Here is a 42,257-nt window from a genome sequence, read left to right on the forward strand (position 1 = left end):
GCACCAGCAGTTCCCGGCGGTGCGGCTCGGCCCGCGTCGCGAAGTCCGCCACCCGGCTCTCTCCTCCCCGCTCGGCGTCAGGACGTGCGGACCGGGGCGTTGGCGTACGCCGCGATCTTCCAGGTGCCATCCTGCCGGACCAGGACCCAGGTCGCGTACACCGCCCGGCCGGCGGGGAGCTCGGTCTCACCCGGCTGCAGGATCCCGCCCTCACTGACGACGATCGCGGTGTCGCCGTGCAGGCGTACCTGGCGGGGCACGTCGAATCCGCGCGTACCCCGCAGCCGGCCGGTGAACCCCGCCGCCATGAAGTCGCGTACCGCCTCGCGGCCGCTGTGCAGCAGGCCGGGCATGACCACCGTGGCGTCGGCGGTATACAGGGCGGCGAACGCATCGGCGTCGTGCTCGGCCCAGGTCTCGTAGACCTTCGCGAGCACCGAACGGACTGCGGCCTCGTCGGTCGCGGCGGTGCTCGTGCTGGTCATCGTGCTGGTCATCGTGCTGGTCATGGTGGTGTTCCTTCCGGTGTCTGTCGTCGAACGCCCGGGTATACCGGCGTCGCCCCCGGAATTCATCGGCGGCGGCGAAGAAATCTCCGGCCGCGTTTCGGGATCGCGGTCCCTGGGCAGAGAAATGACCATGAGCACCGAGGACTGGCTGCTCGACGCGGACGAGCGGGGCAATCCGGTCGCCCTGGACCCGTCGTGGACCAGCGGCAACGACGTGCGGCCGCTGATCCACGGCCGCACCTACTTCGCCGAGCTGCTGGCCGGCATCCGGCGGCTGGCCGCGGGCGACTACGTGTTCTTCACCGACTGGCGCGGCGACCCCGACGAGCGCCTCGACGGCCCGGACACCGAGATCGCCCAGGTACTGAGCGCCGCCGCCGAGCGCGGCGTCGTCGTCAAGGGCCTCATCTGGCGTTCCCACCTGGACAAGCTCTACTTCAGCCGCGCCGAGAACCGTCACCTCGGCACCGACATCGAACGCGCCGGCGGCGAAGGCCTGCTCGACATGCGCGTCCGCCCGGGCGGCTGCCACCATCAGAAACTCGTCGTGCTACGCCATCGGGACCGGCCCGACCTCGACGTCGCGTACGTCGGCGGGATCGATCTGTGCCACAGCCGCAACGACGACGCGACGCACGCCGGCGACCCGCAACCGGTCGCGATGTCCGGCGCGTACGGCCGCCGCCCGCCCTGGCACGACGCGCAGGCCGCCATCCGCGGGCCGGCCGTCGCCCAGGTCGACGAGGTCTTCCGGCAGCGCTGGACCGACCCCGCGCCGCTGACCCGCAACCCGGTCGCGCGCCTGCACGACCTGTTCACCGGTGGCGACGACCAGCCCGGCCCGCTGCCGCCCCGGCCCGCGGTCCCGCGTACCCGCGGCACGCACACCGTGCAGCTGCTGCGTACCTACCCGCCGCGCGGCTACCCGTTCGCCCCGGACGGCGAGCGCAGCATCGCCCGCGGCTACCAGAAGGCGCTCCGCCAGGCCCGCGATCTGATCTACCTGGAAGACCAGTACCTCTGGTCCGACGAGGTCGCCGCCTCCTTCGCCGAGGCCCTGCGCGACCGGCCCGGCCTGCGGATGATCGCCGTCGTCCCGCCCCATCCCGACATGACCGGCGTCAGCGCCCTCGCCCAGAACGCCGGCCGGGCCCGGGCCCTCGCCCGGCTGCGCGCCGCCGGCGGCGACCGGTTCGCCGTCTACAGCCTGGAAAACCACGCGGGTACGCCGATCTACGTGCACGCCAAGGTCTGCGTCATCGACGACACGTGGGCCACGATCGGCTCGGACAACTTCAACCGTCGCTCGTGGACCCACGACTCGGAGCTCAGCTGCGCGGTCCTGGACGACGCCGGCGCGTACGCGAGGAATCTGCGCCTGGCCCTGGCGGCCGAACACCTGGACCGGGCGGCGGCCGACGACCACGACCTGATCGACGCGAAGAGCGCGTTCGAGGCGTTCCGGCGGGCCGCCGCGGCGCTGGACCGCTGGTACGCGGACGGCCGCCACGGTGATCGCCCGGCGGGCCGGCTGCGCGCCTACGTCCAACCGCCGGTACGCCGCCGCTGGCTGGCATCGCTGCTGTACCGGACGGTGACGGATCCGGACGCCCGGCCGCGCGGGATGCGGCGCACCGACACCTACTGAGCGCGGCCGACGGCCAGCCCGGTGACGGCGTCGTAGGGCATCCGGCCGGGCAGCAGGCAGGCCGCGTACGCGAGCGCCACCAGCCAGGCCGCCACGATGAACACGGTCCCGAGCGTGTCGTCGCCGGACTTTTCGCCGGACTTGAGGAACAGGAAGACGCCGGTGTGCGCCAGCTCCCACGGCAGCGCCACCTTGAGCAGGTTGCGCACCAGCGCCCGGCCGAATCCCGGAGCGCCGTCGCCGTCCACTCCGGACACCCGCAGGCGCAGTACGCGCTTGCCCGGCGAAGCGCCCCGGGCCTCCCACGCGGCCAGCCAGAGCGTCACCGGCGCGACCAGGATCGCGAACGACACCGCGTTCCAGGCCAGGCCGGACAGGTCCAGCGAACGTCCGAACAGGACGCCGACGGGGATCAGCGCCGCGGCGTACACGCTGATGAGGAGCCAGTCGACGAGCCAGGCGGCGAGGCGCCGAGGGGCGGAAGCCTTCACCCGCCGACCTTATCCGGTCAGCGCCACCGCGGTCAGAGCACGGTCTTCGCGGCCCGCACCCGGGCCTTGGCCACCGCGGGCATGTGCGACTGGAACAGCCACGAGTCGCCGGCGCAGCCGCGGCACCGCCGGACCGTGCCGAGCGTCCGCCCCGCGCCGTCGTTGCCGAACAACGTCGCATGATGGGCTTCCTGCAGCGGCCGCCCGCACCGCCCGCAGTTCTCCAGCACCACCCGGATCGCCGTGTACGCGTACACCGCGACGACGTAGCGGACCACGGAATACCGGGAAGGTGCGACGCGCAGGTCGGGTTTGCGGGGTGCCCCGCCGAACGGGCCCAGCTCGGCGTGGCTGACCGCGTCGCCGAGGGTGAGGACGCGGCTGAACCGCCGGTGCAAGCCCGCCATCGACTGTGACCGATGGTGGGCCAGCCACTCGTCGTCGGCCTCGATACGCCAGGAGTCGTCCTGTGCGGGCACGGTTCGAGTCTGCCACGCGTATCGACGGTTCGCATGCCATGTTCTGGATCGCGTTCCGCCGCGCTTGTAGCATCGGGCCAACCGCGAAGGGGGCCATCGTGACCGGCACAGCGTCGCCCATCGAGACCGCCCAGCAGGTGATCACGACCGTGGCCGTGGTCGTCGGCGGCGGGTGGGCCTACCTGAAGTTCATCCGCGGCCGGGTGTACGCCCCGCGGATCGAGCTGTCCCTCTCGGCGACACTGCACCGCACCGACGAGACGCAGCTGCTGCTGTGCCATGTGGTCGCCGAGAACCGGGGCCTGACCCGGATCCGGCTGCAGCCGCAGCGCCAGCTCGTCTATCTTTACGTGACGCGGATGTCCGGTGTGGACGCCGTCGTGCAGCCGTGGCTGGAGAAGACCGCCGTCACGCTCGTCTTCGCGGACCACAGCTCGATCGAGGCCCAGGAGCGGGTCGCGGAGGACGTCCGGTTCCACCTGCCGCTGCCGGCCGGGCCGGGCGACGCGTACCGGGTGGAGGCCCAGTTGTGGGCGGCGAAGGGCCGGCTGCGGCGCCGGGGCCGGCGCTGGCTGACGTCCGCTACCGTCCTGGGAGAGGGCTGGCGGGCGGCACTGGCGCAGCCAGACTGAACGGGAGGCGAGTCGTGGACAAATACCAGGGTCACTGGGACGGGGCCGCCGACGAGCAGGCCGGCGACGACCTGCGCCGGCTGCGGCTGACGACCGAGAAGCCCCGGGCCGCCGGCGACCGGGCCCCGGACGCACCCCGCGACGAGGAGCCCCCGCGCGACGGTAAGCCGCCCGCCTAGGCCTTCTCCGCCAGCTCCGCCACGAGGTCCCGCGCCCGCTCCAGCAGCTCGTCGGGCACCTCGTCGAGAGTCAGCAGATCGGCGTACGCCGCCCGCGCGTACAGGAGTGCTTCGGCATACCGTTCGCCCCGGTGCACGAGGTGGTTGGCGAAGTCGCCCCGGCTCTGCGCCCCCCGCAGCAGGTCGCCCGCCTGATCGTGGCCGGCGATCGCCATCCGGTAGTGCGCGTCCGCGTCCGCCCAGAGCGCGAACTTGCCCGCGATGCCGGCCAGCTGATGGTGCAGGCTCGCCACCGAGGCCGGGTCGGCGTCCGGCTGGCGGCGCAGGGCGGCGGTGTAGTACGCGTACGCGGACCGCAGGAACGGCAACTGCTCGGCCGTGATGGGCACCTCGAAGCGTCCGACGTGCCCGGCGTCGGCCAGCTGCCGGCCGAGCCGCCGGGCGTCGGCGTCCGCGAGGCTGTCGAACTGGCGCAGCCGCAGGGCGCCGAATGCGTCCAGGATCCTGACGTAGTGCCGAGTGTCGGACTCGGGTACCAGCGCGAACGCCTCGTCGAGGCAGAGCTCGGCGCGTTCGAAGTCGCCGTCGTGCCGGTAGGCGTGGCTCAGGTCGACCAGCGCGGAGATCTCCAGCGCCGTGTCCCCGACGCGGTGGGCGAGGTCGAGGCCCTGCCGCAGATCGTCGATCGCGCTGCTCCGCAGGAGGCGGACGGCCTGCGACCGGAGCCCCACCGTCCGCAGGCCCCGATCGGTGCCGTCCAGGCTTTCGGCGAAGGCCCGCAGCGCCGAGGCGACCGCCTCGTACGCGACGGGGTCGGCGCGGTGCCGGGCGAGGGCGCCGGCGTAGTCCAGCAGCAGCCCGTGCAGCGACGCATCCGCGAGCGCGACGTCCGCCCGCGGCACCAGCGAACGGGGATCGAGCAGCCCCGGGGCGAGCCGCGCCGCGAGGGCGTACCACTCGTCGTCGCGGTGCCGCCGTTCGTAGAGCATCCGCAACGCCTGCAGCGGGCCGAACACGTCGTCGGCCCGGTCGGCGGCCAGCGCCAGTTCGAAGCTGTGCAGCAGTTCGGGCTCCTCCAGCGCGATGATGTCCAGGACGGCCGGATTGCCGAAACTGTACGACCAGAACAGGCCGTGCCCGAAGTCGCGGAAGCACCGGCCGAACGCTTGCTCGATGTCCTCGGGGGCCTGGCCGGTGTCGCCGGCGAGCCGGTACAGGGCGGCGCGCAGGTAGGGGTGCAGCGCGTAGTGCTCGGCGTCCAGCCGCGTCAGCCAGCCGAGATCGGCCACCTCGTCGAGGACGGCCGCCACCGCCGCGTACGCGACGCGGGGCAACCCCATGAACTCCCGCATCCGCGTCAGGTGGTACGCGGAGACGACGGCCCGGAACGGCAGCACGAGGCACATCGTGGAACGCTGCTCCGGGGACAGGCCGGCCAGGTGGGCCGAGGCGGCGGCCGACCGGGCGGCGACGGCTTCGGGCGGGCGGTCGCCGATCGGGGGCAGGACCGGCCGGCTCTCGACGGCCCAGCGGATGACCTCCGGGTAGCCGCCGCAGAAGTCCCGGTACGCGGCTGTCCACACGTCGGCGGACCCGGCCAGCTCATCGCCCTCCGCGCTCGACAATGGACGGACCTGGATCCGGCGGACGGTCCCGGGCAGCCAGGACGCCCGCTCGCGCCCGGTCAGCAGGAGCTTGACCGGCCCGTCGGCCAGGCCGGCGACGATCCCGGCGAGCACCTGGCGATCGGCGTCGGGCCAGGAGGCCGTGCTTTCCAGCGATTCCCACACCCAGATCGCCGGTTCGCGGAGCGCCGCGCGGGACGCGATCCCGGCGAGGAGCGCCGCCCGGTCCCCGTCGAGCCGCCACACGACGGCCGGCCCGTCGACGCCGCGGCTCGTGCGGTACCAGGCGGCGAAGTCGGCGGCGAGCGCGGACTTGCCGACGCCCGCGGCGCCCCAGAGCAGGACGGCCGGGCCGGTGTCGAACGTCCGGTCGATGGTGATCGTGAGGTCGTCACGCCCGACGAACCCCGTCGCGGCGGTCGGCGCGGGGACGAGCGCGGCCGCGGACGGCTCGACGGAGACGGTCGCGCTCTGCAGGATCACGGGCACCAGCCACTCGCCGTGAACGGTGTCCGAGGCCAGCCCGGCCCGGGCGGCCAGCACCGCGTCCGGCAGGGACCGCCCTTGGAAGAGCAGGTCGTACAACCGGGCGACGAAGGCCGTGGCGGTGGAGACGTAGATGTCGTAGCGCATCGCGACGACCGCGGTCAGCCCGGCGTCCACGCATCTGCGGGCCAGGGAGGCGTACACCGTTCCGGCGGGCGAGGAGTCCGACCGTCCGGAGCGGCACGCGTTGAGGACCAGCGCGCGTACGCCGTTCGCCGCCAGCTCCTCGCCGAGGCGCGTACCGCTGACCAGCCGTTGATTGCCGTGCCGGTCGGGATCCTCGAAGACCGCGTACCCTTCGGGCTCGCCCTCGACCGGTCCGAAGAGACCGTGCCCGTCGAAATGGACGAGCTGGTACGCCTCGCCCGCCGCCGCGGCCCGCCGCAGGCGTTCGGTGAGCGCCTCGAAGGTCGGCGGCCGCAGGACGTCGATGTGCGGGCCGTGTTCGGCGGCGTGGCGGACCAGCCGGCCGGCGATCGACCTGAACGGCACGTCCAGGTCGGCCTGGGGGCGGGCGACCACGAGCAGGACCCGTAGCGGACCCGAGAGTGTGACCGGTTCAGCCGCCGAAGGCCGGCGGACGACCTGGGTGAAGGAGCGTGCGACCAGGGCAGGCCGGACGCCGGTGCCGGGCTCGCGCAGCATCTCGAACGGGACGGGCACGTCGCCGGCGAGGTCGGCGTCGATCTCCCAGTCGAGGTCGGCGAGGCCGCCGCGCGCGGTCGCCCAGAGCGCCCGGCCCTCGGGCGTGGTGGTGAACAACGCCTCGAACAGCGCGCCGCCGAGCCGTTCGATCAGCGCGGCAGCCGCAGCGGCAACGGCGGGAGCGGGATCCGCGGGGAACAACCGGAAGTCCTCCAGGAACCAGCGGATGCTCTCCTGCTCCCAGGTGGACACCGCCAGGCTCGGCAGGCGGACGGTCGCGGTCGTCGGGCCGCTGTCGCCGTCCAACCGCAACGTGAGGGTCGGGCCGACGCCCTCGTCGTGCGAACGCTCGATCCGCAGCATGTCGTGATTCGAGCACAATATCGACGGCGCTGGAAGCGGACGGCTAGCGTCTGGCGCAGAGCCGACACTGTGCGCGGGGAGGTCCCATGTCACCGGAGGAACTCGTCGAGTACGGGGTGGCGATCGCGACCAGGCCCTTCGGCGACCGGTCGGCGAACATCGAGGAGTCGGTCGCCGCCCTCACCCAGGCCCTGGACCGGCTGCCGGCCGCTCACCGATACCTGCGCGGCTACGCTGAATACCAGCTCGGGATGAGCCTGCAGGAGCGGTTGGCGGGATCGGCGCGGGACAATCTCGCGGCCGCCTTCGCCGCCTACGAGCGGTGTGTGGCGGCGCTCGACGGCCTGGATTCGATGGAGGCCTCCGACGTCCTCGGGATGGCGCTGGGCAACCTGTCAAGCCTGTCGATGGCCGGCGGCGAGGTCGAAAGCGGCATCGCGTACGCCGAACGGTCCCTGCGGCATCTGGACAAGGAGTTCCATCCGCGGGCGTGGGGAGTCAGCCAGCAGAATCTCGGCGCCGGCTACCAGGCCAGGGAGACGGGCGACCGCGCGGCGAACCTCCGGCGGGCGGTCGCGGCGTATGACGCGGCGCTGACCGTACGCCCCGCCGACGGTCCCGAACCCGTACTGCACCAGCGGACCATGATGGCCCGGCGGCACGCGACGACGGCACTCGCGCGGCTGGGCGGGCCGGGCCCGGCAGCCCGTCGTGAGCTGCCGGCGGAACTGGTGCGGGCGGAGCGCGCGGCCCACGCGTATCAGCAGACCGGAGATCCCGCGCTGCTGGACACCGCGATCGAGGCGTACTCCGCCGCACTGTCCGAACTGGACGAATCCGAGGACCCCGACTGGTGGGGCTCGGCCACCAACAATCTGGCATCCTGCTACGCGCGGCGGCGGTCCGGCCCCGACGACGTCGAGCGGGCGATCGCGGGCTACACGGCGGCTCTGCGCGTGCGTACGCGTACCGCCGATCCGCTGCGCTGGGCGACGACCCAGGCGAGCCTCGCGCTGGCGTACCTCAACCGGAAGATGGGCGATGAGCTGGACAACGCCCGGGCGGCCGTGGCGGCGGGCGAGAACGCGCTGGTGATCCTGAACCAGGTGAACACCCGGCAGGAATGGCTCGGCGCGGTGCACAACCTCGGCCTGGCCTACGTCGTCCTGTCCGAACGCGCCGGCGGCCGGGGCGACCTGGCGGACCTCAGCCGCGGCATCAGTCTGCTCGAAACTTCGGCGGCGAACCTGTCCGGCGATCCCGTGCAGGACCGGCAGCTGCATTTTCATCTCGCGCGGGCGTACCAGGCGGTGGAAGATCTCGCCGAGGTCGATCGGCTGACGCGGATCGAGGCCCGGGGGCGGGCGCTGCGGCATCTGGAGATCCTGCGGGAGCTGTCGCGGGACGAGCCCGCCCAGTGGCGGACGATGTCCGACACGCTCGTCGCCCTGGCCCAGGCCCAGGCGAGCGAGCGCGATCCGGTCCGGGCGACCGAGGAGTTCATCGCAGTGACCGAAGCGTCGCTGGAATCCCTCGCGTCGGCCCCGAACGCCGAGGCCTTCCTGCGGATCAACACGGGACTGGGGGCCGCGTACATGCGCCGGCTGACCGGTGACCCGGGCGACAACGTGCGGGCGGCGATCATCGCGTACGAGCGGGCGCTGTCCGTGGCCGAGCCGGGTTCGGTCCGGCTGGCCGAGATCCACCGCGGGCTCGGTGACGCGTACCGCGCCGCGGCGGACACCGAGACGGCGAGGTCGCACTACCGGGCCGCACTCGCCGGGTACGCCGACTCCGACCGGCACGACAGCCGCGCCGCCGCCGACGTCTTCGCCCAGCTGTACGCGTCGCGGACCCGTCGCGGACCCGAATAAAAGATCTTGGCCGGGTTGTCGAATAGCGGTGTCCCCGCTCGTCGGTAGGTCAGACTGACTGATGTTTCCACCTGACCGAGGAGATGCGTGATGCCCCAGTACGGAGTTCTGGTCTTCAGCCCGGCGCCCGCCGACCCGATGGACCTCAAGCCCGACTACCTGGCCCTGCTGGACCGCTATCCGGCGCAGGTCACGGAGCTGGGCGGCAAGATCATCACCGGTTTCGCGCTCCAGCCCAGCACCACCGCGACAGCCGTCCGCGGCGACGTCGTCACCGACGGGCCCTTCATCGAGGCCAAGGAGGTCGTCGCCGGCTTCTACATCCTGGAGGCGCCGGACCTGGACGTCGCCCTGGAGATCGCCAAGCTGAACCCGGCCACCATCGACGGCGGCGTCGAGGTCCGGCCGCTGTTCGAACCGCCGGCCGAGTGACACACCCGCGATGACGGAGACGCCCGACCGGGGGCAGGCCGAGGAGGCCGTCGCGGACGCGCACCGTCGCGAGTGGGGATTCGTCCTCGCCGCGACGGCGCGCGTCGCCGGCGACCTCGACCTGGCCGAGGAGTGCGTGCAGGACGCGTACCTGGCCGCGCTGGAGGCGTGGACCCGCGACGGCATCCCGCGCAAGCCGGCCGCCTGGCTGACCGCCACCGCCAAGCGCAAGGCCCTGGACATCCTGCGCCGCGACAAGGTGTTCCGGGCCAAGATGCCCATGCTGGTCGAGCCCGACGAGCCGGCCGTGGACGCCGCCGACGCCGAGGACGTGCCCGACGAGCGGCTGCGGCTCGTCTTCACCTGCTGCCATCCGGCGCTGGCCCGCGACGCGCAGGTGGCCCTGACCCTGCGGCTGGTGTGCGGCGTGCCGACGGAGGACATCGCCGCGGCCTTCCTGGTCTCGGAGACCACGATGGCCGCCCGCGTCACCCGGGCCAAGAAGAAGATCGCCGCGGCCGGCATCCCGTACCGGGTGCCCGAAGCCGCCGAACTGCCCGAACGCCTCGACGCGGTGCTCACCGTCGTCCACCTGCTGTTCACCACCGGGCACACCGCGCCGTCCGGCACCGGCCTGGTCGCGGCCGAACTGGCCGACCGGGCCCTGCACCTGGCCCGCGTCCTGCTCGCGCTCATGCCCGACGAGCCGGAGGTACGCGGACTCCTGGCCCTCCTGCTGCTCATCGACGCTCGCCGGGGATCCCGTGTGGACGACGAAGGCCGGTTGGTGCTGCTGGAGGACCAGGACCGGTCGGCATGGGACCGGGCCGCCATCGAGGAGGGCGGCCGGCTGGTCCTCGCCGCGTTCCGGACCGGACGGATCGGCCGCTACGCCCTGCAGGCAGCGATCGCCTCCCTGTACGCGCTGCCGTCCCGCTACGAGGACACGGACTGGCCGCAGATCGTGGCCCTGTACGACGAGCTGCTCAAGGTCTGGCCGTCACCGGTGGTGGCCCTCAACCGGGCGGTGGCGGTGTCGATGACCGACGGCCCCGCGATCGCGCTGGCGCAGGTCGACGCGCTGGCCGAGGACGAGCGGCTGGCCGGTTACCACTACCTGCCCGCGATCCGGGCCGATCTGCTGCGCCGGCTGGGCCGGCCGGGCGAGGCGGCGGACGCGTACCGGGCGGCACTGGCGTCGGCGGGCAACGCGGCCGAACGCGAATTCCTGGAGAATCGGCTGCGTGCCGCAGACACCGGAAAAAATCTTGGTGAGTGATGTCGAGAACCGTCCCCGCGGCTGTGTCCGACGGTTGAAGGAAGCCCACACCGAGGGAGTACAGCCATGAAGTACATGCTCATGATGCACGTGACCGGCAGCGGCGACGACGTCCTGGACTGGCGGCCGGAGGACTTCAAGCGGATGATCGAGTTCCAGCACGAGTTCGACGCCGGCCTGGTGAAGTCCGGCGAGATGGTGGCCAACGACGGGCTCGCCTTCCCCGACCAGGCCCGGATCGTGCGCGCGGGCGAGGGCGGCGTACCGGTCGTGAGCGACGGTCCGTTCGCCGAGAGCAAGGAGTTCCTCATCGGCTTCTGGATCGTCGACTGCGCCACGCCCGAGCGCGCGTACGAGATCGCCGCCCAGGCGTCGTCCGCACCCGGTCCGGGCGGCGCGCCGCTGAACATCCCGATCGAGGTCCGCCCGATCGTCGGGCCGCCCCCCGTCGACCTGTGAGCAGGGTCGACAAGGGGCAGGGTCCATCTGTGAGCACACCCGCCGTCGAGGACCTGCTGCGCACGCTCGCGCCGCGGGTCCTCGGCACGGTCGCCCGCAAGTACCGCGACTTCGAATCCGCCGAGGACGCGGTGCAGGAGGCGCTCATCGCCGCGGCGCACGCGTGGCCGCGCGACGGCGTACCGGATTCGCCCGAGGGGTGGCTGGTCACCACCGCCTCCCGGCGCCTGCTCAACATCTGGCGCGCCGACGACGCCCGCCGCCGCCGCGAGTCCCTGGACTGGCCGACCCCGCAGGACGGCCGCGACGACTCGCTGGAACTGCTGTTCCTGTGCTGCCACGAGGCGCTCACCCCGCCCTCGGCCATCGCGCTGACGCTGCGGGCCGTGGGCGGCCTGTCCACCGCCGAGATCGCCGCGGCGTTCCTCGTCCCCGAGGCCACCATGGCCCAGCGCATCAGCCGCGCCAAGGCGACGATCCTCGCCTCCGGCGTACCCTTCACGCGCCCGGACACCTGGCGGCCGCGGCTCGCCGCCGTCCTGCACGTCCTCTATCTCATGTTCACCGAGGCGTACGCGGGGACGAGCGCGCCGGGCTACGTCCGCCCGGACCTGTCCCGGGAGGCGATCCGGCTCACCCGGGGGCTGCGCCACGCGCTGCCGCGCGAGCCGGAGGTCGCCGGGCTGCTGGCCCTCATGCTGCTGACCGACGCCCGGCGAGCGGCCCGGGTCGGCCCGCACGGCGAGCTGATCCCGCTGGACGAACAGGATCGCGGACGCTGGGACGCCGCCGCGATCGAGGAGGGCACCCGGCTCACGGACGAGGCGTTCGCGTCCGGCGCCGTCGGGGCGTACCAGCTCCAGGCCGCGATCGCCGCGCTGCACGACGCCGCGCCGTCCACCGCCGACACCGACTGGGCGCAGATCGCCGCGCTGTACGGCGTACTCGAAAGGATGCAGCGCAACCCGATGGTGACCCTGAACCGGGCGGTGGCGCTGGCGATGGTACGCGGACCGGCCGCGGGTCTGTCCCTGTTGGACACGGTGCCGCTGACGGGCCACCACCGCTGGCACGCCGTACGCGGGCAGCTGCTGGCGATGGCGGGCGACCGGGCCGCGGCGGTCGAGGAACTGGCCGCGGCGGCGCGGCTGACGACGAGCGGGCCGGAGCGCGATTACCTCCTGACGAAGGCGGCCGGTTTACGGTTACCATCTGCGCCATGAGTTACCACACAGTAACTTCATCGGACGGCACCCCCCTGCACGTCCGCGTCACCGGCCCCGACGACGCCCCGACGATCGTCTGCGTGCACGGCTACCCTGACGACGGCAGCCTCTGGAACGGCGTCACCGCCCTGCTCGTACCCGACTTCCGCGTGGTCGCGTACGACGTGCGCGGCGCCGGCCGGTCGGGCAAACCCGGTGCCACGGCGGCGTACCAGCTCGAACAGCTGACCGACGACCTCAGCGCCGTCATCGCCGAAGTCGGCCCGGACGGTCCCGTGTACCTGCTCGCGCACGACTGGGGCTCCATCCAGTGCTGGTACGCGATCACCCACGGCGTCGACGCGGCCGGCTTCGTCTCGATCTCCGGACCGCACCTGCCCGACGCCGCCCGCTGGATCCGCCGCAACCTCTACTGGCAGGGCGTACGCCAGCTCCTCAAGTCCGCGTACATCGCCTTCTTCCGCACGCCCTGGCTGCCGGAACTGGCCATCCGCACCGGACTGTTCCGGCTGGTCCTCCAGAGTGACCCGTCCCGCCGCGGCCACCCGCCCGCCCCCGCCGACGCCCGCCACGGCCTGGCCCTCTACCGCGCCAACATGGGACGGCGGCTGACCCGCGGCGCCACGCGTACGCCGACCCTCGTCCTCGCCCCGCGGCACGACCGCTACGTCGGCGCGGGAATGCAGGGCCCGGAGGCGGAGATCGTCGAGGCGGGGCACTGGCTGCCCTACAGCCACCCCGAACTGGTCGCCGAACGCGTACGCAAGTTCCTCACATCCCTCTCCTGACAACCAGAAATCGAGGATTCCCGCGGGATGATCGTTTACCGCTAATACGGCAGCCCGCACCGGATCGTCTTGGTCAAATACCTTCTATCCGGCAAGAAGGCGCTCCCATGCCGAATAGAAGGTATTCGATCAATGGGATCGGTGTCGCCGTGCCGTAATGACGGCATTCGATCAAGCGACCGTAGTGCCGAAACGGTTCGCGCCGGACGAGTGAGGGCAGTCTTTTCTCCGCGGCGCGACCGGATACTCGCCTCGATCATGGCGCTGACCATCCCGCCCATTCGCATGTGCGGCTGGCAGACTGGGCTGGTGGTGGCCCCCATCCTGCAGACCGGCGTCTTCATCCGCTCCGCTGACGGCGGCAGTGTCCTGCTGCTGCACCGCGACAAGGACACCGCCGACCCGCACCACGGCAAGTACCTCAGCCTCGGCGGCCACGTCGAGCCCGGCGAGGACGTCCTCACCTGCGCCCGCCGCGAAGTCTTCGAAGAGTCCGGCCTCGTCGTCACCGATCTCGTCCTGCGGGGGACCGTGCTGTGGAGCGGGTTCGGCGTACCGGCCGAGGACGTCCTGTGCTTCATGTTCCGGGCCGACGCGTACGCGGGGGAGCACCACGGGGGCAACGAGGAGGGCACCCTGGAATGGGTGCCGCTCGACGAGTTGGACGCCAGGCCGATGTGGGAGAGCGACCACCTGTGGCTGCCGATGATCTTCGACGAGGAGCCGCCCTTCCACGGGGTCATGCCCTACGCCGGGTACGAGATGGTCTCCTGGACCTTCAGCCGCTGAGCCCTATGCGGCTCTCGCCCCGACTAAGCGACGTCTTACAGAGCGTGGCGGCGCTTCTTGGTTGAGATGCGATCAGTCTTTCTCATTAGACGGCTGTGCCGACGAGGGTGCCGATGGCGTACGTGATGGCCATGCCGATCGCCCCGCCGACGACCACCCGCAGGATCGCCCGTCCCCGGCGCGCGCCCCCGAGCCGGGCGCTGAGGCTGCCGGTGATCGCCAGCGCGATCAGCACCGCGACGAACGTGACCGGTACGCGCCAGCTGGTGGGCGGCAGGAGGATGGCGACCAGGGGCAGGATCGCCCCGATCGTGAACGAGACGGCGGACGCGTACGCGGCGTGCCACGGGTTGGTCAGTGCTTCGGTGTTGATGCCGAGCTCGGTTTCGGCGTGGGCGCGCAGCGCGTCGTGCGCGGTCAGCTCCACGGCGACCTGGCGGGCGGTCGCCGGGGTCAGGCCGCGCTGCTCGTAGAGGCCGGCGAGTTCCGCCAGTTCGGCGTCGGGCATGGTTTCCAGCTCGCGGCGTTCCCGCCGGAGCATCGCCTTCTCGCTGTCGCGCTGCGTGCTGACGGAGACGTACTCGCCGAGGGCCATGGAGACCGCGCCGGCCACGAGCCCGGCGATGCCGGCCGTGAAGATCGCGGTCCGGGCGGAGGTCGCGCCGGCCACGCCGATGACGATGCCGGCCGTGGAGACGATGCCGTCGTTGGCGCCGAGGACGCCCGCCCGCAGCCAGTTCAGGCGGGAGGCGAACTCGCCGCCGGTGTTGGGGTGGGCTTCCCCGGCATGATCGGCCGCATCGCTCATGGCCGAATTATCGGGGTTCAGGCGCGGTTGCGCCGCAGGAACGAGAAGGCGGACTTCGCCGGCGCGGCCGGTACGCAGTTGCCGTCACACCGCTCCGACTCCGGTACGCCGGCCAGCGCCTCCTCGATGTGCTCCCCGCACCCGGACCAGGTGGCCTTGCCGCAGTTCGAACAGGTGACGCGCCGGCACATGAGTCCTCCCGTGGACAAGTTCACGCAGGCCAGCGGCCCGCACAGGCGATAGCGGCGATGGTACGCGCATCCCGCGGCCGGCTGCCGCAGGGGAAGCTTCGCCTCAGCGAGGGTCCGCGGCCCATACGATCCCTGCGGGCCGGGTACCGATCTGGCGGAAGTGTCGGCTTATCGATCCCTTTCGGGTGATGCCGCTGTCACCCTGGGCGCCATGATTCTGCGCAAGCACACCCCCGTCCTTCTGCTGTGCGCCGTCCTCGGCGCTGTCTCCGCCTGCGGGCCGGAGACCTCCTCGACCGGCGCCGGCGCCGGCAGCAGCACCGGCAGCAGCACCGGCGCCGGATCCGGTGCGAGCACCGCGGCGTCGCCCCAGGCCGGCGGCGGCACCGCGGCCGGCCGCGACGACTGCCTCATCGGCACCTGGAAGCTCGACGTCGAGGACATGGCCCGCCAGATCGCCGCGAAGATCCCCAACGGCGCCACCGGCACGAGCACCGGCACGGTCACTCTCACCTTCGGCGACAAGATGACGATCACGTACGCCAACGCGGTGATGATCACCTCGCCGATGAGCACCGGCATCAGCATGACCATCACCGACAAGTTCGCCGGCTCCGCCGAGAGCGCCGACTGGAAGGCCGAGGACGGCAAGATCTCCGGCACCATGCCGGTCAACAACGTCAAGACGACCATCACCATGAAGGTCGGCAACAAGGAGCAGGCCGCGCCCACCCAGCCGCTCGGCGGCGCGCTCGACCTCAGCAAGGGCGTCCTGAACTACACCTGCTCCGGCTCGACCGCCACGATGTCGAACTCCGCCGTCTCGTGGAAGCTCACCAAGGCGTAGCGCCCCCGAATCTCAACGATCTTGCGCGAATGTCCCGAATTTCGTCGGGAATGTCTGGAATGCCGGTACATTCGCGCAAGATCGGCGCAGAAAGACCGGCGCGGCGCGACGGGCGGCGGCTTAGTCGGTTCGGAATAGTTGACTCTGACTAGTTGAGGCTGAATACTAGGGTGGTGACGACGAAGCGGAAGGTCGGCAACCTGCTGGGTCTGGCGGTGCTGTCGTACCTGCTGATGCGGCCGATGCACCCGTACGAGCTGAGCAAGGCCCTGCGGGACAACGGCGACGCGCGCAGCATCAAGTTCAACCACGGCTCGCTCTACATGGTGGTCGGCCAGCTGGCGAAGGCCGGTTTCATCACCGAGCAGGAGACCAGCCGTGACGGCGCCCGGCCGGAGCGCACCGTCTACGCGCTCACCGAGGCCGGCCGCGCCGAGCAGCGTGACTGGCTGCGGGAGCTGGTCGAGCTGCCCGAGCACGAGTACCCGCACTTCGTCGCCGCCCTGTCGCTCGTGTCGGCGCTGCCGCCGGACGAGGTCGTCGACCTGCTGAACCGGCGCCTGGACCGGCTGACCGGCGACCGGCGGTCCACTCAGGACAACTACGACGAGGCCGTCGGCAACGACGTGCACCCGCTCTTCCTGGTCGAGGAGGAGTACCGGCTGGCGATGCTGGACGCCGAGATCGCGTTCGTGCGCCGGTTCATCGAGCGGATCACCGATCCGGTCGCCGGCTGGGGCGCCGGGCTCTGGGCCGCATTCCACGAGGGGGAACGATCATGACTTCAACCCGTACCGCGCTGGTCATCGGCGGCGGGATCGCCGGGCCGGTCGCGGCCATGGCGCTGCGGAAGGCCGGCATCGACGCCACCGTCTTCGAGGCGTACGCGCAGACGGCCGACGGGGTGGGCGGCGCGCTCAGCATCGCCCCGAACGGTCAGCTGGCCCTGGACGTCATCGACGCCGGCGAGATCGTGCGGGCGGTCGGCGTACCGATGCGCGGCATGGTGATGCAGAGCTGGACGGGCAAGGTGCTCGGCGAGTTCGGCTCGGCCGACAGCGGGCCGCTCGCCGACCTGCCCGACATGCAGCTCGTCTGGCGCGGCGACCTCTACGCCGCCCTCTACGCCGAGGCGGCCCGCCGCGGCATCCGCATCGAGCACGGCCGCCGGCTGGTCGGGCTGACCGAGACGGCCGACGGGGTGACCGCCCGGTTCGCCGACGGCACGACCGCGACGGCGGACATCCTGATCGGCGCCGACGGCATCCGCTCGGCGGTCCGCGGCCTCATCGACCCGGCCGCCCCGAGTCCGCGCTACGCCGGACTGCTCGGCTTCGGCGCTCAGGTCGCGGCGACCGGGCTTCCATCCACACAGGACAAGATGCACATGGTCTTCGGCAAGCGGGCCTTCTTCGGCTACCAGGTCTCCGATGACGGCGACGGCGGCTGGTTCGTCAACCTGCCGCACAAGGAGCCGATGTCGCGTACCGAGGCGATGCGGGTGCCGAACGATGAGTGGCTGCGCCGCCTGGCCGCCCAGTTCACCGAGGACCGCGTCCCCGCGCGGGAGATGATCGGCCGTACGCGGCCCGAGGACCTCGTGATCACCGGCGGACTCGAGGACATCCCGCACGTACCCGTGTGGCACCGGGGCCGGGTGTGCCTCATCGGCGACGCGGCCCACCCGACCTCGCCGAGTTCCGGGCAGGGCGCCTCGCTGGCCGTCGAGAGCGGCGTCGAGCTTGCCCGGTGCCTGCGCGACCTGCCCTACGACCAGGCGTTCGCCGCCTACGAAGGGCAGCGCCGGGCCCGCGTCGAACGCGTCATCGCCATGGCCGCGCGGACCAACAGCGACAAGGCCGCCGGCCCGGTTGCCCGGGTGATCCGGGACCTCGTGATGCCGGTCGCCATGAAGATGATGAAGCCCGAGAAGATGGCGTGGCAGTTCGCGTACCGCATCGACTGGGACGCACCGGTCCGCCCGGAGCTCGTCGCCGCCGCCTAGGATCGGCGGCGTGACGACTGCCGAGGAAGCCAACGAGTCGCGGGCCCGCTCCTTCGGTGCGGCCGCCGACCTGTACGAACGCTACCGTCCCGGGTACCCCGCCGCGCTGTTCGCCCACATCGCGGCGCAGGTGCCCGGGCCGCGCGTGCTGGAGATCGGCGCGGGAACGGGCATCGCGACCAGGGAACTGCTCGCGGCCGGGCTCGACGTGACCGCCCTCGAACCGGATCCGCAGATGGCCGCCGTGCTCGCCACGAAGATCGACGCGGTACGCGTACGTGCCGGCACGTACGAGGAGTTCTCGGACCCCGTGCCGTTCGACGGTCTGGTGTGCTTCCAGGCCTGGCACTGGACGGCGGACGGGCGCGTGGACCGGGCCGCCCGGCTGCTCGGCCCGGGCGGCTATCTGGGTCTGGTGTGGAACGGCGGCGTATTCGCCGACCCGGCCGTCGAGTCCGCCGTCGAGACCCTCTACGACGAGTTCGACCTGCACGGCCACCTGCGGCCGGGCGGCATGATCGCCTCGGCGGCCGACCGGGACGTCATCGAGGATCCGGCGACGTCCGGACCGGCCGTCGAACTGGCCGCGCACCCCGATCTCGACTACCGCGGCGCCACCAAGTACGCCTGGCAGCAGGCGTATACCGCGGAGGAGTTCTGCGGCTTCCAGGCGTCCACGTCGTCGTTCCTCATCATGCCGGCGGAGCAGCGCGAGGCGCTCCTGGCCCGCACGGGAGACCTGATCCGGGAGCGGTTCGCCGACCGGATCACGGTGGACTGGTCGACGAACTGCTACAACACCCGGCGGTACTAGCGCAGGCGGCGCCGCGACGCGTACAGGAGAATCGCCCCGGCCAGGAGCGCGGCGAGGCCGGCGCCGGTCAGGGGGCCCAGCGGCGATCCGGTGACCGGCAGCGGCGGCCGCGTGGTCGGGCTGACGGGCGGCGCGGGCGTGCTGCCGGACGGGGAGACGGGCGGGGCCGGCGTCGTGGCCGACGGCGACGGGCTGCCGTTGAGGGAGTTGCTCGGACCGGCGCTGGGCGACCCGCTGGGCGAAGGCGACCCGCTGGGTGACGCGGACGCGCTGGGCGAAGGGCTGGGGGAGACGATCGCCGCGCAGTTGGCGTGCACCTCGCCGAGCCGCAGGTGCAGAATCGGTCCACTGTAGACCTGCGTGCCGCCGGTGTCGTTGAGGACGCCCGACGCGTCGATGTCCAGCCATGCCTCCGCGGTCGGCTGGAAGGCCTGTACCGCCGGGTCCTGGTGCGGGGTCACCACGACCGTCAGCGTGCTCGGACCGATGGTGGCGAGCCCGAGATCCGCGCCCGTGATGTCGTAGACGTTCGTGCCGATCGTCGCCGGCCGGCCCAGCACGGTGAGCTGGTTCGCGTCCGTCCGGTTGTACGCCAGGGCGATCGGCCCGATCGGCGGCGGTACGCATTCGGCGTAGGAGTCCATCGAGCCGACCGACCCGGCCGCGCCGAGCTGGACGAGATCGCGGCCGTTGTAGAACAGGTTGAACGCGGTCAGCTGGGCCTGGCCGAAGTATTTCGAGGCCGCCGCCGACGTGTCGGTGACCATCGTGGCGATCGACATCCGGCTGAGCATGTTGTCGGGGTCGCTGAAGTCGCCGGGGTCGACGTCGCCGACGGCGTTGCTCACCGCGCGCCCGTACGTTCCCGAGTACGCGGTCAGCCCCAGCGGGGGTACGTCCTGCTCGGTCAGCTGTACCAGGGTGGCGCTGGCGAGCGGGTCCGGCGCGGCGGCGACGCCTCGCGGCAGGAGCAGCGCGGCGGGGAGCGTGGCGGCCAGGCCGGCGACCACCGCGACACGGGTGTGGGTACGCACCGCACAGAATTACCCGACAAAACCTGCAAAAGCCGACAGGCGCGCCGTGTGAGCTGCTGATACAAGCGTCTTGCACAAACGTCTAAGACAACTGTATGGTTCTCCCGTGGCCGCCGAGGGGCGGCCGAGATGCCGGACCGGCCAAGGTGCGGCGCTCCGTCTCAGGAGGACAGTCATGATCGAGATCGCCGCCCTGGCCGCTGCCGCCGCCGTCGCCGTTCCCGTCGCGGGCGGGCTCGCGTACCGGCAGGTGCGCCGGGCCGCCGTCGCGAGGGACCTGCGCGTCGACGGTCCGGACGGGATCGTCGAGGAGCACTACCTGCCGGTCGGCGGGGTCGAGCAGTGGGTGCAGATCCGCGGCGAGGACCGGGCCAACCCGGTGCTGCTGGTCCTGCACGGCGGACCCGGCTCGCCCTACGCGGTCTTCACCCCGCTCATCCGCTCCTGGGAGAAGGACTTCACCGTCGTCCAGTGGGACCGCCGCGGGGTCGGCAAGACCCGTGCCCGCAGCGGCCCGGCCGATCCCGGCGCCAACACCTACGCCCAGCTGCTGGCGGACGCGATCGAGGTGGTCGAGTGGGTGCGCCGCCACCTCGGCAAGGACCAGGTCGTCCTGCTGGCCGGATCGATGGGCACCCTGCTCGGGCTGCCCCTGGCCCGCCGCCGCCCCGACCTGTTCTCGGCGCTGGTCTGCACCGACATGTACGCCGACATGCACCGCAACGAGGAAGCCGGCTACCGGATGACCCTGGAGCGCGTCCGCGCCGCCGGGAACGCCAAGGCCGTGCGCGCCCTGGAGGCGATCGGCGCCGATCCGTCCGCGTGGGACCTGCGCGCCTGGCAGACCAAGATGGACTGGACCATGAAGACCGACCCCACCACCCCCAACGGCGTCACCAAGCTGCTGTTCCCGCTCGCGTTCACCTCGCCGCTGTACTCGCTCGCCGACGTCCGCCACCTGCTGGCCGGCTTCATCGACACCCAGAAGCAGATGTACGCGGAGGTCATGCGCTACGACGCGTACGCGGACGGGACCGTGTTCGAGGTGCCGTTCCACCTGCTGCAGGGGGCGACCGACGTGCTGACCGTCACCGGGCTGGCGCAGGAGTTCTTCGAGGCGGTGTCGGCGCCGGTGAAGGAGATGGTGCTGATCGAAGGAGCGAGCCACTTCGCGGCGTTCACCCAGCCCGACCGCTTCCTCGACGCCCTCCGCCGCACCGTCCTCCCCGCCACCCGCTGACCCCCCTCCCTTCCCTCCCGACGATCTTGCGCGAATGTCCGGGCTATTCGGGCATTCGCCGCGAAATTTGAGACATTCGCGCAAGATCGTCGGGGTCTATCGGCGGGTTACAGGTGGGTGCGGAGGATGCGGCCGCCGCCGGCGCAGACGCCGCAGTCGCTGATGTACGCGTACCCGTCCTTGATGGTCAGTCCGCCCGGGAAGGTGAGCCCGCTGACCACGGTGACCGGCGCGTGACCGGGGACGACCTTGAGCAGCGTGCCGGACGGGGCGTCGGACAGCAGCGAATCGGCCGCGATCTCCAGCGCGTAGAGCGTGCCGTGCGCGTCGAAGGCGATGTCGATCAGGTTGGTGAAGCCGCCGGCGACCACGGTCGGGGCGTGGCCCGGCACGACGCGGTAGATCTTCGCCGCGCCCTTCGGGAACGGGAAGCCGGTCAGCTGGCCCAGGTAGTAGGCGCCCGCGTGGTACGCGACGCCGGTGGGCACCGCCTGGTACGGGATCTTCGTGCCGGGCGGCAGGCCGAGGAACGGCGGCGCCGGGGTGAGCTTGTCCGGGAAGACCGCGAGCGTGGAGATGCCGCCCTTGGGCGTGACGCCGAGCAGCGTGTTGCCGCCCGCGTCGGCGACGGCCAGGCCGCCGGGTCCGGGCACGACGCTCTGCGGGTTGGAGTCGGTCTCGCCGCCGTCGGGGTTGTGCGCCTTCTCGTACGCCGAGATGTCCGCGACCTTCCGCAGCGTGAACTTGGGGGCGAGCGAGCCCGGCAGGAAGCTGTAGAGGCTGCCGAGCTTCTTTCCGGCGGCGGGCAGCTGGTTGCGCAGGTCGGGGTTGGCGCCGAGGCCGGTGGTCAGGAAGCCGATGCCGAAGAAGGTGACGTCGGACGGGCCGATCGCGCCCGAGCCGTCGGGGTCGGCCAGCGAGGGCAGGCCGGTGAGGACCCGGGCGACCTGGCCGTTCTTGATCCGGGCGAGCGAGCCGGTGGTCCCGAAGCAGGAGTCGCCGCCTTCGGGGCCGGGGAAGCAGGGACCGCTGCCGCCCTTGCCCGCCTCGGCGACGTAGAGTGCGCCGTCCGGGCCGAAGGCCAGGCCGCGCGGGTTGTTGAGGTGCTGGGCGACGACCGTCAGCGCCTCGGGTCGGCCCGGGCCGTGGGCCAGGGCGGCGGTTGGGGCGAGCATGGCGGCCAAGGCCGCGGCTGCCGCTGTCAGTACGCGCAAAGAATCCCCCTGTAAAGTGCTGCGACCGTGCGTACACGGCCGATCCGGGCTGATCAAATCGCACTTTCAGGGCATATGTCGGTTTGACGCGCCGGGTACGCGTGCCAACGATCATGCGTCTACGCTCGGCGGATGGAGAACGGATTCCGGATCGTGGCCGTCGTGACGATGTCCGAACAGGACGTCGAGGGCGGGCAGCGCTACGAAGATCTCGTCCTGGATCTGTTGCCCGGGTTCGACTCCCGGGTCGAGCGGCGGCTGCGGACGCCGGACGGGCGTACCGAGGTGCAGGAGCTGTGGTTCCCGTCGCGCGACGTGATGGCGGCCGTCATGGTCCACCCGGCCCGGCTGGCCGCCCGGGATGCGTTGGGCGTCAACGCTCCGACCACGGAGGTGTACGAAGTGGACGAAGTACCTCGTCGATGAGTTCCAGGACCGGCGGCCACGCGTAGCCGTCCGGGCCCGGGCCGAGCGCGTCCGGGGCGGTGAAGCGTACACCGGCCCCGCGCAGCAGGTCGATGCTGCGGCCGTAGGCGGGGTGGTGCGCCAGCGCGCCCTTCACGTTCGGCGCGACGACGATCGGGACGCCCGCGCCCAGCGCCTCGTTCAGCAGGCCGAGCGGCGCGGTGTCGTTGATCCCGGCCGCCCACTGGTTGACCGTGTTGAACGTGGCCGGCGCGACGACCACCAGATCGGGCAGCGGTACGCCCTTCGGCTCGGTCGGCTCCCGCAGCGCGGTCCGCACCCGGTGCCCGGCCAGCCGGTCGATCCGCGCCGGATCGATCCACTGGGCGGCGCGGGCGGTGAGGAACGCGTACACGTCCCAGTCGCGGTCGCGCAGCCGGTGCAGGAGATCCGGCAGCGCGCTGACCGGGGGAGCGCCGCAGGCGACGACGGCGACGACGGGAGTGGGCACGTCCACCGAACTTAGTGGGGGACGGGGTCCGCCCGCACGCGGACCCCGTCCTCGCTGCAGTACGGCTTCAGAAGATCAGCTCTCCGGCGGGATAGCTGTAGCCGATCTGGGCCCGGGGCGCGTACCCGGCCGCACCGTCGCCGCGGTAGAACCAGAGACCGCCGGACGGGTCGCGGGCGATCAGGTCCGCCCGGCCGTCGCCGTCGACGTCCCCGGCGCCCACGATCGCGTCGTAGACCTGCCAGTTCGTGCCGATCTTCGTCCGGGCGGCGTACGCGCCGGTGCCGTCGCCGGCGTAGAACCAGAGGATCCCGGCGCCGTCCCGCCCGATGAGGTCGGCCTTTCCGTCGCCGTCGAAGTCGCCGGGTGCCAGCAGGATCGGATAGATCTGCCAGCCGGTGCCGATCTGGACGCGGGCCGCGTATCCGCCGGCGGGGGTGCCGGCGAGCAGCCAGAGCACGCCGGAACCGTCCCGCGCGATCAGATCGGCTCTGCCGTCGCCGGTGAAGTCGCCGGGCGCCAGCAGCACGTCGTAGTCCTGCCACCCGGTGCCCAGCAGGCGGCGGGTCGAGCCGGAGAACTGCCCGGCGGCGTCGGCCGGATACAGCCACAGCGAGCCCCCGGCGTCGATCGCGAGCAGGTCCTCCGTGCCGTCGCCGTCGAAGTCCCCGTGCCGCGCCACCGTACGCATCCCCGACCAGCCGAAGCCCGCCTCGCAGGCCGGCGCGACCGTGCCGTCGGGGCGGCCGGCGTACCGGAAGATCCGCCCGTACGCGTCGCGCCGGATCACGCCGGCGGTCGGCGTGCCGGGCAGGCCGCAGTCGGGCCACCACGCGGCGGCGCGGTACAGGTCGTGATCGGAGTACGGCGTCGCGGGCTGGACGTCGCCGTGAATGTCGCGGAAGTCGCCGGAGCTGAAGAAGACGTAGTCGATCTTCGCGTCGGTGACGAAGGTGTTCTCGCCCGACCGGCAGGCCGTCTCGGTCGCCGCGCACCCGTACGCGGAGAAGTACGCCGGATCGGTCTCGTCGGCCTCGTGGAACGCGCCGAGGCCGCCGAGCAGCGGGGCGCTGTAGAAGTAGCTGAGCGGCTTGGCGAGCGGGGTGGCATTGAAGTCGCCGCCGAGCAGGACGGGGAAGCCGGCGTCGTGCCAGGTCTTCGCCTGGGCGGCGAGCTTGGCCGCCTCCGCCGCCCGGACCGCCGGGCCGTCGTAGTCCTGGGTCACGCCGCCCCAGAACAGGTGCACCGAGCAGGCCCACACGGCCCGGTTCTGCAGGTACGTCTCGACGCACGGCGAGATGATGTCCTCGTTGGCGATGTTCGTGGTCATGGTGAAGTCCACGGCCTGGACGACCGGCCCCTTCACGAACACGGCCATGCCGTACTTGTAGCCCTTGCAGATGCCCGCGCTCTGCGTCCGTGTCCGGACGAACCGGCCGTTGAAACCCTTGGGCCGCAACGCCGTCTGGAGCGCGTTGAACTGGTGCTCGCAGACCTCGGCGAGGAAGATCGCGTCGGCGTTCCACGACCGGCCGTCCGCCTGCTGCTCGATGTAGTCCTCGCGGGGCGTCTCGTCGGCCATGGGGCAGTGGTCGCCGCACATGTTGTAGCTGACGAGCCGCAGCGGCGGGGCGGGCTCGACGGGCAGGGAGTCCGCCCGGGCCGGCGCGGCCGGCTGGAGGGCCAGGACCGCCAGGACCGCCAGGCACAGCGCGGTGAGCCGGCGATGGAATGGAATTCGGAACATATCTACTTCATATCATATCCGGCCACGTTCGCGTGAATGTCCTTCGTGTACACCGACGTGTTGTGAGCAGCCGTTACGATGACATAGACGGCCGCCGAACGAGGAGCCTGTACATGCGCCATGAACCGACCCTGACCTTCGGCGGCGCCCTGCGGATCCTCGGTCATCACGACCGCGGGCGCATCGAGCAGCTCAGCGCGCTGCTCGGCGGGGCCAGCCTGGCCGCCGGCGCCGCCGTCGGGATCGCCGCCGTCACCGGGCCCGGCCTCGCGCCCGCCGCCGCCCTCGCCGCCGTCTGGGGGTGGATCGACCAGAAGAACGAGGCCATGGACCTCCTGCGCCGCGCCCTGGACACCGGCCGTCAGCGCATCTCCGGCGTACGCGGGCGGGAGCGGTTCCAGCTCGTCATCGCCGCGCACACCACGCTGGTCGCCGCGGCGTACCTGGAGGCGCTGGAGGAGTTCATCGGCGCGCGGGGCTTCGCCCGGCTGGAGATGACCGACGCCGAGCGGGGCGCCGTCCTCGGCCTCGGCACCGGCACCTCCGCGTTCGACGCGATCTACCGGTCGGCCGTCCCCGCGCCGTCGGCCGCGCACGGCTACACCGACAACCTCGCCGACATCGAGCGCTGGTACGCGGCGGCCGCCCGGCGTACCCGGGAGTTCCTGTCCGGGCTGGCGGCCTGGGAGGCGGTGGCCGCGGACCTGCGGACGCGGCAGCTGGAGCTGACGGCCGACCTGCCCGCCCGGGCGCTCGACCGGTACAGGTCCCGCTACCTCGAGTTCGCGACGACCGTGCCGGAGTTCCGGGTGTGGGGATCGCTCGCCGAGCACGCGGCGACGCAGGCCCGGATCGACAACCTGGCCGCGCAGGTGGACGGGCAGGTCAGCGCGCTGAAACGGGTCGAGGACATCCTGACCCAGATGGCGCCGGGCGATCCCGCCGAGCACCGGCTCGCCGAGACGGTTTACCGGGTCAACAGGGCGGTGCTGTCGGAGTCGATCGTGCCGGCGGCCGTCGAGCGGTACGGCACCGCCGTCGAGTTCCCCACGATCGAGGAGATCTACGTCGACCCGTCGTACCGCGTGGCGCCGGCCGCCGAGGACGCCCGCCCGGCCGACGAGGCGTGGTGGGCGGCGGTCGAGGTCCGCTCCAACATCGACGACCTGCTGACGGCGTACGTGACGTCGGCCGACGGCACGCAGGCGCCCATGCTGCTGCTCGGCCACCCCGGCGCCGGCAAGTCGATGCTCACCAAGGTGCTCGCCGCCCGGCTGCCGGCCGGCGCGTACACGGCGGTCCGGGTGCCGCTGCGCGGCGTACGCGCCAACGTGCCGATCTACGACCAGATCCAGCAGGGCCTCAACCTGAGTACGCACGGCCGCGTCGACTGGGCGGACCTGTCCGACGAGGCGGCCGCCACCATCCGGGTGATCCTCCTCGACGGCCTCGACGAACTGCTGCAGGCGACCACCGACAACCGGGGCGGCTACCTGTACGACGTGGTGGACTTCCAGCGCCGCGAGGCCGCCCTCGGCCGGCCGGTGTTCGTCGTCGTGACCTCCCGGACGCTCGTCGCCGACCGGGTCGAGATCCCCGCCGGCACGGTGATCGTCAAACTCGAGGACTTCGACGACGCGCAGATCGTGTCCTGGCTGCGCAGCTGGCGGCGGGCCAACATCGACGGCATCACCCGCGGGACCGTCCGCGACGTCACGTACGCCGAGATCCGCACCCAGCGCCAGCTGGCCCGGCAGCCGCTGCTGCTGCTGATGCTGGCCCTGTACTCGGCCGACCCCGGCGCCGCCGCGCTGGACGAGGACCTCTCGGCGGCCCGGCTCTACCGGCGCCTGCTGGACAACTTCATCCGCCGCGAACTGTCCAAGCGCCTGCTGCGTACGCGCGCGGGCAGCATCACCGAGACCGTCGACGGACGGCTGGAGGAGCTGGCCGTCGCCGCGTTCGCCATGTTCAACCGCGGCCGGCAGAGCGTCACCGACATCGAGCTGGCCGCCGACCTGGTCGGGCTGAAACTCGCCGAGGCGACGCACACCCGGCCGGAGGACATCGCGTTCGGCGTCCTCGGGCACTTCTTCTTCGTGCACGCCGCCGAGGCCCAGGTACGCCCGGACTCCGCCCAGCGCTCCTACGAATTCCTGCACGCGACCTTCGGCGAGTACCTGATCGCGAGCTACCTGGTCGACACGCTGGCCGACGTGGCCGAGGCGACCCACGGCCGCCGCGTCAACCTGCGCGATCCCGAGGACGACCTGCTGTTCGCGCTGCTGGCCCACCAGCCCCTGGCGACCCGGGCCAACATCCTCACCCTGGCCAGCGAACTGTTCCGGGAGGCGGCCGGGAACGAGCAGGAGCGCGTCCTGCGCGTCCTCGAACAGCTGCTCTCCCGCGCCCGCAGCCGCCACGGATCCGACCGCTACGCCGGTTACCACCCGGTCGCGCCCGATCAGGTCCGGCGGCTGGCGGCGTACACGGCGAATCTGGTCCTGTTGCGGGTGATGCTGCCGGCGACCGACGACCGGGTGATCGGCCTGTCGGACGTGTGGGCCGACGAGGCCACGGCGCAGTGGCGGTCCACGGTGGCCTTGTGGCAGGCGGGCCTGGAGCCGGCCGGGCTCAGCGCGCTGCTGGCCATGCTGGACCTGGAAAGCGGGATGGTCCTGCCGGTGCAGCGGCGCACGATGCCCCCCGAGCTCGTGGACATGCTCGCCGCGGCGCTGGTCGGCAACAAGGCGCAGGAGGCGCGCCTGCGGATGGGCTACGCAGTGCTGGAGGGCATGCATTTCCAGGAGCACGACGGTCGCTGGCGCGAGGGCGTCATGAACTGGGCGCTGGCGCTGCTCGCCCATCCGGAGCGGCCGGAGGTCTACTTCCTGTCGCCGGAGCCGTCCGCGCTGGCGGACGAAGACCTGCGGGAGACCGCCAGGATGGCGGCGGTCGTCCTGAAGGCGACCGCTCACCTGCTGCGGGAATTCCAGGTCACCGAGTGGCTGCACTGGCTGCTGCGGGTCAGCGACCGCGTCGAGGTCGATCCGCTCGCCCTCGCCGCCGGGATCATGGCCTACCCCGACTTCATCGGTGACGACGACTTCCGCCGCCACGAGGACGACCGTGGCCAGACCCGCCGGCGGGTCGTGCAGATCATGCTCGATCCGGCGGTCCGCCACCGGGCCGCACTCGCCCTGGCGGTGTTGTCCGCCTGGAACGAAGGAGCGCTCCCGGTCGTCGCCGTCGGCCGGCTGATCGACGAGCTGCGGGCCGGCGGCCTGCCGGCCGCCGCGCCGGACGAGGCGAGATTGGCGCTCGACCTCATGCGCGCCCTGCGCCACGAGGGTTTCGCCCGTGAAGGAGGCCCGCCGGCCGAAGCCGACGGGCCCGAATGACATCCGCGGTCAGCGGGCCGTCCGCACGATCGTGAAGTGGTCCAGCCGCGTACCGTCCTCGGCCAGGGCCGTCACCTTCATGCTGGCGGTACGCCCGGCCGGGGCCGGCGTCACGTCCACCTTGAGGAACGAGTAGTTGGTGTAGCGCACCCGCGACCACGCCACCGTCTCGGTGACCTTGCCGCCGCCGCTGACCCAGTGGTAGGTCGGCACGGAGTCGACCGCCGCCTCGTGCCCCTCGTAGCTGTCGGCCACGGGGAAGCTGTAGAGGCTGCGGCCGGCCGCGCCGGCGGTCGCGTACACGACGCCGTCGGTGCCGGGCCGGTGCGTGCCGCCGATCAGCAGGGGGCTGCGCACCACGCCGCCGGCGATGCCGTCCGTACGCTCGTACACGTGGTTGTGGCCGTTGATGACCAGGTCCACGCCGTACTTCTCGAACAGCGGCACCCACTGCTCCCGCACACCGCCCTCGGAGGCGTGCTGGTTGGTGGTGGAGAACGCGCAGTGGTGGAAGAAGACCACGATGAAGTCCACTCCGGACTGCTGCCGGTACGCCTTCAGCCGCTGCTCCAGCCAGGCGGTCTGCTTGCCGCCGGTGATGCCGAAGTTCGCCGGGATCTCGTAGGACACGTCGTTGGCGTCGAGGGAGATGACCGCGACGTTGCCGTAGACGAACGAGTAGATGCCGGGTGCGGCCGCCGGGTCGGGGCCGTTGGCGATGAACGGGAACCGGGCCACGTCGCCGCCGTAGCCGTTCGGCGAGTACCAGGCCTCCATGTCGTGGTTGCCGGTCGCCACCATCCACGGCACCGACTTGGCCACGCTCTCGGTCTGGAACAGGAAGCTGTCCCAGGTACGCGCGTCGTACTGGGACGCGTCGGCGGGCAGCCCCTGCCCGGCCGGGTCACCGTACGCGATGTCGCCCGCGTGCAGGTGGAAGGCCGGGTTCTGGGCCAGGATCACGCTGTCGTTGCCCAGCGCGTGGTAGCTGACGCCCTGGTCGCCGAAGGCCGTGAAGGTGAACGGATCGGGGGCGCTGTGCCGGCCGTGCTCGCTGCGGGCCGGCGCGGTCGTGAACGATCCGACGGTGCCGAAGTGCTCGGCGTCCGCCGGGTCGAAGCCCTCGTGCCCGACGCCGTAGTAGTAGGTCGTCCCGGGGTGCAGCCGCTCCAGCTTGACGTGCAGGTAGTACTGGTCGACCGGCTTGCCCGTCGGGGTCAGGGCCGGCGTGTGCAGCGCGACGACCTCGGCCTCGACCTTGTGGCCGAGGTCCCACGGCGCGCGGCCGAGGCGGACGAACGGCTTGCGTACGGCGACCGGGGTCTGCCACGAGATGCTGAACTCGGTCGCCGGGTCCGCGCCGAAGGACAGGTGCCGGCCGAACGGCGCGACGGCCACCCCGTCGTAGTCGTCGTTGGCCGACTTGGGCAGCGCCGGGCCGTTGTCGGCGTGCGCGACGCCGCCGGCGGCACCCACGACGGCGGTCGCCGTCACGGCGATCATCCCGCCGCGGACGAGGCCCCGCCGCGACAGCTTGTGCCGCAGGTACTCGTGCTGCTCGGCCATGCTCATGCGGGCGGCCAGCTCAGCGGGCACGCCCATGTTGGGGGTAGGAGATTCCACGTCCCGCACGCTCACAGCCGCCGGTGTCCCGCAGGTGAACTCCGCCCGACCACGAGGGGAATGTCGACCAACCGGGCCGGGCATCGGCGCAGGTCAACGCTACTATGACCGGTAGTACTGTGATGGCCGTCTATCGTTGAGGCATGACGGCGACGGTCACCCAGGAGTCCGGCACCGGCGAATCGGTGCTGCCGGAACTACGCGCGATGTGGTGGGAGAGCGGTACCCGGGCCCGCGCCGACACCGGCCTGGGCAAGGTGCTGCTGCAACTGCCCCGGCTGATGGCGACCGCCGTCGTGATCAGCTGGCGGGCGGACCGCGTACGCACGATGGTCGTGGCCGCGATGACCGTCACCTCCGGCGTCATGTCCACCTTCGGACTGCTGGCGACGCAACGCGTACTCCTGGAACTGTTCGCGGGCGGGCCGACCCCGGAGCGGGTGCGGGCCGCGCTGCCCGCCCTCGCGGCCCTGGCCGGGGTGACCGCCCTGCGCGCCGGGATGGGCATCGTCACCGGGTACGCGCAGAACGGCCTCGGCCCCCGCGTGGACCGCGAAGTCGAGCGGCGCCTGTTCGAGGTGACCACCGCGGTACGCCTGGACGCGTTCGACGAGGACGCGTTCGCCGACGACATGGAGCGGGCCGGCCGCGGATCGGACTCGGCGAACGGCCTGGTGCAGGGCGTGACGAACCTGCTCGCGGGCGTGGTCGGGCTGCTCGCGGTGACGGTGGCGGTGATCGTCATCCATCCGCTGCTGCTGGCCGCGCTCCTGGTCGCGACGGTCCCGAACGCCTGGGCGACGCTGCGGGCGGGCAACCACCGCTACCAGACCTACATCGCCGGTTCCGTACGCCGCCGCCGGCTGTGGCTGCTGCACCGGCTGATGGCCGAACGGGAGTCGGCCCCCGAACTGCGCGCGTACGCCCTGCGCGACTTCCTGCTGCACCAGTTCGACCTCGTCATGGGTGCCGAGACGCGGATCGAACTGGCGCTGGCCCGGAAGGTCACCACCATCCAGAGCGTCGGCTCCGTGATCGGCGGCATCGCCACCGGCGGTGTCTACCTGCTGCTCGGCTACCTGCTGGTCGACGGGCAGATCCCGCTGTCGGCCGCCGCGACCTGCGTCGTCGCCGTCCAGGCGGCCCAGCGGGCGCTGACCACGGTCACCCTGCAGATCGACCGGACCTTCACCGAGGGCCAGCACTTCGCCGACTACACCCGGTTCATGGTGCGGGCGGCCGGGCACATGCCTCCGGTGACCGGCCCGGCCGTGCCGCTCGCGCTGCGTACGCTGGCCGTCGAGGACGTGTGCCTGACGTATCCGGACCGCGCCGAACCCGCGGTCGACCACGTGACCATCACCGTCCACGCCGGACAGACGGTCGCCTTCGTCGGCGAGAACGGCTCCGGCAAGTCCACCCTCGCCGCTCTCATCGCCGCGTTGCGCACACCCGAGTCGGGCACCATCTCCTGGAACGGCGTCCCCTACGCCGACCTCGACAACAACGTGCTGCGTACCCGCATCGGCGTGGTCAGCCAGGACTACCACCAGTGGCCGTTCAGCGCCGCCACCAACATCGCCCTCGGCGACAGCGCCGCTGAACCCTCCCAGGCGCGTATCGAGGCGGCCGCCGCGAAGGCCGTCGCCCACGAGGTCATCACCGCCCTGCCCCACGGGTACGCGACGCTGCTCGACCGGACCTTCGCCGGCGGCCAGGACCTGTCGGGCGGGCAGTGGCAGCGGATCACCTCGGCCCGCGGATTCCTGCGCGACGCCGAACTGCTCATCATGGACGAGCCGTCCTCGGCGCTCGACCCGAAGGCCGAGGACGCCCTGTTCCAGGCGATCCGGGACCGCCAGGGCCGGACCACGACCATCCTCATCACGCACCGGCTGGCCAACATCCGGCACGCGGACCGGATCTACCTGATGCACGAGGGCCGGCTGGTCGAGGCGGGCACCCACGACGAGCTGATGGCGGCCGGCGGCCGGTACTCGGTCCTGTTCACCCTCCAAGCGTCCGGCTACCTCGCCTGAGGGGTCCCGCCGGGCGCTAACCTTGAGGCGTGACGAGTGTCGAGGAGTTCGCGAGCGCGAAGTACGTCAGCCTGACCACCTACCGCAAGGACGGGACGCCGGTCGCGACCCCGGTCTGGGCGACGGTCGACGGCGGCGAGCTGTACATCGTCTCCGACGCCGACGCGTGGAAGGTCAAGCGCCTGCGCCGCAACGGGAAGGTCGCCGTGACCGTCTGCGATCTCCGTGGCCGGGTCGCTCCGGGCGCCCTGACCGCCGAAGGCACCGGCCGGGTCCTCGACGACGCCGGTACGCGACGCGTCCGCGATCTGATCGCCCGCAAGTACTTCATGTCACGGGCGGGCAACTGGTTCGCCCGCGTGTTCCGGCTGCCGAAGAAGCCGGTCGTCGGCATCGCCGTCACCCTCTGAGCGCCACCGTCCGGCGGGCGACCAGCCGAGCGCCGGTCCGAGCCGCGTCGCCATGTCGGTGAGGATCTGCACGTAGTCCTCGTGCTCGAAGGTGAACGGCAGCGCGAACGCGACCTCGTCCACCTCCCGGAACGCCGCATGCTCCGACAACCGCTCCGCGATCTGCTCCGACGGGCCGACCAGATCGGGCGCGAACATCATCCGGCCCGGCCCCTGCGGTGCGCGCGTACGCGGCGTCCTCTTCTCCGCGTACGCGGCGTACCTGGCGCGCTGCCCGGCGGACGCGGAGTCGGTCGGGATCACCACGAGCCCCTGCGAAACCCGGGCCGCGTCCCCGTCCGGATGGGCCGCCCGGAACGCCCGGATGTGCGACAGCTGGATCTCGGCGAAATCCTCGGACTCCTCCGCCTTGACGACGCTGGAGGTCAGGAAGTTCATCCCCTGCCCGCCCGCCCAGGCCGCCGACCGGAGGCTGCCCCCGCCGTACCACATCCGCCGGCCGAGCCCCGCCGAGAACGGCTGCACGCGCCGCGAGAACTCCTCGAATCCGACGGTCCCCTGGAAATCGGTGGCGGTCTCCCCGCGTACGAACCGCAGCAGCCGCTCCACCCGGCCGTAGGAGAAGTCCTCCGCCTCGGCGGTGTCCGGGTACAGCGCGCCCTTCACGTGCTCCCACTGCATCGGCGGCCCCACGCTGATCCCGGGATTGAGGCGGCCGCCCGACAGGATGTCCACAGTGGCCAGATCCTCGGCGAGCCGCAGCGGGTTCTCCCACCCCAGCGGCGTCACCGCCGTCCCCAGCTCGATCCGGCGCGTCCGCTGCGTCGCCGCGGCCAGCACGGCCACCGGCGACGAGATGCCGTACTGCAGATGCCGGTGCCGCAGCCACGCGCTGTCGAACCCCAGCCGCTCACCCAGCTCGATGATCTCCAGCGTCGACTCGTGGCCGCGCGCGGGATCGGCCTCGTCGAACAGCCCGATCGTCAGAAACCCCAGCCTCCGCAACATCCCCATAGCCTAGGGCTCTACTTTTAAGATCCTTTTAAAGATTGTGTCCCGGGTTCGTCGATCTCACCTCCGCTCCTCACGCGGGAGACCGTTGCGCCCCTGTCGCTGCGCTCCGGGGACTCCACTGCCAGCTTTCTGGGGCGACGCATCGTCCACCGCCGTCCGGTCACCGTTTACCCCGAACCCCTGCCCGGCCTTTGTCGCGACTGTCCGACTTGTGGGCGGCTACAGCGGGCTGGATCTTGACGGATGTCCGGAAAGAAACATCATTCCGGCCGGTTTGACGTTGCTTTCCAGGCATCCGTCAAGATCCACACTTACGGAAGCCGGTCAGCGGGCGTGGCAGACCGCGGGCAGCCCGGCCACGCCCGGCCTTTGTCGCGACTGTCCGAAATGGCGGTTGGGGTGGGTCGGCTTGCCGGTGATCGTTCGCGGCTGGGATGTAGTTTTCGGGGCTATTCCCTCGATCGATTGCGACTGAGATGTAGATACAGGCCGGGTTTCGACACCCTACCGCTGTGGATCTTGGGTGCGGGATGCGTTTCTACATCTCCACCGCTGTGGATCATGCCCAAGCCGTCCGGCCATCCCCGTGGCTCGGGATGTGGGAATGATCTTCCGTCATGTGGATTCCGGGCCTGGGTTTCTTGATCGGTTACGGCTGAGGTGTAAATCCGGCCCGATCTGCATGATCAATTACGCGTCAGGTGCAGCGAAAGCCGGTCAGCGCGCTCCAGAACCGTAAACGATCATGCATCGAGCGGCTCTTTTCCCACCTCAGCCGTAAACGATCACCCAGTCAGGCGCACAAGTCGGACAGTCGCGACAAAGGCTTGGGTCGACACCAGGCGGACGGGGTTGGGGGTAAACGGTGAGGACGCGACGGTGAACGATGCGTCGCCCCACTCACCTGGCAGTGGAGGCCCCCAGGGCCGGAACGGTCTCCCGCGCGAGGAGCGGAGGTGAGATCGACGAACCCGGGACATGAATGTGATTTTGAATCTCGGGGCATTGTGGAGAAAGAGGGCGGGGCGGCCCAGCTAGGAAGGCCGCCCCGCCGGTATGGGGAAGGATCAGACGGTCGTCCAGACGAACGTCGCGCTGCCGGTCTGGCCGGACGCGTCGCGGGCTGTGACGGTGACCGTCTTGGTGCCTTGGCCTGTCGCGGACCCGGTGACGACACCGGCCGCGCTGATGGACAGCCCCGACGGCAGCCCGGTGGCCGAGTAGGTCAGGCCGGTGCCGGTGCCGGCGACGTTCCAGTTGACCGCCTGGCCGACCCGGCTGGACATGCCGTAGGGGTTCGGCACGCTGATGGTGCCGCCGGTCGGGTTGAGCACCGACGACGTGACGGCCGCGCCGACCGTCAGGGTGCCGGTGACCGGCAGGCTGCGTGACGAGTTGCCCACCGAGATCGTGTACGCCCCGGCCGGCGTGGTCCAGCTTGTCGCGTTGGTGTTGTAGTACGCCAGGTCCTTCGCGGTGACGGTGAACGTGACCGTCTGCGATGCGCCGGCGTTCAGCGTGACGCGCTGGTATCCGCGCAGTTGGCGTACGGGTTCGCCGTTGGCCGCCGGGGCGCCGACGTAGAGCTGGGCGACCTCGGTTCCGGCCCGCGTACCCGTGTTGGTGACGGTGGCGGTGACCGTGGCCTTGCCGCCGCTGAAGGCGCCCACCTGGAGGTTGGAGAAGCCGAAGGTGGTGTAGGACAGGCCGAACCCGAACGGGAACAGCGGGGTCTTGTTCTGGCCGTCGTACCAGCGGTAGCCGACGCCGAGGCCCTCGGAGTACTGGACCTGGTTGTTGGCGCCGGGCCACTGCGCGGCGGTGCTGGCGGGCACGTCCGCGAGGCTCTGCGGGAACGTGACCGGCAGCTTGCCGGACGGGTTGACGTCGCCGAACAGCAGGGCGGCGATGGAGTTGCCGACCTCCTGGCCGGAGTAGAAGCCCTCGAAGACGCCGGCCACCGAGCCCAGCCACGGCATGGTCGTGGCGGAGTTGGTGTGCAGCACGACGATGGTCTTCGCGTTGGCCGCCGCGACCTGCGAGATGAGGCTGTTCTGGTTGTTCGGCAGGTCGATGGAGGCCTGGTCGCTGCCTTCGTTGCCGTAGTTGTTGCTGGCGAAGACGATCGCGACGTCGGAGGTACGCGCGAGGTTGACGGCGTTGGTCACGTTCGTGCCGTCGTTGTAGGTGACCGTCGTGCCCGTGCCCGCGACCCGGTTCTGCAGGCCGGTGATCGGCCAGGACGTGCCGGAGCTGGTGACGGTCGCGCTGCCGCCGCCGATCGACTGGACGCCCGCGCCGCCGTCGACGCCGATGACGGCGATCGAGTGCGTGGTGGACGTCGACAGCGGCAGGACGCCGTTGTTCTTCAGCAGGACGGTGCCCTCGTCGGCACCCTGCCGGGCGATCTGCACGTGCGCGGGCGTGGTCACGTACGCGGTCGGGGAACCGGTCGGGGCCCGGTCGAACAGGCCGAAGGCGAACATCTGGGTCAGGATCCGGCTCACCATCGTGTTGAGGGTCGCCATGCTGACCGTGCCGGCCGTGACCGCCTGCTTGAGGAAGTCGGCGTAGAAGTAGCCGCCCGGCATCTCCATGGTCATACCGGCGTTGGCGGACTCCACGGTGGAGTGCGCCGCTCCCCAGTCGCAGGTGATGAAGCCGCCGAACTGGGCCTGCTGGTACATCGCCGTGTTCATCAGGTACGGGTTCTGGCAGGCGTACGTGCCGTTGACCGTCGAGTACGCGCACATGTAGGACGCCGTCGCGCCCTGGACGGCCGAGGCCTGGAACCCGGGCAGGTAGATCTCCTGCAGGACCCGGGTGTCCACGATCGCGTTGTCCTGCGGCGTGTTGCGGTTCGTCTCCTGGTTGTAGACGGCCAGGTGCTTGGCCTGAGCCATGACACCCTGACCCTGGATGCCCCGGATGTACGCCGCGGCGGTCTGTGCCGTCAGGTGCGGATCCTCCGAGTAGGTCTCGAAGGCGCGGCCCCAGCGCGGATCGCGGACGATGTTCAGTGTCGGGCCGAGCGCCACGTTGGCGCCCTTGGCCGCGAACTCGGCCCCGGCGACCGCGCCGAGCTGCTCGGCCAGGGCCGGGTCGAACATGGCGGCGGTGGCGGTCGCGTCGGGCAGCTGCGTCACGCCGCCCATGCCGTCACCCACGCCGACCGGGCCGTCCTGCAGGCCCAGGTTCGGGATGCACAGCGACGGGATGCCGGTCAGGTCGCCGATGTAGGGGGAGGCGTTGCCGTTGCCGTGCAGGATGGAGATCTTCTGGTCGGTGCTCATCGCCGCGAGCAGCTGGGCGACCCGCTGGGAGATCGGCGCGGCCGATCCGACCCACGGGCACTGGCCGGGTGACAGGGTCGGCTGCGGCGAGGGCGAGGGGCTGGTCGGCCCGCCGGTGCTGTAGACCGCGAACTCCCACAGCGAATAGCCGTACGCGGTGGCGCGGGCGGTGCCGTTCATGCGTACGTAGCGGCCGGACCCGGAGATGTCGAGGGTCTGCGTACCGCCGGTCGACGTGGTGGTCGAGTAGATGTTCGTCCAGCTCGTCCCGTTCGCCGAGACCTGGATCTGGTACGCCGTCGCGTACGCGGCCTCCCAGCTCAGGACGACCTTGCAGACGCTCTGCGAGCCGCCGAGGTCGACCTGCAGCCACTGCGGGTCGCTGAACGCGCTCGACCAGCGGGACTGCAGGTTGCCGTCGACCGCGGCCGCGGCGGCGCTGCCGGCGTTCTCCTCCGACGACGCGGTCGCGGTGTGGCCGAGCGCGCTGTTGGCGGTCGAGCAGGTCCCCGGCGAGGCGGCCGGCGACGAGGTGCCCGGGCTGGGCGAAGAGCCGCCGACGACGCCGAAGACCTGGAACTCCCACAGCGAGTAGCCGTACTGGGTGGCGCGGGCGGTGCCGTACATCCGCACGTAGCGGCCGGTGCCGGCGGCGTTGATGGTCTGCGTTCCGCCGGTGCCGGTGGTGGTGGAGTAGATCGTGGTCCAGGTCGTCGCGTTGTCCGACACCTGCAGCTGGAACGCGGTCGCGTAGGCGGGCTCCCAGTTCAGCACGAACTGCGTGACGTTCGAGGTCGCCTGCAGGTCGACCTGTAGCCATTGGGGGTCGCTGAACGCGCTCGACCAGCGCGTACCGGTGTTGCCGTCGGTCGCGCTCGACGCCGGGAAGACGGCGTTCTCGGCGGACGAGGCGGTGGTGGGCTTGCCCTGACTCAGCAGGATCGGGGCCGCGTGCGCGGCGGGTATCACGCCGGTCAGCAGGCTCGCCACGAGCGCCACGGCGCTTGCGGCGGTCGCTGCCAGGAAGGCGCGGGAGCGGTTTCTCACTGTGATCTCCTCGAGGGCGGTGAGGATCATGGCAGGGAGCGCTCTCTGCGGAAGGACGGCGGCGCGGGGCGGCGCTCGGAGAGAGGAGCGGTCTCTGGAGGTCATTTCGGGCGGGTGGAGGCCAGAGAGCGCTCTCTGAGAGTTTGGTTATCGGGCTCAGTCTTGTCAAGGCTGTCTATTCACCCAAGATCAAATTCAAGATCTTTTTGTCCCGGGTCCGTCGATCTCACCTCCGCTCCTCGCGCGGGAGACCGTTCCGGCCCTTGGGGGCCTCCACTGCCAGCACAGTGGGGCGACGCATCGTTCGCCGCGGCTCGCCGGCGGCGCTTGGGTGGGCCGGCTATGCGGAGCCGCGGACGACCAGGGTGGGGGAGAAGATCGCCGAGTTCGGGCGCTTGCCCGGGTCCTCGATCTGGCGCAGGAGCATTCTCGCCATCTCGGCGGCCATGTCCTCCAGCGGCTGGCGGACCGTGGTCAGCTGCGGGCGGCACGAGAGCGCGGCGCTGCTGTCGTCGAACCCGACCACGGCCACGTCCTCGGGCACCCGCCGTCCGTGGGCGGCCAGCACCGGCAGGGCGCCCTGGGCCATCAGGTCGTTGGCGATGAAGATGCCGTCGAGGTCGGGGTGCTCGGCGAGCAGCTGGGTGATACCCCGCTCGCCGCTGTCGGCGGTGAAGTTGCCCTCGACGCTCGGCACGTACGCGTACCCGTGCTGGGCCATCGCGCTGCGGAAGGCCGAGAGCCGGTCCTGGCTGGCGGGCATGTCGAGCGGGCCGGAGATGGTGACCACCCGCTGGCAGCCCCGGGCGATGAGGTGGTTGGCGGCCAGCCGCGCGCCCTCGGACTGCTCGACGTTGACGAAGCTGATCGGGATGGCCGCGGCGGGCCGTCCTACCAGGACGGTCGGGATCTCCATGTCGGTGAGCCAGCGCGGCAGCGGGTCGTCGGAGTGCGTCGAGATGAGAAGGACCCCGTCGACGTGGCTCTGGCGCAGGTAGCCCTCCAGGTTGAGCCGGGCGGCCTCATTCTCGGCGAGCATCAGCACCAGCTGGATCCCGCGCTCGCGCAGGACGCTCATGGCCCCGCTGACGATCCGGCCGAAGAAGGGGTCGGTGAAGACGCGGCCGAAGAACGGGTCGTCGAACGTGCGGTGCTCGGGTTCGGAGATCACCAGCGCCACCGAGTCCGTACGCCGGGTGACCAGCGAGCGGGCGGCGCGGTTGGGCACGTAGCCGGTCGCGGCGATCGCCTGCTCCACGACGGCGCGCAGTTCCGGATCCACGGTCGAGACGTTGTTGACGACGCGGGAGACCGTCGCCCGGGAGACCCCGATCGACTGGGCGACGTGTTCGAGCGTGACCGGGCGCCGTGGAGAGGGGTTCGACGTCACGAAAGCCTTTATAGCACGTTGGGAAAACGCTCTCTCATGGTCCACTCGCGGAATTCTTGGCTGTTTCTTGGCTGAATCCCAGCCGAATCTTGGTTATCCGAGCACGTCAGCGCGGACAGGTACGCCCCGGCATCGCAGTGCGCGACACCGGGGCGTACCGGGCTACGGCCGATCACCCGAGAAACGGGTCAGCCGGAGTTCTCCGGATCTTGAGGGAACCGGGAAACGGTCACTGGTAGACGCGTACGTAGTCGACCAGCATCTTCTGGGGCAGAACGGTCGTACCGTCGGGCGCGCCCGGCCAGTCGCCGCCGACCGCGTTGTTGAGGATGATGAAGAACGGGTGGTCGTAGACCCACGGGCCGCGGGTCGTCTCGACCGTGTCCTTGTTGAGGGTCTCGAAGTTGACGCCGTCGACCGAGAAGGTCATGTGCGTGGCGTCCCACTCCACCGCGAACACGTGGAAGTCGTTCATGAAGTCGCCGGTGATGTTGTACGGCGCCCCGATGCCGCCGCCGCCGTTGTAGGCCGGCGCGTGGATCGTCGAGTACGTCGCGTTGGCCACCTTGCCGACGTGCTCCATGATGTCGATCTCACCGCAGCCCGGCCAGCCCGCCGTCGGGAAGTTCGCCCCGAGCAGCCAGAACGCCGGCCAGAGACCCTGCGTACCGGAGACCTTGATGCGCGCCTCGGCCCGGCCGTAGGTGAAGGTGAACTTGTTCTGCGTGTTGAACCGGGCCGACGTGTACTGGCACGGGCCGCCCGGACAGGCGGAACCGGCCGTCGTCTCCTTCTTCGCCTCCAGCACCATGTTGCCGGCGCCGTCGGTGTACGCGTTGTTGTTGTTGGTGTAGTACTCGAGCTCGTTGTTCACGCCCGGGCCGACCTCGGGGGTCCACTTGGCCGCGTCCGGGTGGGTGCCCGCGGCGGCGTTGAACTCGTCGCTCCACGCCAGGTGGGTGAAGTTCGGGGCCGGGTACGTGGCCGGCTGGCCGGACGGCGCGCCGCCGGTGCCGTAGACGTCGAAGCCCCACATCGAGTAGCCGTAGCCGTTCGAGCGCGCGGTGCCGTACATCCGGACGTACCGGCCCGAGCCGTTGAGGCCGGTCAGGGTCTCCTTGAAGCCCTTGCCGGTCGTGGTCGAGTAGATGTTCGTCCAGTTGGCGGCGTCGTTGGAGACCTGGATCTGGTAGGAGACGGCGTACGCCGGGTCCCACTGCAGGACCACCTTGTGGATCGTGGCGGTGGCGCCCAGGTCGACGTAGATCCAGCCCGGGTCCACCCAGCCGGTGGTCGCGCTGGTCGCCCAACGGGTGGCCGGGTTGAAGTCGAACGCCTTGGACGGGTTGCACGCGGTGCAGTTGGCGTCGTCCTGGTACGTCGAGGCGGTGCCGGTCTTGTTGTACGACAGCAGGATGTCCTGGCCGGGGCTGGTCGACGTCGACGGGGACGGCGACGGGGAGGCCGACGGGCTCGCCGACCGGGACGGGCTGGCGCTCGCGCTCGGCGACGCCGAGGTGCCGGTCCCGGTGTGTACGACGATCTCCAGGATCGAGTCGCCCCACTGCGTGGCCCGCGCGGTCATGTAGACGCGCAGGTAGCGGCCCGTGCCGCTGACGTTGATCGTCTGGGTGCCGCCGGTACCGGTGGTGGTCGAGTAGACCGTGGTCCACGCGGTCGCGTCGGCCGACAGCTGGATCTGGAACGCCGTCGCGTACGCGGCCTCCCACGTGATCACGACCTGGCAGACCGGCTGGTTCGAACCGAGGTCGATCTGCACCCACTGCGGGTCGCTGAACGCGCTCGACCAGCGGGTGGCGGTGTTGCCGTCGACCGTGTTGGACGCCGGGAACACGGCGCTCTCGACGGAGGAGGCGGTGGCCGTCTTGCCCTGGGCCACGTTGGCCGTGCCGCAGGCGGCCGGCGCGCTGTTGCCGTAGACGCCGAACTCCCACAGCGAGTAGCCGTACTGGGTGGCCCGGGCTGTTCCGTACATCCGCACGTAGCGGCCGGTGCCGGTGACCTGTAGGGTCTGGTTCCCGCCGGTGGCGGTGGTCGTCGAGTAGATGGTGGACCAGGTGGTGGCGTTGTCGGAGACCTGGATCTGGAACGCGGTCGCGTACGCCGCCTCCCAGTTCAGGTTGACCTGCGTGACGGCCGAGGAGGTGCCGAGGTCGACCTGCAGCCACTGGGGGTCGCTGAAGGCGCTCGACCAGCGGGTGCCGGTGTTGCCGTCGGTCGCGTTGGCCGCGGCGGAGCCGGCGTTCTCGCTCGAGGACGCGGTGGTGGGCTTGCCTTGGCTGAGCAGTACGGGATCGGCGCCGGCCGGGCGGGCCACCGCGATCATGACAGTCGTGAGCAGCCCTGCGGCTGCGCATACGGCCAATTTACGGCCGAGACTGGCGGAGATCTTCATCTGTTGCTCTCCGTTGGGGGGCGGGAGTCGGGTGGGGGCAACGGGACGGATCTTCGTAGAGAGCGCTCTCTGGCCTACAGGGTGGCGCTCGCCCGCCGGGCTGTCAAGCGTCTCGATCTTCCGATCCCCTGCCCGAATTGTCCGGTGGCTCGGCACCCCCCGCGGAAGGGTTGGTAACAAGACGGCAATGGGGTCTTGACTCCCCGGTGACCAAGGACCATCCTCCCAGAGAGCGCTCTCTCGCTACGGAAGAGTTTTCGCCCCCAAACGAGTTCCGCACCAGCTAGGAGGGACAATGCTTTCATTCTCGGCGGGTGGTGTCCGGCGTCGTCGGCTCACCGCCCTTGCCGTTCCCGTTGTCGTCGGTCTGATCGCGACCACTGCGGCCTGTGGCAGCAGCAACGACTCCGGATCCAGCTCCGGTGGCAAGATCAAGCTGACTATTTCGACGTTCGGTGAGTTCGGGTACAAGGATTTGTACACCGAGTATCAGGCGTCGCACCCGAACATTGAGATCGTGGAGCGGGTCACGAAGACCGAGGATGCGCAGAAGAATCTGGCGGCGCATCTGGCGACGGGTTCGGGGGCTGCGGATATCGAGGCGATCGAGGAGGGCTGGATCGGTCAGTTCACCGCGCAGCCGTCGAAGTTCTATAACTGGGCTGATTATGGTGGCTCGGAGATCAAGTCGCAGTGGCCGGCGTGGAAGTGGCAGCAGGCGACGGCGGCGTCGGGTGAGACGATCGGTCTGGGTACGGATGTCGGTGGTATGGCGATGTGCTACCGGCGGGATCTGTTCCAGCAGGCGGGTCTGCCGGCGGATCGGGATGCGGTGTCGAAGTTG

At 71.1% G+C, this 42,257-nt stretch carries 36 protein-coding genes (1 of these 36 only partly in view); 20 read left to right on the top strand and 16 right to left on the bottom strand.

The features are described 5' to 3' along the window. Nucleotides 1-130 carry the start of a sigma-70 family RNA polymerase sigma factor gene (locus G401_RS0124150; protein ID WP_084557549.1) on the bottom strand. 899 nt of this gene lie to the left of the window's left edge, so only the first 130 of its 1,029 coding nucleotides appear in the window; the start codon lies at nt 128-130; its stop codon lies off the left edge, out of view. Then, nucleotides 78-509 carry an SgcJ/EcaC family oxidoreductase gene (locus tag G401_RS0124155; protein ID WP_084557551.1) on the bottom strand — a complete coding sequence of 144 codons (432 nt, stop codon included), beginning with the start codon at nt 507-509 and terminating at the stop codon, nt 78-80. The genes G401_RS0124150 and G401_RS0124155 overlap by 53 nt, the downstream gene beginning before the upstream one ends. 130 nt (nt 510-639) lie before the next feature. On the opposite strand from G401_RS0124155, the gene G401_RS0124160 reads away from it, so the two are divergent. Continuing rightward, entirely contained in the window at nt 640-2,157 is a 1,518-nt protein-coding gene (locus G401_RS0124160; protein WP_027344515.1) for a phospholipase D family protein, read from the top strand. Here the strand turns inward: G401_RS0124160 and G401_RS48005 are convergent. Together G401_RS48005 and G401_RS0124170 are read right to left on the bottom strand one after the other, a co-directional pair. Continuing rightward, on the bottom strand, nt 2,151-2,648 hold the full coding sequence (locus G401_RS48005; protein ID WP_051367079.1) for an RDD family protein: 498 nt from the start codon (nt 2,646-2,648) through the stop codon (nt 2,151-2,153). The two genes, G401_RS0124160 and G401_RS48005, sit on opposite strands and share 7 nt — an antisense overlap. Nucleotides 2,649-2,680: 32 nt before the next feature. Beyond that, entirely contained in the window at nt 2,681-3,127 is a 447-nt protein-coding gene (locus G401_RS0124170; protein ID WP_027344516.1) for a hypothetical protein, read from the bottom strand. A gap of 98 nt (nt 3,128-3,225) precedes the next feature. On the opposite strand from G401_RS0124170, the gene G401_RS0124175 reads away from it, so the two are divergent. Together G401_RS0124175 and G401_RS56130 are read left to right on the top strand one after the other, a co-directional pair. Beyond that, complete coding sequence (locus tag G401_RS0124175; protein ID WP_157546259.1) at nt 3,226-3,759, top strand: hypothetical protein; 534 nt, start codon at nt 3,226-3,228, stop codon at nt 3,757-3,759. 14 nt (nt 3,760-3,773) lie between these two features. After that, nucleotides 3,774-3,938 (top strand): hypothetical protein, encoded by a 165-nt coding sequence (locus G401_RS56130; protein WP_157546263.1) that lies wholly within the window; start codon nt 3,774-3,776, stop codon nt 3,936-3,938. Here G401_RS56130 and G401_RS0124185 read toward each other — a convergent pair. After that, entirely contained in the window at nt 3,935-7,117 is a 3,183-nt protein-coding gene (locus G401_RS0124185) for a CHAT domain-containing protein (protein ID WP_027344518.1), read from the bottom strand. The two genes, G401_RS56130 and G401_RS0124185, sit on opposite strands and share 4 nt — an antisense overlap. Nucleotides 7,118-7,203: 86 nt before the next feature. On the opposite strand from G401_RS0124185, the gene G401_RS0124190 reads away from it, so the two are divergent. From G401_RS0124190 to G401_RS0124220, 7 genes are all read left to right on the top strand, one after another. Further along, on the top strand, nt 7,204-8,991 hold the full coding sequence (locus G401_RS0124190; protein ID WP_027344519.1) for an ATP-binding protein: 1,788 nt from the start codon (nt 7,204-7,206) through the stop codon (nt 8,989-8,991). A gap of 90 nt (nt 8,992-9,081) precedes the next feature. Beyond that, entirely contained in the window at nt 9,082-9,423 is a 342-nt protein-coding gene (locus tag G401_RS0124195; protein WP_027344520.1) for a YciI family protein, read from the top strand. A gap of 10 nt (nt 9,424-9,433) precedes the next feature. Then, nucleotides 9,434-10,702 carry an RNA polymerase sigma factor gene (locus tag G401_RS0124200; protein WP_027344521.1) on the top strand — a complete coding sequence of 423 codons (1,269 nt, stop codon included), beginning with the start codon at nt 9,434-9,436 and terminating at the stop codon, nt 10,700-10,702. A 66-nt stretch (nt 10,703-10,768) separates the two neighbouring features. Beyond that, nucleotides 10,769-11,161: a YciI family protein gene (locus G401_RS0124205; protein WP_027344522.1), complete on the top strand. Its 393-nt coding sequence runs from the start codon at nt 10,769-10,771 to the stop codon at nt 11,159-11,161. A 29-nt stretch (nt 11,162-11,190) separates the two neighbouring features. Next, nucleotides 11,191-12,384: an RNA polymerase sigma factor gene (locus G401_RS0124210; protein WP_027344523.1), complete on the top strand. Its 1,194-nt coding sequence runs from the start codon at nt 11,191-11,193 to the stop codon at nt 12,382-12,384. Then, on the top strand, nt 12,381-13,175 hold the full coding sequence (locus tag G401_RS48010) for an alpha/beta fold hydrolase (protein WP_034592832.1): 795 nt from the start codon (nt 12,381-12,383) through the stop codon (nt 13,173-13,175). Before G401_RS0124210 ends, G401_RS48010 begins: the two co-directional genes overlap by 4 nt. Before the next feature lie 309 nt (nt 13,176-13,484). Then, nucleotides 13,485-13,964, top strand: coding sequence for an NUDIX hydrolase (locus tag G401_RS0124220; RefSeq protein WP_027344524.1), 480 nt, complete (start codon nt 13,485-13,487; stop codon nt 13,962-13,964). Between the two features lie 85 nt (nt 13,965-14,049). Here the strand turns inward: G401_RS0124220 and G401_RS0124225 are convergent, their stop codons facing one another. Both G401_RS0124225 and G401_RS56845 read right to left on the bottom strand, forming a co-directional pair. After that, nucleotides 14,050-14,772: a VIT1/CCC1 transporter family protein gene (locus tag G401_RS0124225; RefSeq protein ID WP_027344525.1), complete on the bottom strand. Its 723-nt coding sequence runs from the start codon at nt 14,770-14,772 to the stop codon at nt 14,050-14,052. A gap of 17 nt (nt 14,773-14,789) precedes the next feature. Continuing rightward, nucleotides 14,790-14,963, bottom strand: coding sequence for a hypothetical protein (locus G401_RS56845; RefSeq protein WP_169734247.1), 174 nt, complete (start codon nt 14,961-14,963; stop codon nt 14,790-14,792). A gap of 211 nt (nt 14,964-15,174) precedes the next feature. Between G401_RS56845 and G401_RS0124235 the strand changes: the two genes are divergently transcribed. From G401_RS0124235 to G401_RS53260, 4 genes are all read left to right on the top strand, one after another. Further along, nucleotides 15,175-15,810, top strand: coding sequence for a hypothetical protein (locus G401_RS0124235; protein ID WP_027344526.1), 636 nt, complete (start codon nt 15,175-15,177; stop codon nt 15,808-15,810). Between the two features lie 173 nt (nt 15,811-15,983). Then, complete coding sequence (locus tag G401_RS48015) at nt 15,984-16,592, top strand: PadR family transcriptional regulator (protein WP_157546267.1); 609 nt, start codon at nt 15,984-15,986, stop codon at nt 16,590-16,592. After that, entirely contained in the window at nt 16,589-17,815 is a 1,227-nt protein-coding gene (locus G401_RS0124245; protein ID WP_027344527.1) for an FAD-dependent oxidoreductase, read from the top strand. Before G401_RS48015 ends, G401_RS0124245 begins: the two co-directional genes overlap by 4 nt. Nucleotides 17,816-17,825: 10 nt before the next feature. Next, nucleotides 17,826-18,629, top strand: coding sequence for a class I SAM-dependent methyltransferase (locus G401_RS53260; protein WP_051367081.1), 804 nt, complete (start codon nt 17,826-17,828; stop codon nt 18,627-18,629). Here G401_RS53260 and G401_RS48025 read toward each other — a convergent pair. After that, nucleotides 18,626-19,663, bottom strand: coding sequence for a hypothetical protein (locus G401_RS48025; RefSeq protein ID WP_051367082.1), 1,038 nt, complete (start codon nt 19,661-19,663; stop codon nt 18,626-18,628). The genes G401_RS53260 and G401_RS48025 overlap by 4 nt on opposite strands. A gap of 175 nt (nt 19,664-19,838) precedes the next feature. On the opposite strand from G401_RS48025, the gene G401_RS0124260 reads away from it, so the two are divergent. Then, nucleotides 19,839-20,903 (top strand): alpha/beta fold hydrolase, encoded by a 1,065-nt coding sequence (locus tag G401_RS0124260; protein ID WP_034592834.1) that lies wholly within the window; start codon nt 19,839-19,841, stop codon nt 20,901-20,903. Nucleotides 20,904-21,010: 107 nt separating this feature from the next. Here G401_RS0124260 and G401_RS0124265 read toward each other — a convergent pair whose 3' ends face one another. After that, nucleotides 21,011-22,117, bottom strand: coding sequence for a ScyD/ScyE family protein (locus G401_RS0124265; protein ID WP_027344529.1), 1,107 nt, complete (start codon nt 22,115-22,117; stop codon nt 21,011-21,013). Nucleotides 22,118-22,249: 132 nt separating this feature from the next. On the opposite strand from G401_RS0124265, the gene G401_RS0124270 reads away from it, so the two are divergent. Then, nucleotides 22,250-22,543 carry a hypothetical protein gene (locus G401_RS0124270; protein ID WP_034592837.1) on the top strand — a complete coding sequence of 98 codons (294 nt, stop codon included), beginning with the start codon at nt 22,250-22,252 and terminating at the stop codon, nt 22,541-22,543. Here the strand turns inward: G401_RS0124270 and G401_RS48030 are convergent. Both G401_RS48030 and G401_RS0124280 read right to left on the bottom strand, forming a co-directional pair. Next, nucleotides 22,491-23,033 (bottom strand): flavoprotein, encoded by a 543-nt coding sequence (locus tag G401_RS48030; protein WP_084557565.1) that lies wholly within the window; start codon nt 23,031-23,033, stop codon nt 22,491-22,493. The genes G401_RS0124270 and G401_RS48030 overlap by 53 nt on opposite strands. Before the next feature lie 67 nt (nt 23,034-23,100). Beyond that, nucleotides 23,101-24,780, bottom strand: coding sequence for an FG-GAP-like repeat-containing protein (locus G401_RS0124280; RefSeq protein ID WP_034592838.1), 1,680 nt, complete (start codon nt 24,778-24,780; stop codon nt 23,101-23,103). 113 nt (nt 24,781-24,893) lie between these two features. Here G401_RS0124280 and G401_RS0124285 point away from each other — a divergent pair, with 113 nt between their 5' ends. Beyond that, a complete protein-coding gene (locus G401_RS0124285) occupies nt 24,894-28,181 on the top strand; it encodes an NACHT domain-containing protein (protein WP_027344532.1) in 3,288 nt (1,095 codons plus the stop codon). Nucleotides 28,182-28,190: 9 nt separating this feature from the next. Here the strand turns inward: G401_RS0124285 and G401_RS0124290 are convergent, their stop codons facing one another. After that, a complete protein-coding gene (locus G401_RS0124290; RefSeq protein ID WP_211240826.1) occupies nt 28,191-29,804 on the bottom strand; it encodes a purple acid phosphatase family protein in 1,614 nt (537 codons plus the stop codon). A 143-nt stretch (nt 29,805-29,947) separates the two neighbouring features. Here G401_RS0124290 and G401_RS48035 point away from each other — a divergent pair, with 143 nt between their 5' ends. Next, the gene (locus tag G401_RS48035; RefSeq protein ID WP_051367083.1) at nt 29,948-31,843 is read left to right on the top strand and encodes an ABC transporter ATP-binding protein; all 1,896 of its coding nucleotides are present in this window, start codon (nt 29,948-29,950) and stop codon (nt 31,841-31,843) included. Between the two features lie 29 nt (nt 31,844-31,872). After that, nucleotides 31,873-32,253, top strand: coding sequence for a PPOX class F420-dependent oxidoreductase (locus G401_RS0124300; protein ID WP_027344534.1), 381 nt, complete (start codon nt 31,873-31,875; stop codon nt 32,251-32,253). Here G401_RS0124300 and G401_RS48040 read toward each other — a convergent pair. From G401_RS48040 to G401_RS0124320, 4 genes are all read right to left on the bottom strand, one after another. Beyond that, on the bottom strand, nt 32,176-33,261 hold the full coding sequence (locus G401_RS48040) for an LLM class flavin-dependent oxidoreductase (RefSeq protein WP_084557566.1): 1,086 nt from the start codon (nt 33,259-33,261) through the stop codon (nt 32,176-32,178). The two genes, G401_RS0124300 and G401_RS48040, sit on opposite strands and share 78 nt — an antisense overlap. Before the next feature lie 1,073 nt (nt 33,262-34,334). Beyond that, nucleotides 34,335-37,607: a glycoside hydrolase family 3 C-terminal domain-containing protein gene (locus tag G401_RS0124310; protein WP_245601822.1), complete on the bottom strand. Its 3,273-nt coding sequence runs from the start codon at nt 37,605-37,607 to the stop codon at nt 34,335-34,337. A gap of 340 nt (nt 37,608-37,947) precedes the next feature. Then, the gene (locus G401_RS0124315; RefSeq protein ID WP_027344536.1) at nt 37,948-38,997 is read right to left on the bottom strand and encodes a LacI family DNA-binding transcriptional regulator; all 1,050 of its coding nucleotides are present in this window, start codon (nt 38,995-38,997) and stop codon (nt 37,948-37,950) included. Between the two features lie 229 nt (nt 38,998-39,226). Next, entirely contained in the window at nt 39,227-41,413 is a 2,187-nt protein-coding gene (locus G401_RS0124320; RefSeq protein WP_051367084.1) for a galactose-binding domain-containing protein, read from the bottom strand. A gap of 295 nt (nt 41,414-41,708) precedes the next feature. Between G401_RS0124320 and G401_RS0124325 the strand changes: the two genes are divergently transcribed. Beyond that, a partial coding sequence (locus tag G401_RS0124325) for an extracellular solute-binding protein (RefSeq protein WP_027344538.1) occupies nt 41,709-42,257 on the top strand: 549 nt, incomplete at its 3' end.

The organism is Hamadaea tsunoensis DSM 44101 (assembly GCF_000428945.1).
Classification (GTDB): Bacteria; Actinomycetota; Actinomycetes; order Mycobacteriales; family Micromonosporaceae; genus Hamadaea; species Hamadaea tsunoensis.

Coding starts and splice junctions, on each gene's coding strand:
- G401_RS0124155 (WP_084557551.1), bottom strand. CDS start 509: ATGACCAGCACGATGACCAGCACGATGACCAGCACGAGCACCGCCGCG.
- G401_RS0124160 (WP_027344515.1), top strand. CDS start 640: ATGAGCACCGAGGACTGGCTGCTCGACGCGGACGAGCGGGGCAATCCG.
- G401_RS0124185 (WP_027344518.1), bottom strand. CDS start 7,117: ATGCTGCGGATCGAGCGTTCGCACGACGAGGGCGTCGGCCCGACCCTC.
- G401_RS0124190 (WP_027344519.1), top strand. CDS start 7,204: ATGTCACCGGAGGAACTCGTCGAGTACGGGGTGGCGATCGCGACCAGG.
- G401_RS0124195 (WP_027344520.1), top strand. CDS start 9,082: ATGCCCCAGTACGGAGTTCTGGTCTTCAGCCCGGCGCCCGCCGACCCG.
- G401_RS0124200 (WP_027344521.1), top strand. CDS start 9,434: ATGACGGAGACGCCCGACCGGGGGCAGGCCGAGGAGGCCGTCGCGGAC.
- G401_RS0124205 (WP_027344522.1), top strand. CDS start 10,769: ATGAAGTACATGCTCATGATGCACGTGACCGGCAGCGGCGACGACGTC.
- G401_RS48010 (WP_034592832.1), top strand. CDS start 12,381: ATGAGTTACCACACAGTAACTTCATCGGACGGCACCCCCCTGCACGTC.
- G401_RS0124225 (WP_027344525.1), bottom strand. CDS start 14,772: ATGAGCGATGCGGCCGATCATGCCGGGGAAGCCCACCCCAACACCGGC.
- G401_RS56845 (WP_169734247.1), bottom strand. CDS start 14,963: ATGTGCCGGCGCGTCACCTGTTCGAACTGCGGCAAGGCCACCTGGTCC.
- G401_RS0124235 (WP_027344526.1), top strand. CDS start 15,175: ATGATTCTGCGCAAGCACACCCCCGTCCTTCTGCTGTGCGCCGTCCTC.
- G401_RS0124245 (WP_027344527.1), top strand. CDS start 16,589: ATGACTTCAACCCGTACCGCGCTGGTCATCGGCGGCGGGATCGCCGGG.
- G401_RS0124260 (WP_034592834.1), top strand. CDS start 19,839: ATGATCGAGATCGCCGCCCTGGCCGCTGCCGCCGCCGTCGCCGTTCCC.
- G401_RS0124270 (WP_034592837.1), top strand. CDS start 22,250: ATGGAGAACGGATTCCGGATCGTGGCCGTCGTGACGATGTCCGAACAG.
- G401_RS0124280 (WP_034592838.1), bottom strand. CDS start 24,780: ATGTTCCGAATTCCATTCCATCGCCGGCTCACCGCGCTGTGCCTGGCG.
- G401_RS0124285 (WP_027344532.1), top strand. CDS start 24,894: ATGCGCCATGAACCGACCCTGACCTTCGGCGGCGCCCTGCGGATCCTC.
- G401_RS48035 (WP_051367083.1), top strand. CDS start 29,948: ATGACGGCGACGGTCACCCAGGAGTCCGGCACCGGCGAATCGGTGCTG.
- G401_RS48040 (WP_084557566.1), bottom strand. CDS start 33,261: ATGTTGCGGAGGCTGGGGTTTCTGACGATCGGGCTGTTCGACGAGGCC.
- G401_RS0124320 (WP_051367084.1), bottom strand. CDS start 41,413: ATGAAGATCTCCGCCAGTCTCGGCCGTAAATTGGCCGTATGCGCAGCC.